The organism is Lacticaseibacillus yichunensis, assembly GCF_003946405.1.
Classification (GTDB): Bacteria; Bacillota; Bacilli; order Lactobacillales; family Lactobacillaceae; genus Lacticaseibacillus; species Lacticaseibacillus yichunensis.
Genome location: NZ_RHOG01000023.1, coordinates 1 through 44047, shown reverse-complemented (window position 1 = coordinate 44047; position 44047 = coordinate 1). Strand labels below are relative to the sequence as shown.

Below are 44047 nucleotides of genomic sequence, written 5' to 3'. Positions count from 1 at the left end.
ACCCTCAAGTAACAAGTTAGAAATTCAATCGAACACGCTCGATGCTAAAGCCAGTAATGGCGGCGGTGTCGGGCGCGTTTTTTTGTTTTTTCTCCGGTTGTGCTCGACTATTTTCGACCGTTTGGCGGTACATCGGCGGTACATCCCGAAATGTACCGCCGAATCTGCTCAATCCATACTCCCACCGAACAGTTTGGAGTTCATGCTGTTGATCACGTGCAGTGCGCCTTCTTCGGTGGGGCGGGTATAGGCGTTCGTCATGTCCATTGATTTATGGCCGAGCCAGTGCATGACGCTCATGTCTGGAAGGCCATCTTCCAGCGCCTGCGTGGCGAAATAGTGGCGAAGCATATGAGGGCGAAGTCGGATGCCGGTTTCTTTTGCCACCGGCGCGAACAGGTCGCGGTTGACGTTACTCGGGTATACCGGCATCCCAGTTTGGACGTTGACATAGACAAACGTGTCGGGGGTCACCTCGCGATGATGCTGGAGGATGACGTTCTTTGCGTATTGAAGCGCATAGTCTATCATGTCCACAATTTCGCCAGTGACGTAGTTTGACCGGTAGCTGCTCGGGGTCTTGAGCTTGCCGCCCTGAGGCTCGTATGTGGTGCGTGATACTTTATAGGTGATCTTGTAATATGGCTGGCCATCGTGATCGGCTTTCTCAAACGACGAAAATTGAAGCCCGGCCAATTCTTCCCGTCGTTCTCCCAGCGACAACAGATAAAGCATGGTGAGGTGATAGCGGTCGAGCAGTTGCGCTGCGGCCGTCATGAACGTCTTGTATTGTTCGCGCGTAAGATCCACGGGGCGGGCCTGCTTTGCGCCGACAATCTGGACGCCACGCAAGCGGTTCTTGTCGATGACATCGTTTTTCTCTGCGTCATTCATGATGAGCTGCATTAGTGCGTTGATGGCGTTAATGGTGTTTTCTCGATAGCCTGCGACCACCTTGTCATCGATAAACGTCTGATATTCGGTGCGGGTGATTGAACCGAGTGGCACGGATCCAAAGCGGTCTTTGAAATGCTTGTCAAAATAGCTTTGCTTAGATTTTATCGTGCTGATCCGCCAGTTGCCGAGCCGCTCGTTTCGGGCGAGCATCAAGTCGAAGTATTGGCCAACGGTGATATTGCGCTGAGCGAATGGGTCAATATGCCCAGATACAAGGCGGGCTTCAAATTCTTTGAGCGCCTTATCTGCATCGCGCCAAGACCGGAAGCCTGAGCGCGTGAATTCGACCCTGTTTCCTTCACTATCCTTGCATCCTCTCCGGATGGCGTAACGGGTGCCGCCGTGTGTCTCATAGCTGTAAAGATGCAGGTGGCGGGGCAGTGGTGTCCATTTGCGCATTGCTATCGTGTCCTTTCTTTTGTGACGTTTTTGGAGGTTACTTCACTTTTACTCGAACGTATGTTCTTTCTGGCTGTGAAATAAAAGCCCCAGAATGGGGCATGGACATGTAGGAATTAAACCTACGACCGAAGGGGGAAACAGAACGGCTACCCAATATACTTACCAACAATCGGCACCTTGCTGAGAACCTTTTTACCGTGGGGAGAGACGTTAGTGATGATGTCAGTGAGATCTTGACCAGCAACATTACCGTGATGATTTTCTCCGGCCCAGGCTTTAACAGACGTTAGATCGTATACGACACCATCGACTGCCACATATTTGTGGGGATCGTCTTTGCCATTATACTTTGCCAATTCTTCCTTAGTGAATGTTCGATCTGCCATACTGATGACCTCCAATGTTAAATTATTGCCGATACACAATCGACAAAGCGGATGACGGGAGTCGAACCCGCTACTTAGGCTTGGAAGGCTGTCGTTCTACCGCTGAACTGCACCCGCTTAGGACCACTCTCATTCCGAAAATCGTCAAACGCATCATTCATAAGGGCTGTTTGGTTCCCTGAGTGCCATTTTATTTCATATCAGATTGATTTTTTCCACTCAACGCGTCATTGCGAGCGTCACGTTGAAGTTGGACCCAATACTGCCTTTACCCGAGACGTATACCCAGCGGCGACTGTCTTATCTCCGCCGAATAAAGTTCCGTCTGTTGAGAGCGTCCGAATTTTGTTTGTTATTATGATTCTCCTTGGGCTTAGACCTGTCGATTTCGACGGGTTTAGAATATGATCGTTCACATCCTGTGGATAACTCTTCGCCTTGCTCGAAGCTATGTGTTATTTGTCTGCGTGGCGCCAGTGGAATACAAAAAGCAACGAGGACACCACTAGCATGATGGCTCCGTTGAATAGTTGCTGATAGAGGTAGATCCCGGGCTGCGCGGACTTGTCAAACCAGATAAATTCGGATATTCCAGAAACAACGCTGTATAGCGAAATCAAAGCGACTACGAGACAAACCAAACATGCTGCATACATATATAAGTTCTTGATCTTCATGCTGATTCTCCTTCCAGATTAACGCCCGCGGCCCGAGTTGCACGGGCCTGCTGCTTGGTGGGTTAGTGACTACTGAAGATTGATGGTGATGTCGTAGTCATGGCTGGAATTATTGTCGTCATAGTTATCGGTGTCATAGTCACCCGACCACTTCAGACGGAGTGTCTTGAGATCGGTTGCGTTGTTCATGGTGGTTAGTGCAAAAAGTGTTGTCCCCGATTTGGTGACACCTTTGTTTATTTCACCATCATAGTCATCACTGGAGTACATGTTAGCTTCCACTTGCTGACCGTCAGAGGTGACTAACGTAGCCTGATTTGGATACATATTCAAGTCCTGATTGGCTTGAATTTTGAAGTGAACCAGAATAATTCCGTTGTAGGTAGAGCTGTGTTCTTCTTTATCAGTAAACGGTTTAATCTTGTTAACTTTTACTTCATCAATTGACACAACAGCTGGTGTCCAATCCTTGTTGATGTAGTTAGGTTTAAAATCCAATGTCTTGAGTACAGAAGCTTTCTCATTGTCAATATAAATTGTGGCCGCTTTGGTCTTTGTTTTCTCGGTGTCGTCAGCATCTTTTTCCTGTTTTGTGTTGCTTACCTTTGCAGATTTAGAAGATGTTGCGGGTTTACTGTCAGTGTCGCTACCGTTGCTGCCGATAGCGATGAAGAAACCGATAACTACAACTACCGCAACAACAATCCAAAACCAAGCCTTTTTGTAGAACGGTGATACTTCCACATACATGTTTCCATCAGCGTCGGTGATAGTCTTTTTCTTTGCCATTTTATCATTCCTACTTTCTGATTATGGCAACTATGCCAGTAATCATGAACGCTATTCCGCCAGGTATGCCGAAATTCCCTGATGAAAACAGTAGTACAACACCAAGAATAAGAATTAATGTGCTGATAATAGCATGTTTCTTATTTATAAAAAATATTAGTACAAATGCCGCAATTGAAAGTAACATCCCAATCATCAACGTGGCGGTATATGAACCACCGCCGCCAAACGCATCGCCCACAGCAGCTAAGCCCATGGCTGATGCTAACGAAACTAGTGACACAATTAGACTAATCGCACCCAGTATAATCTCAACCGTGCGTTTGCGTTTGGGGCTCGAAGGTGCAACCCTTTCGTAGGTTTTCCCATCAGCACCCTTGATTTTTGTTGCCATAAATACATTCCTCCAACTACGCAGCTTTTAACGTCGATCACGTTTGGACGTTTCTCACGGTACCAGTGTCGCCAGTAGAAGTCACGAATGCTGCTTTCCGGCCAGTCTCTCATGCTTGATGGAATATGTAGGTCATCGAATAATCGCTGGACGTTTGCCTGACGGGCCTCGACGTCTAGCTATCTAATCCAGCACCGGCACCCCATATGAGTGGGCGAGCTCGTATACCGTGTCTGGCAGATCGTGGTTCTCTTCGACGTAGAGCAGTGTCAGTAGGTGAATGGCGAAGCGGTCAGCCTCGTATTCGGCCTTGTTGTCACCATTGCGAGCAATCTTGTAGTATTCGGCGACGTCGGCGTGAAGGACGACGTGGCCTAGTTCGTGCGCCATGATGAAGTATTTCTGTTCGCTGTCGCGGAGGCAGTTGTTGAGCAGAACGAATGGTCGGCTGAGTATGTATTGGGTCTTGCCCAGGAGTTCATCTCCGAGGTCAGACCACTTGACGGTGACATCTAGAATGTCAGCGAGGGCGAAGGGGTCAGCGGTGCCATAGCGGTATCGCATATAAGAAGGAACGAGTTTATTGTCCGTCAGAGCCGCCCCGCTTTCGGTCGTGCTGGATCTCTTCCCAGAAAATCTGAGTGAGGGCGAGATTTAGCTTGGCGTTCTGGTCCTCTGTCAGTTTGTCGCCGCCGAAGTTGAAGGTTGGGCCGCCCTGGCCACTGAGAACTTTCTTCAGGTCGATGGTATCCTGTTCGGTTGCCCATTCAGGAGTATTGTTGACGCCCAGCAGGTAGTCCGTGGTGACACCGTACAAGGCGGCAAATTTTCCAAGTTCCTCGGCGGACACTTTACGAGAACCCGACTCAATTCTGCTTAGGCTGCTGTTGTCCATTCCGACCCGGCGCGCTACTTCAGATTGAGAGAGCTGTCTTTCTTCGCGCAAATCTATCAATCTCTTTGGAAGAAAGTCTAACATGTCTGGTCCTCCTTTTGTGATTTGAACAAATCGAGAATACCATCTTTGGGATTTGCACATAGAGTATTTGTCAAATTAGCAAAAAACTTGTTGACTTTGAGATTACCTCAAACTATGATTAACTTGTTATTTGAGAAAATCACAAAGGAGGTAACACAATGAGCTATCGAGTTGATCTCAGCGTCATTCGGACCCGCCGGAACGGGCTCCATCTCTCCTTGACGGATATGACAAAAGCTCTTGGTTTAAGCAGCGTCGACCAGTATTATCGCCGTGAAAACGGTGAATATAAGTTTAAGGCTGTTGAGTTGCCAGCACTCGCTCAAACGTTAGATGTGCCGATTGAAACTTTTTTTACGGGAAACGTTGAGAAAATCACAAAATAGTCATTTTACGACAATCGCGAAAATCGAAACGTAAGGAGGCCTGATCATGAACGAACTGATAAAAGTAGTCGTCAATGCACGGCACGAGCAAGTTGTATCAGCACGAGAGCTTTACAAGGGGCTGAAATTGAAGAAACGGTTCAGTCAGTGGGTCGAACAGAACTTCACTGGCTTCGTCGAACACATTGATTTTGAGGGTGTACTTGTAGGTACGCCCTTCAATCCCAACTATCCTGATGGGAAGCAGCAGGAGGTTCAGGACTACGCCATCACGGTAGACATGGCCAAGAACCTAGCACTCATGAGCAAGACGCAACAGGGCGCAGCGTTCCGTGCTTACTTCATCGAGGTAGAGCGCAAGTGGAATGACCCCAAGGAAGTTATCAAGCGCGGCTATGAGTACCTCAAGGATGAGAACGCGCAACTCAAAGTAGAGAACCGATCGCTGAATGCGAACGTCGCTCTCATGACACCAAAGGCCGCCTACTTCGATGACCTGGTCGAGCGCAATACGCTGACCAACTTCCGTGACACCGCGAAGATGCTTGGCCATCGCCAGAACGAATTTATCAACTGGCTAATTGACCAGGGCTTCATCTACCGCGACGCGCACAAGTACATCAAGCCTCGGGCGGCATATGCCAACACGTACTTCACCATCAAGGACAACAAGATGGGCTACCCGCAGACCCTGATCACTCCGCAGGGATGCAGCGCATTTAATCTGCTACTGGGTGATGGCGAGGGGGTGACTTTATGAGTCATGAACGTGAGCAAGATCGAACGGCTGGGGGAGAATGCGAGCATATTGAGACAAACGCCCCGTCATCCTACCGTTCAGATGTTTCGATGCTAGATGACTTGCTAGAGATTGAACTGGGGCACGAACACTCGAAGCTAAAGCCGAGAATGACAGCACGAATTATAGCGGCGGCCGTTGCTATTGCGCTTTACAAGACAGCAAAACCTAACTATCAAGTTCACGGACGTTGATTGCGCAATACAAGCAGTTGCTGAAGGGGGTGAGTTTATGAACCGCGAACGGTATTACGAAGCAATCACCAAATTGAAGCCGGATGTTACTCGCACGCAGCTTGAGATGCTGAGCGATGAGGGGTTGCAGAAGTTCTACCTGCTGACCAAGAACGAACTGGATCAAATGGTCAGCGAAGCCTTTGCGGATGCGGGGCTTGCTCTCTAATCATTGTCACGCAAACAAGCGTGAATTTGGCGGTACGGAATACCCAAAGGAGGGATGGAATTTTGACTTCAAACATTATCAAGCAATTTGAAAATGCCTTAGATCGCACCGGTATAAGTAAGGTGACGCTGGCGCAGGAGATCCACATCAGTCAGTCGGCAATGAGCAACTGGAGTGCCCGGGGGTCTATCCCGGAATTAATGCTGATCCGTGCGGCGAAGGTGATTGGCGATTATCGTTTCAAGCTGGAAGCCGGTCTGGCGCTGGTCGGGTTGAAAATCGTGGAAGACAAGAGCATTGATGACACGCCGCAAGCACGCTATTTCTCCACTGAGAAAGAAGCGGACGACCGGAAACGTCTCGACAATCAGATCCTGCTGGTTCTGAGCAAGAAACCGGGCGCACGCACAATGGATGACCGCGAGGCGGTCGAGCGTTATGCCAAGGAGCTGACCGAACAGATTGGATCCGAGCAATCGTATCTGGCAGCTATCTTGGAAGATTGGGATCTTGAGGGGGCTTGAACATGGACATCGTGACAACGGCGAACTATGAGTTCACCAAAGAGCTGGCGAAGCTGGTCGCCGAGCAGTTGCGCCCTGAGCTGCCGAAGCTAGTCAAAGAGGCGGTTCGGGAGCTGGTGCCGCAGAAAGGCATGACGCGTGCTGAGGCTTCAAAGATGCTCCGCATCTCCGAGGGTGACAACCTGAGCGCCATTCTGGATGACCCGAGCTTTCCCAGCTACCCGAACGGAACCCAGCGCCGGTATTGGCCGCGCGCGGTTGATGAGTACATGACAACGCACAATTGGAGGTAATCAGAAATGCTGAGCATTTTTATCTGGATGATTGCAATCATCTTGAGCCTGTGGGCACTGACAGAAAGCCCGCTGATGGACTGGGTAGACAAGAAACTCGTAAACAACAAGCACACTGCGAAGCTACTCGGCTACACGGAGCAAGACATTGCCGAGCTGAACGCAAAAAAAGCCCCAGCGGAGGCAACCGCCGGAGCTAAGAACTTTAACAATAATATTTACCCATTCAGTGTAGCACGTAGCGGCCTTGAGCGAAAGGCGGCGAAGTGATGAGCACATCAATGTATGGAATTGAAAAGGACTGGCAGAACCATGACTTGCTTCGCTGGAAGGAACCATACCTCGACATCTTCGACGACACGGTGTCTGTTGAGGATCTTCCAGCCTACCTCGAGAAATGGTTCGGCATGGACGGGTACACGATGCGAGATGGCGAAAAGGACTGGCGCGGCGCAGCGGAGGACCCTGGAGCCGAGTACATGATTATCGCAGCATACGGCGACATCGTGGCGGATTATGACTTGCAAGAATACGCAGAACAAAGATTGGGGGCAATGCCACATGACAACTAAGGAAAGCGCAACGGCTATGGTGGCCGTTGACGAGATCAAGTACACCGTCGACTATACGCCGGCGACAATTGAATTCGATCACTTCGACGAACTCAAGGCGCAACTATTGCAATATACGCAACAGTTCGAGTCGATGGAGGTCAACGAGGCGACCGTCAAGGAAGCCAAGAAGGTTAAGTCGAAGCTGAACGGACTCAAGAAACAGGTCAACGATCGACGTATTTCGATCCATAAAACGTATGAACAACCGTATGATGCGTTTAAGCAAAAGGTCGATGAATTAATCGGCATCATCGATAAGGCCGTTAAACCGATCGACACGGCCGCAGGAGCACTTGCTGAACAAGACAGGCAACGTAAGCAGCAAATGGTGCAGAAAACAATCAATGAAGTGGCGCCGGAATACGGTATTGACCCGGCAGACGTTCCGGTGCGGCCGACCTGGCTGAACGCCTCAACGTCACAATCAACATTTATCCGCGAATTGGGTCAGGATCTGCTGGGCATTCAGGATCACGCCAAGAAGGTTGTCGCGGATCGGGAAGCGGTCAAGGCATATGCCGCGGCAAACGACATGGACCCGAGCGGCTGGCTTGCCCAGCTTGACGATCACACGTCCTTCGTCGATATTCGCCCACGTATGGACACCGCGATGATGCAGCGGAAGCAAGAGGCGGAGGCAGCGCAGAAACGCGCAGAGGCCGCCGCAGCGGTCGCAGCATTGAACCAGGAACAGATCGGCGAAAAAACGGTCGATACGGAGACTGGTGAAGTCGTGGCGGTTGAACAGATGGAACTTGAGCCGGAGCCAAAGCAGGATGAACGAAAATTTGTCCGCGCGTTCCGGATCACCGCGACCGCTGATCAGATGTGGGCGCTGGCGGATTGGATGAAGGCAAACGGGATCGACTACGAGCCGATCAAGGAGGCCCGCCCATGAAACGGTCAGAAAGCACAATCGAATTGATCAAGGATATGCGCAAATTCCGCGAGCAGGTGAAGCAACCAGACAAAAACGCGACGAACCCGTTCACCAAGTCAAAGTACTCGGACCTGTCGGCGGTCATCAAGTCGGTCGACGCCGGGACAAAAGGCACGGGGCTGTCATGGACCCAGGACGTATGCAACAGCGAGCAAGGCGTGACGGTCCAAACGATCATCTTCCACGACTCAGGCGAGTACATCGAGTTTTCACCGCTGACGATGCCGGCCGGTAAGGGCACGGCGCAGGAGTTAGGATCCGCCGAAACGTACGCGCGCCGCTACACGCTGCAGACAGCGTTCGGACTGGTTGGAGACGCGGACGACGACGGGAACGCGGCCTCCAATCGCACGCAGGAGACCCAACAGCGCCCCACACGTACCACACAGCCACGTTCAACGCCACGCCGGGAAGAACATCGGCCCCCGCAACAAGCCGCGCCTGCGGAACGTATGGCGGGCAATGACGACAAGCAGAAGTTGCTGGACCGGATCAAGGCGTTCTCCAAGGAACAACATCGTGATGCCAACGAGGTATATACGGCGGTTGTCCAACGTGCGAACGTCGGGACCGTGAAACTTGGGTCACTGACCCTTGAGAATTTCGTTGCGTTGTCAGCGGCGTTCCAGGACATGGTAACGACCGCGCCGGATCCAGAAACGGCCGGGGCGGGTGATGATGGTGAAGTACCGCCGCTTCCGTTTTAGGGGGTGACACCAAGATGGATTATTTCAAGCAGCGTCGGGCTTTTCGTAAATTGCTCACAGAAGAATTGGAGCTCTCATTGGGCCAGGTATGCCTGTATCGCGAGTTATTAGACTACGCGAACGACGAGGGCAAAATGGAGCATCAATTCAGGTTGCGCAATTCGATCATAGCCAGTCGCACCGGCCTAACCGAAGAAGGCGTTAAAGCCGCACGGAATAGGCTGGTACAAGAACACTTGATTGAGTACACCCCCGGAAGTAAGTCCAAGAAAAGCCCGGGTTACAAACTGGTTCAGCTATACGGCGAGCACCCCAAGCAACTTGCTAGTAGTACCCCAGACAAAACCCTAACAGTACCCCAGGCTACCCCCATACCAGTACCCCAGACTACCCCGCATGAGTACTTACCAGTACTTGACTATGACTTGACTATTAAGAACACCCCTCTTACCCCCCACGGGGGAAATGAGCGTGTGATCGGCCCGGCCGAGGAGTTTGTTAGTGAGCTATGGCCCGCATACCCACGCAAGGGTGGAAACTTTGCCCAGGCACAACAAACGTATGTGCAGGCGGTGACTAGCGGGGAAACTACGAAGGCTGCCGTCCTGGCTAAGATTGCCGAATATAAGGCCTATATTGCGCTGAACCACGTGCAGACGGGATTTATCAAGACGGCGGGTAACTGGTTTGAGGGGCACGGCTGGATGAGCGAGTACGATACCAGCAAGCCCGCTAAGCTGCAGGAACCGAGCGGCCGGCAGGAGGCAACGCCAGGATGGTTGAATGCTGATCAGCCAGCAACTGGCGATGAACTGACCCCGGCTGATGAGGCTGAGCTGGCGGCGCGGTTAGCAAAATTGAAAGGTGATGCATGATCGTGGAAGGGACGGTAGTCCACGGTGGAACCGGAGGAGGAAACAAGTGGTACAGCGACACGCCGCGAGTGGAAATCGAGGTAGAGGAACTATGAGTTATCAAGTTATTGGCTTCGAGAGCGGCAAATCTTACTTCACGGCCAAATACAAGGAACTTTGCTTTCAGTGGATCAATCGGCAAACAAAGCATGGAGCGGCACCGAGTGATCGCCAGCGAGTGCACATCACACTGAGCGAGCCCGTTATAGTGTCGAAAATCGGCGTTGGAGCATGGGCGATCGGGAGGAAGCAAGTGTGAAAGCATACTACCATGGCACCCGGTACCCACATGGCGAGTATCCAGTGAGTATGGCTGTATTAGACGGTGTGGTCGTGCAGTTGCCAGACTGGCCAAGCCATGAAGCCCTTGTGCCGTATGCGGACGTTTGGATGAGTCAGGAGATGAGCCTATTCTAAAAATTTTAGAGCTATTCGGTGGCATCGGATCACCTCGCATTGCCCTCCGCAATCTTGGCGTTCCGGTGAAATCGATCGATTATGTTGAGATAGATGCAGCAGCCGTGCGGTCATACAACGCGATGTTTGATGGCCAGAAGTATGATCCGCAGAACGTCATTGGATATGATTTGAAGCCGGACATTCTCATCCACGGATCACCATGCCAGGACATCTCAATTGCCGGACGGAGGCTGGGGGTAGATGGAGGCAGTGGCACGAGGTCGAGTCTCATGTGGCAGACGCTAAAGATCGTTGAGCAAATGGGCGTGTGGCGTCCACGCATTATCATCTGGGAGAACGTCAAAGGCGTGCTTCAGAAACGCATGGCGGCTAACTACGCCAAATATTGCGACGTGCTGGATGGCCTCGGTTACACCACCACAAACGCCGTGCTGGATGCTAGACAGTTCGGCCTGCCACAATATCGCGAGCGGGTGTTCACGGTGTCAGTGCTCGGCGGACAGCCATTCGACTTTTGGCGGCTGAGACAGTCAGCTATGCGGCCAATCAGCGAGTTGCTGGAGAGCTGCGTGGAGGATGACTACATCATCGACAGTCCTTCGATGCTAAGTCGCTTGCCTGGCGCCTCTGGTGGTGCGTTCGCTGGGCGACTGATGCCAATCGACCGGTGGAGCTGGACGATAACGACCAAGCAGAACCGTAATCCTAACAGCGGTGTGGTGCCGCTCGGAGACGGCCGGTTCCGTCTGCTGACTCCACGCGAGTGCTGGAGACTGCAGGGGTACTCCGATGCTGACTTCGATGCCGCGGCCAGCGTGAATGGGAAGACGGCACTATACAAACAGGCCGGGAACAGCATTCCGGTGCCAATATTTGAATCAATATTTGAGGAGATGATCGTATGACTAAAGAAACGAAGCAGGACGTGTTCGAGGAACTGCTGGACGCTTATGACGACGCAAAATCTTCCGATGGTAACTTGCATCCGACACAGGAACTATTGGATTACGACGACCGTTACGCCGATGCCTTGCCAGATGAGATCGCGTTGATTCCGGAAGCAGTAGGAAAGTACATCAAGTACTGCAAAGGTGAGGGTGGCGTCTACAGCCTCATCGATGCTATGGAATTTGCAGATGACCCTAGTGAAGATTGGCTTCATGACACACCTGCCAACATTGATGCTTTCGCCCGTGCATGGCTGGACGGCGTGTGGCGCGTGGAAGAAACAGGCGAAATCGTGAAATTGGAGGCGGAGAAATGACAGAATTTACTGGTGGAATAAATATCCCGAAAGATGACATTGACTTTGGAGATTATGTCCTAATTGAGCAAAAACGATATGGAGTTCCAAATGAAATGTTTCAGTTTAAGGTTGTCGGTTCCTATCAATCAAACGCCTATCGTGATGTGCCAATGGACGGCGTAGATCGCGACAAGAAATGGCACCCACACGTTGTAGACGTTCTGAACGTTATCTGCTGTGGCATTGATGAAACCGAGGTTGATACAGTAAGAAAGGCTGACGTTAGACTGATTAAATCGCGACACTCGGAGGCGGAAAAATGAGTAAATATTGGGTACAAGATTCTGTTGAAGTTGAGAACCCATATCGGTACCGGGGGTACTTTGTAGGCAGGGAGCCAATATTTAACATTCAGAATTCCGCCTATGCATATGTAGACCACGGAAAGGTCGTCAAGATTGAGGAACGAAGCATTAGCGACATGGAAACCGTTGGTTCCGTGAGTTCGGTCACGTTTGAAGACGGTGCAATCACTGATATTCAAAATGGTCCAGGGTATATCACGTCAGGGCACTGGGAGGCGCGAGATGAGAGAGATTAAGTTTCGAGCGTGGATGCCGTATAACGAAGACCCGAACGACATGCGAATGGAATATTATCCACAGCTATTCGCAGAGGATGGAAACGGTATATTCAACATCAATAGTGCTTTCGCACATCAGATTGACTACTTCGCCGACAATGGCACCTATCCGGAAGCTGTTATCAAATTCATGCAGTACACCGGCCTGCACGATGAGAACGGGCGGGAAATCTACGAAGGCGATATCGTGAAGCTGCACCAAGTGGTTTTATCACCGGACGATACGATTGGTTGGGTTGAATACACAGCTCAGTATGGATACTCAATTCGGTTCGGCAAGCGTCGTTGCAGGCAGAGCGACTGGGCGACTGATGAAGGCGCAAATTACGAGGTCATCGGGAATATATTTGAGAATCCGGAGCTACTGGAGGAATCGAAATGAAGAAAAAACTAGCAGGTATGTTTTTGGGCTTGGCCATGCTGATGACACTGGGTGGCTGTGCATCTTGGAATCGTTTTACTAAGAATGTCAGCAGCGACGTCAACAACGGCCTGCCGCGTGAAATCAAGGTGTACAACGCGGAGGGTAAGGTTATCTTTCACGAGAAGGGCAAATTCGACATCAGCTACAAGGATCGGGATTTGCAGTATATCGACCAGAAAAACCGGAAGCACAACATCTACCTCGGCGACATGACAACCGTTGTTGTCGACGAGCTCAAATAAGGGGGAAGCGAAATGAACATGACTCGAAAGTGCTATGTAGTCAGCGAAGACAAGGAAACCCCCGCCAAGTTTTATGGCGTGTTTCAGGTCGCAAAGGTTGTGGGCGAAAGTCCATTAATCGGTGGTCATTCTGCTGGTCAAGTCATGGAGCCTGTTGCAGTGGTCGAATACAACGGCCAACTGCATAAAGCTTATCTTGATCAGGTTCATTTTGAAGATGTGGAGGAGCGAGAATGAAGCTGCTTCCCATTTTATTCTGGTTGACCACCGCACTCGCGATTATTATCACCGCGGCCATTGCAGTATTAAGTATCATGACGGGGCTGTGGATCATAGCCATTGCGTGGTGGTCCTACTTATTTGCCTGATAACCGTTGTCATTTATGTGGTGGAGGGATGACATATGAAGCATCGTAAGAAGTCCGCGATCAAGAAGAAGCACCGCCGCATGATGCAGGCGCGCGAGGACAACGAGGCTGCTATCAAGCTGACATCCGAACGCAAGCATTATGGCGGGAAGATGACACTCGATGAGCTGATCGACAGCAGCATCCATCTCGGGGGTGATCGGTGATGATACATGCAGTTGGGATCATCGTTCGCACGATGTTGGGCGCGGTGTCGGGCGGCTTGCTCGGGCTCGCGCTGTGGACCGTGGGAACAGTCGTATTAGGGGGAAAACATGGACGACGATGAAAAGAGCACATCACAGAAAGGCCTGGAGTTAGTTAGTTTGTTGACACTCATTCTGGTAGCGGCTAAGGCCTTCGGGTTTGCCACGTACTCGTGGATGTGGGCGTTTATGCCGATCGTGGCGTCTGCGGTAATCATTATCGGGTTCATCCTGATCGCGTTCATCGCTGTGGGGGTTGAGGCGATCCTCGACCAGAGGAAACATAAATGGTGATGATCGTGATCCCGGGGGAACCGGTAGCGCAGGGGAGACCTTGCTTCACGCGGACGGGGCGTGCATACGATCCTACCAAATCTCGCAACTATAAAGCCCTGGTGCGACAGTTTACCACGCAGGCGGTCACAGAACCGCCCATATCGGGTCCTGTCCGCTGCGAGGTAAAGATGTTCCGGTCAATCCAAAAAGCCGGCAGTACGGCGCTACACGTCCAGAAAGCGCAAGGCTTCGTTCGACCGGTGGTGAAGCCAGACGTCGACAACGTTTTTAAGGCCGTCACGGACGCGATGAAGGGCATCGTGTGGCTGGATGACAACCAGATTGTCGAGGCCCGGATCGAAAAATTCTACAGCGACACCCCGCGCGTCGAGGTAGTCGTCGAAGCAATCAAGGAGGATAAAACATGACAAATGTCGTGGCACTAACGGGGCGCCTCACACGTAACCCGGAACTCAAGTACACACAATCTGGAGCCGCCGTCGCAACGTTCACGTTGGCGGTCGATCGAAACTATCTCAACGTGCAAGGCAAACGAGAGACTGACTTTATCAACTGCGTCATTTGGAAAAAGGCCGCCGAGAACCTGGCGAACTATATCAACAAGGGTAGCCTAGTCGGCGTGAACGGTAGCGTGCAGACACGAACATATGACGACAAGGACGGTAAGCGAGTATACGTGACCGAGGTCAATGTCGACAACGTGACGTTCTTGGACACGAAGAAGGATAGCCCTGCGGCAAATGGTGGTGCCTATTCGACGTCGAACACAGGTTCCGGCTCAATTACGCCTACATCGGCTAACACGTCGAATACGGCCAATATCGGGGCAAATACGACGCCCGCAAATCAGCTCCCGGACAGCGGCGGACTGATCGACATCTCCGACGACGACCTGCCGTTCTGAATTTAGGCAAGAAAAAAGCGCACCATCACTGGCACGCTCCGAATATTTCAGACAAATCTATTCTAGCATAGGGGTGACGCAGGTGATGGCATTAGTTCCAGATGTGGATGAGCAAGCAAGTCGAGACAACGCGCGGAAAGTGCTCAAAGAATACAGACGATACGCACGCATGGTGGGGGAGCCACTTGTTGACATCAAGTCGCCTTCAATTGATGGTATGCCACGAACACAAAGCTTCGAGAACTCCGTTGAGGCCAAGCTCACTGATCGTTTTAACGCCGATCTAGAGTATGCAGCAATGCGTAACGCATTGGCCAGTATGCCATTTCAATTTTACTGGGTGCTCTATTACTCATTTTGCACCCCCGCCCCGATGACGGCTGAAGAGATAGCTGCTCGAGTGGGCCTAGCAAATAAAGATGCAGTGGACTATGTAAAGCGTCAAGCGCTGATGTGGTTCGCAGAAGCATTCAAACATGGGCAGTGCTTAAAATTCCGTTTTTAGTCCGCTTTTTGTCCGAAAAAATTCAGCGCTTAGTTAAGAAACAGGTGCTATACTGGTATTAATCAAGTAGCAGGTAGAGCGTGCCCGGGACGCAATGTGGTTGACCACCCAATACCACAATTTGTAGCCGTAGCTCATCAGGAAGAGCACCAGTGCAAAATGCACTGGAAGGAGGCTGGTTCAAGACCCGCCGACTACATGGCCCACCCCCCCAAGGGGCCAACTTTCTTTCAACTTCTACTCCTCCAAGTAGAAGATTCTGTTTCAACCGTCAGTCGGTGGATAACTGCTGGCGGTCATATAGCTGCACAGAGCGTCCTTATGGGCGCTTTTAGTTTGCAATCAAAAAGGGGAGTGATGGGCTCCCCTCCCAAACTACTTATGACGTGGTGTCGACCGCTTGTAACCCGGCTGCACCTTTGGCCCACGTGAAGGACTCACTGGAACAGTTTTTGGACCGGGCTTGTGCGGATGCTGCGGGAAATGACGATGTTCCGGCTTGCTCATCCTAGTTGCTTCCTTTCTGGAGATGAAATTTATGACAAAGCATATTACAGTCTCCGGTATCAATTATGAAATTGTGTACCGGAAAAATCCAAATGATCGCGGCGAATCTGTCTGGGGCTTCTCCGATTACGAACATACTAGGATTGTTATAAAGAAGAACATGTCTAAGCAGAAGCAGCGACAGACCCTCATGCACGAACTGACGCACATTGCCGTGCATGAGGCTGGTCGTGATGATCTTTGCAATGAAGAGGCGCTGATTAATCCCCTGGGCAATGTCCTCTATCAGACGTTTAAGCCAGTTGTGGACTGCCTTGTTCCGTGAGCCGAGGTTGCTGGCGGTCATAGTGCCTCGGCACGAGAGTTTTATTCTAGCGACGAGCCGGCGGAGAACGGTCATCGTCCCAGCATATACACGGCACTGGTCCTCGGACGCAGTGCCATTTTTATGCAAACAAATAGCCCGCGTTGCGGGCTACATTGACTCGTAATGTGACCAAGCCGACAAGATGCGAACGACGTGATTGCTTTTGTCGATCGTGTAAACGACACGGTGCTGGCCATTGATGCGCCGGGAATATTTACCCGCCCCAGGGGAAGCCAACTTCTCAAACGATTGTGTCGGGGCGTACGGATCCTTTTTCAGGACTTCGAGGATGCTCAGAAAGCTGGCACGATAAGGGCTTTTGAGTACCTTACGGATGTCGTTTTTGGAAGCCGTCTTATATTTGATAATCCAGTCTTCCACGCTCAATCCTCGTTATCTATCTCGGCAATCAGATCATCAATAGTTCCCGGCTCGTCCGGCTCGTTCTCACGGGCCAGGGCGTCCTGCAACTGACCGTTAGTCAATAGCGCCAGCGTTTCGAGCATCGCCTCGTAGTCGCGCTTACCAACGATGTAGGCACTCTTATCATCATCGGCACCAGCAATCAATGCGGGGGCGCTGTCGCGGTTAACGTTAGTGATGACAGCATATAGGCCACTGCGAGCCTTGGTCGGAGTTAATACCTCCATGTTTACCACCCTTTCCGTACGGAGTTCCGTACGCAGTTTATGATAACGCACGCGATGACGTACGTCAAGCGGAGGGATTATATGAGCCAAATGGTGATGACCAAGTACGGCTACATGTCGAAGGCCGAGGCCCGGATCATCGGGAAACTCGCCAAAGAGGAACACGACAAGAAGACTAAAGATGACAAGAAGAAGCCCGGGAGGTGTGGTGATATGTAATGGCGAGGAAGAGAGATCCAGCCCGCGAACTGGCACGTGATCTTTGGCTTAAGTCGGACAAACGGGCCAAGCTAAAAGACATCGCAGCACAACTTGGCAAGAAAGCATCTCAGATTCGCAAGTGGAAATCTGAGGATAAATGGGAAGACGTACAAACAAAAGGGAACGTTCCTAAACAAAAGGAGCGTTCCCTTTCGCGTGCCCCGGATGTCAGCGAGCCCAAGAACGCAGCCGAAGAACGATACCGACTCTTCGCGTTCTACTACTTGCAGAGATTCAACGCGACGTGGGCTTACATGAAGGTCTATCGAACCAGTTATGACTCAGCAATGGCCTCTGCGTCCAAGCTCCTAAGAATTGACAAGGTCCAGCAATACATTACTGAGTACCGCGAGCAGAATGAACAGCGACTCCAGGTGACCGCCTCAGACTTGCTGAACGAGCTGGTCAAGCAAGCCAAATCTGACATTTCCGACTATCTTGACTGGGCCACTGAGGAGCATCTCAAGTATAAGGAGAACGAAGACGGTGAAATGGAGACCGTCACGGACCCCGAGACAGGCAAACCCCAGACATACTGGTTCAATCGTATCAAGTTCAAAGAAGCGACTGGTGTTGATACATCTTTGATCAAGTCGGTGAGCCTCGACAAGGGCGAGATCAAGCTAGAGTTGTACGACAAGCAGAAGGCAATCAAAGAGTTGCTCGATCGGTTGCCCGAGCCTGTCGGCGACGATGGGGACAACGACGATGGATTTTTGAAGGCAATTGATAAGTCAGCTGAAGACGCTTGGAAGGATGACGAGGATGGTAAGAAGAATTAAACCCCAACCGATATTCAAATTTGCGCCATTCTCCAAAAAACAGCTTCAGGTGCTGACCTGGTGGCGTTACCCGGGTACGATGAATCATAAGATGTTGATCTGCGACGGGAGCGTTCGTGCAGGAAAGACTGTTACCATGTCGTTGTCGTATGTAATATGGTCCATGACCAACTACAGCGGCCAGAACTTCGGCATGGCTGGCAAAACCATTGGGAGCTTCAGACGGAACGTTCTCAGTCCGCTCAAACGCATGCTTGCTGGCCGGCACTACCAAGTGCTGGATCATCGGACCGACAATATGATCGAGATTCGCAAGGGTGGCGTGACAAATTTTTACTACATTTTTGGTGGGAGGGATGAGTCATCACAGGACCTAGTGCAGGGGATAACCACTGCCGGGTTTTTCTTTGATGAGGTCGCGCTGCAACCAGAGTCCTTTGTTAACCAAGCGACCGCTCGTGTGTCCGTTGATGGCGGAAAGTATTGGTTCAATTGCAACCCCGAGGGGCCATATCACTGGTTCAAGCTCAACTGGCTCGATGACAAATCTAAGGACTCGCTTATCATTCACTTCACGATGGATGACAACCCAAGCTTGAGTGATCAGATCAAGCGAGATCTTCGTAGCCTGTACACCGGTGTCTTCTATCGGCGTTATATTGAAGGCCTTTGGGTGCTCGCTGAGGGCGTTGTATATAGCAACTGGAACCAAGACACGATGACAGAGCACATCACGGATGTACACGACTACGAGGACTACTACGTTAGCTGTGACTATGGCATTCAGAATCCGACCGTGTTCCTGATGTTCGGGCAAAAGGGTACGACCTGGCATTGCCTCAAGATGTTCTATCACAGCGGACGAGAGTCGCAGGTGGAGCACGATGATGCTTGGTATGCAGATCGAATGGATGAGTTCATTGGTGACATTAAAACAGACATCATCATAGACCCCTCTGCGAGCTCGTTTAGACGCACTTTGCAGAACCGCGGGTATTCGGTAAGAAAAGCAAATAACGATGTTGTGCCGGGCATTAGGGCCACGCAGACGGCCATGAACTCTGGTAGGCTTATGTTCGCAGATAATCTCAAGCAGATGTTTGCCGAGTTCGGTTCGTACATCTGGGATGCTAAGGCGGCTGAACGTGGTGAAGACAAGGTCGTCAAGCAGCATGACCATTGCATGGACGCATTGCGGTATTTCGTCTATATGGTCATTTACAAGAACGTGACAGCGAAGATGGTGCAGAAGCCAAGTTGGTTGCGTGGATAGAAAAGAGGACAGATCAATGGGAATTGGAATTGATAGAGAATTAGCCGGTGACATCGATCATCCGAGCCTCGAGGTGATTTCTTACGCAATCAAGCAACGGCAACGAGCCGTGCGGCGTTTAGATCATCTCTTCGCTGAGTACAACGGCAAGCAAAGTATTCTGCAGCGTAGGCTTCAACACGAATCACGGTCCGGCGGCCACGAAGCCCCCCGCATCATGGTGAACCACGCCAAGTATGTGACGGATATGGTCGTTGGTTTCATGACTGGTAATCCAATCAGCATCACAGGGGGAAAAGGAAAAGATATTCAGCCACTCATGGAAGTGCTCGACCAGATGGACATCAATTCACACGATGCTGAATTGGAGAAGGATCTGTCCGTTTTCGGAGAAGCATACGAGCTGATCTATCTCGATCTGCTTGATGACGGTAGCACGCAGGAAAGGGTGGCCAAGATTGACCCGCGTGGTTGTTGCCTAGTAACTGATGACACTGTTGATAAGACTCCACTATTCGGAATCCATTGGCTCAAGAAGTACACACTGACCGGAGCCACAGATGGGTATCTCACAACTGTCTACACACCACACAATGTGATCACGTATAGGACCGGCGGGCTCTATCCCAATGAGACAAACATCCGTGAGTATCAGGAAACGCCACAGTATTTCGGCGGCGTGCAGCTTAATGAGTTGCGGAATAACGAGGAACGCCAAGGCGACTACGAACAAGCGGTTACGCTGATTGACGCATACAACTCTTTGCAGTCTGATCGTCTCGATGACAAAGATGCGTTTGTGGATGCGCTGCTCGTTGTTTATGGTTTCAAGCTCGAGGACAGCGTCGTGAAGAACGGCATGATCGAAGCTCCAGGCAAGGGTGATGATGGGGCCGAGGTAGACTGGCTGACCAAATCAATGGATGAATCACAGATTCAGCTGTTGGCTCAGTCACTCGAAGACGATATCCACAAAGTCACGTATGTGCCAAACATGAACGACAAGAACTTTATGGGAAATGTGTCTGGTGAAGCCATGAAGTACAAGCTTTTCGGCTTACTCCAACTGCTTGCAGTGAAGCAACGTTATCTAGCTCGTGGGATTCAACGTCGATTGAAGCTGCTGACCACGATGATCAACATCAAGGGCCAGCAAGCGGACAGCGATGGTGCCGAGATCAAGATTGTGCCAAACATTCCAGTAAACCTCACGGACATCGTCAACAATATTAAAAATGCTGATGGTGTTATTCCTCAACAGATTGCTCTCAGTTGGCTTCCGGGGTCAGACAACCCAGATGAGTTAGTGGCAATGTTAAATGCCGAGAAACAGCAAAATTTGGCGCATCAGGCACGATCAATCGCTATGGCTGGTGGTGAACAACAATCAAGTTATGACAACGAGGATGGAGGTGAACCAGATGATCAAGGTGACAATCACACGCAACCCGGACAATCAAGCAATCACAAGTTACCTGATTGAGGGACACGCGCTTTATCTACCTAAGGGTATGGACATTGTGTGTGCAGCCGTTTCGGCCCTTAGCATTGCCATTACCAATGAGCTGTATGGTGGCCATGCCTTGAGTGATAAGGAACGGCTACACGTCTTTGCCATTCCACCCAACGAACAGAATCGCGTTTTGACCGACGCTTTGTATCACGGGCTCGCTGATATTGCTATGCAGTACAAAGACAACCTGCAAGTGATTGAGGGGTAGCCTATGGACACCAAGGACGACAAGCAGGATAGTTTCGGGTACTGGGAACGTCGAGCCGTTGAGCAAGACGCCGAGTTACACAAGGGCATCAAGAAGCCAGAAAACAAAATCCTTATCGCATATTTCCAAGCACAAGAGTATCTCAAGGCTGAAGCCAAGAATATTTATGATCGTTACTCTGCTCAACCCGGTATGAACGAAGATATGATGCATGATTTGCTTAACGCGAAGATGGCATCAAATGACTTGTCTGATCTGATTGCCATGCTCAAAGTGACTAAGGATAAGCAAGTCCGCAAACAGATTCAACGCTATCTCAATGCAATGGCTGCTAAGGCTCGTATTACTCGGCTTGAGATGTTGCGGGCTAAAGCCTACGTTGTGGCCAAACAATTAGCAGACGTACAATTGCGGCAAGAAACAGATTTCCTGTCTAAGGCCGTTCAGGCGTCCTACAAGCAGGCCGCGGTAGAAGCAATCATTGGCCAGGCAAATCATGACGTGCAGGTCAAGGCACCACGTTCTTTCCCGGGTGCGAGCAAGCTTCCTAATGTGATCGAGTTCAACGATCCAGACACGGGCGAGGCAATCAAAACAATTGAGCTACACCCTGATAAGCCCACCAAAGTTTTCAAACAGCTCTCAACGTCACAGACGCGCGCTGTGCTGAATATTAAGTGGGTCGGAGGTAACTACTCCAGTCGTATTTGGAAGAACACTGATCATCTTGCAGACAGGCTCGGCGAACTTTTTACTGCCCAACAAATGAGTGGTATGAGCGAGCGTGATATGATTGCCGCGTTGCAAAAGGAGTTCCAAGTTGGCGCTTATGTAGCTCGGCGCCTGATCAGAACCGAGGCGAATTTTGTGGCTGGTCAGGCCAAGCTTATGGGGTGGCGTGCACATGGAGTGAAGCAGTATGTGTTGATTGCCGTACTTGACTGGCGCACATCAACCATCTGTCGTGAAAAGGACGGTCAGGTCTTCAACGTAGCTGATGCTCACTGTGATGGTGCGAAAGGCAACTACCCGCCGTTCCACTCGTTCTGTCGCACCGTGGCCGCCGCATACTTTGGCAAGGACACGTTTGTTGGCAAACACGATTACAATAATCCACTTGGCCACGCCATTGCATTACCTGCCGGTACGACATGGCACGAGTGGGAACAGGCGCTGATTGATAAATATGGTGAAGAAGCTGTGCGTGAAAGTCAGCAGAAAGCTAGCAATCAAGCAACTGATTCAGAACTATTTGACCGATACAAAGCGTTAATGACAGACGATATGCCCGAAACCTTCGACGATTTCCAGACAATGAAGTATAATGGCGACAGAGATTGGCAGTTACTTCAACTTGATTACGAACGACGAATGCGTCTTACGAGAGATTCATCTCTTGGATTGCCAAATGCTTCTATGGCTACTTCGGATACAAGAAAATTCACTAGCTATCTATTCGGTGGTTCGAACGAAAAAGGACTTGAAAAAGGACAAAACTTTACCCGAGTTCTTGGGTATGACGCCGATAATTGGAAAGACTTGAAAAAAGTTCTACTTGAAAATTCGTCACAGTTTCCCGCGAAGAAAACTAGAATGAATGGTGATGGGTCCGAAGGCTGGATGCAAAATCAGGTAGTTCGCGGTGTAAACGGACAGCTTGCCAATGTGAAAACTGCATGGGCAAGTAAAGACGGTAAGACCTGGCTTGTTACTGCGTTTATTGAAGGGGCAAAGGAGGAGGTCTAGGATGAAGTACCAAGAGCTTGATAATGTTTTACTTAAAGACGGCAGAACGGCAACCATCATGGATATTACCGGCACCTATACGATTGATGTCGGACATTCTGACGCCACCTGGGGAATTGAATATGTTGAAGACGACGACATCGAGCGAAAACTGACCATTGTTGAGTTCAATGCGCTATACGAGAAAGAAAAGTTAGCTGACAAATAAGTTACCACAACCGCGTGGATGCTTTTAGTTTGAAAACGTGGTGTTCATTTAGTGCCGACGAGGAAGGTGATTGACTATGGAAAAACTGAATAAGAATTATTTCGGGTTAGCCGTTGAGATTACTACTACGGATGGTAAACGATACGAGGGCGTTGTTAGTGATGTAATCTCTGCTGCTAATAACTCAGAGGACGGCGAGGATGCCTTGACGATGCCAGTTAACGGCTTTGATACCTACTTTCCTGTGAGTGAGATTCAATCCATTAAGGAGGCTGATTAGATGGCAAAGGACGATTACTTTGTGATTGTTTACCAGCTCCTCAAGTTGCTGTATGAGAACTTGAAGCAGGGGAAGCAGATTACCAGCCAAGAATTCAATGATCTGTGCATCAATCTGAATCAGTCATACTGGGACTTCATTGTTCTCAATATGTCGAGAGACGGCTATATCAGTGGTGTTGTTGAAATTAAAACACTTACTGGCATTGCTCCAAAAATTCAAGATGTGATGATCACTCCAAAAGGAATCGAATATCTTTTCAGCAATTCAATGATGGAGCGAGTAAAGAACACTTTAAAAGATCTTAAGTCGATTGTTCCAGGAATGTAGCATCCACAATTTCGTGGGTGCTTTTAGTTTGGCCAAATTCAGGAGGAACTCATGGCAAAATATCGTAAGAAACCTGTAGTCGTTGATGCGTGGAAAATCGTACCGATTGATATTGATAGCGTTGTGCCAGTCTGGTTATTCAACGCGATGGCGAATCATGAAGTCAACGAACACGGCGAAGGATACATCATCCAAACACTTGAAGGTGAGATGATTGCCAGTCCTGGCGATTACATCATCCGAGGTGTGATGGGCGAGCTATATCCGTGCAAACCCGATATTTTTAAAGCGACATACGAACCTGCTTAACAAATGGGCCTGGGGAGGCCCACCAAACAATACCTAAAATCAATCATGCGAAGAGAGAAGCGAACATGCTGAACCAGCGTCCTGCCACGGCAAGGCGCTTTTATTGTGCTCGCTATCCAATGCAGGATAGGAGATTTGTGTTATGAAGAAGAATTTGATTTTGCATGCTCCACTGAAGCTGAACTTGCAGATGTTTGCAGAAGGCGGCGATGGCGGCTCGGATGATGGTGTTGGCGCGGTTGGTGTTGGTCAAAACGGCCAACAAGGAACTTCTGGTGATGATGATAAGGGCAACGATTCAGCCAATAAGCCCTCTGAATCTGCCGGCGAAGCAACCGCTAAGGCGAACCCGAATGCCGTTAGCTTTGCCAGTCAGGCTGAGTTAGATGCTCTTGTTGCCAGTAAGATTAACGATGCCAAAAACCAGTGGCAAACCGATGCGCAGAAGCAGAAAGCCTATGAGGACATGACGCCAGCTGAGAAGCAGACGTATGACCTTAAGCAAACGCAAGACGCTTTAGCACAAGAGAAGCTCAAAACACTGACTCTTACCAACAAGGCCACGTTGAGCGCTCGTCTTGCAACAGACAAATTGCCAGGCAATCTAATCGAGATGTTTGGTGATGTGCTCGGCCAGGATGAAAAGGCAATTGATGCGGCCTACACCAAGGTTTCTGGAATCTTCCGCGATGCAGTTAAAGCTGGTGTTGATCAGCGGCTTAGTGCTTCTGCTGGTGCACCTGGTGCCACTAATAATGGAGCATCTGAATCTGCCGGCGAAGCAACCGCTAAGGCGCGGAATGCAGAACCGAATGTCGGAAAGAAAAACCCATGGGCAATCCACGGGTAACACAAGGAGGAAATGACTATGCCATATGTTGAAAATGAGCACGTTGACCAGATCAATTTCTTGGCCAGTGCTAAGTTCCAATCGTTCACGGAATACGTGGACAACACAAATGCGGCAGTGATCACTAATGATCGTGGCCGCAAAGTTATCCCAGCTGGGACGATTTACCCAGCTAACGATGCAACTGCGAAAGGGGTCACGATTGATGAAGTCGACGTGACTAACAATGCGGCCCCTGTTGGAGTAATCGTTGAGGGTTACTTGTTGCAACAACGTTTGCCTGTAGCTCCGGCTGATGCAGCTAAAACTGCAATGACCGGTATCAAATGGCGTGATGAAGCGGGCGCATCCGGCGCCCCAAAAGCGTAACGCCTGATGGTGTGACAATTTCACAGAAGACGATGACCGGCGCTGTCGGGACTTCGAAAGACATTACTGTGACGGTCACCCCTGATGGCGCGCCGCAAGATATCACGGTTGCTTCTGACAATGAGCAGATCGCAACTGTGACTAAGAAGAGTGCTGGTACATACATCGTTACCATAGCTGGTGAAGGTAGTGCCGACATCACGTTCACTGCGGGTACTGTTTCGGCCGCATTAGCAGTGACAGCAACTGCGGCTCAATAACAAATGGAGGTATTGATTTATGACAACTATTGCTGATCTCTTCAGCCAACATGAGTTGGTTGATTACTCCGCCAATCGGACTTATCCGGTGATGCTGGGCGACACATTGTTTCCAACTCGTCGGGTGGAAGCTCTGACGCTTGATGTACTCTCACGTAGCACGAAGGTGCCGATTCTTGCCAATGTTGCTGGTTTTGATACAGAGGCAGAAATTGGCAGCCGTGAGGCCAACAAACAGGTGCAGGATTTGGCGCTGATCAAGCGGAAGATGCAGATCAAAGAACAAGACTTGTACGCGTTGCTTAATCCACGTACACCGCAAGAAGGCGATTACCTGCGCAACAACGTGTATGGGGACTTTGATGTGCTGAACCAAGGCGTTCTGGCACAAATTGAACGCATGGCCATGGAACTGTTGGCAACCGGTAAGGTTACGCTCAACCCAGATGACAAGAAGTCTGGTGTGCTTGATTACCAAGTACCGAAGACGCATCAGGTTGCCGCTACAACCGCGTGGGACAGCGACGATGCCGACCCGCTGAATGATTTGTTTGATTGGTCAGACATGCTGGATATCACCCCGACACGGGCTATCACATCCAAGAAGCTGTACCGCGCGTTCACACGTAACGCAAAGGTCATCGCGGCTGTGTTCGGTAAAGATTCCGGCCGTGTTGTTGGTCAAGCTGATTTGGACACATTCCTCGAAGCACAAGGCCTGCCGATCATTCGGCCGTATGGTGATAAGTACAAGACCCAAGGTGCGAACGGCAAATTCACCACCAAGACATACTGGCCGGATGACAAGATTGCGTTGTTCGATGACGAAATCGTTGGCGAAAAGATCTTCGGCCCCACTCCTGAAGAACTGGCAAATTTGTCCGACGTACAAGGTTCTACAGTTGCCAATATTTATGACATGGTCTACACAGAATCCAAGGATCCAGTGGGCACCTTTGAAAAGGCATCAGCTGTCGCTTTGCCATCTTTGGCTGAACCGGACCAGATTCTGCAGGCCACCGTCACGCTCAGTAAGTAGGTGAATGCTCATGACGACCGAAGAAGATAAAACTGAGCAGATTTCGGCAATTCAACGCCGTGTTGGGGCCAATGATGCAGACAAACCATTGCTCTCTGATCTCTTTGATGAGGCACTGGCCGCGGTCCTTGACTACACAGGGCGAACTGATGCGCAAATGAACCACTCGTTGATGCTGGGTGCGCGTCGTCTTGCTGTGGTGTTCTACAACCAGCAAGCAGATGAAGGCGAGACCCAGCGCGTAGAGGGCGGCGTGACGCGCGCCTTTGAAGTGGGGATTCCCGCTTCAATTCGCTCATCGATTGCGCCCTATCGGCTTGGCAGATCGAGGCGATTGTCATGAGATTACGACCACAAGATCTGCGAACGATAAACCTACGACAACGAGTCAACACTCAGGACGATGAGGGTAATTCTGTGAAGGGTTGGGGAGACGCTGTGGCTATTGAAGCCAACGTTCAACCCGCTTCTGGTCAACTGAACGCTTCGATTTATGGGGAAAGATTGGCATACATGAAAAACCTGAAGTTGCAAAGCGACTCGGTGATCGAGAATCGTGATGAAGGCTGTGGCGTCTGCCTCGATGTCGAGGCGGACGCAGAACCCGATTACACAATCGTCAGCATTAGTACCTTTGCTACACACAAGAACGTCCTGATTGAGCGATTGGAGCGTGGTGGTGATGGGCGTTGAACTTGATATGTCCAAAGTGATTGCTAACCTAAAGCGGCTTCCTCAACTGATCCACGATTCAGCCTGGGATGCCGCTTTTGATGTGGTTGAATTGACCACTACACGGGCGACTGAGCGTCTCCAATCCGACATGAAACACTCAAGCGGTTCTCTTGCACGAAGCCTTAAGTATGAAGTGGTTGTCGATAATCAGCAGAACATCATTGGCCGCGTGTGGTCCGATGATGCAGTCGCCGTGTACCGAGAACTGGGGACGGGTGCACATGGGCAGGCCTCAAGAAAAGATATTCCGTCAGGCTTTCAACCGGTGTACCGACAAACCCCCTGGTTCATTCCGGTGGATATGGTTGATGTGGACCTCAACAAAATATACGGCATGCGAAAGCTGACCATCAAAGGTAAATCGTTCTTTGTCACCTCTGGTCAACCGGCAAGACAGTTTCTTGTGCCTGCGCTACGGGAGACTGGTGAGCGCGATGCTAAACGTCTGTTGGAACAGCGCATTCACGATGGCCTTCAAGGAGGGATGCAAAAGTGATCTACAACATGAACGTTGAAGTGATGAAGATTCTTAGGAGCATCACCGATTTGAAGCTTTGCGCGACTGATTATCCTGATGACTGGTCGCAGTTTCCCGCCGCGATTTATCGGACGGCACATGCACCAGTGCAAGTGGACGCTTACCAGGTCGAGAGACAAACACAATGGACAGTGACAGTTGAGCTATACACGGACAGTGGTAGCCTGACCACGATCACTGAGAAACTTCGGCTCGCTTTCGGAGAGATTGGATTTTTTGGTAATACAACACAATCGAACACTGCGGACCTGCGTCGCGCGGTTTGCACATTTAGTGCCACGGTCGACAACGACTTGAAGCGCGTCTATCACAAGTAAACAAGGAGGATTTTGCAATGGTGAAAATGAATTTACAGCGGTTCGCGGAAACCGCAGATGCCAGTCAAGGGTTGCTGTCTAAGGGCACGACCTTGACCTATACGCCTCATGGCGGTTCTGGTACAGCTACTGAGATTACTGATATCAGCACAGTACCAGAAATTGGGTCCGATCCAGAAAAGGTTGATGTCACGACCTTGGCCGATGACAAAAAGAAGTCAATCGCGGGTATTCAAGATGCGTCTAGCCTTGCGTTCACTGCCATCTATAAAGGTAGCAACTTTAAAGCTGTGAGCGCCCTTGATACGGCCACGAACTACGACTGGACTGTCACTTATCCAGACGGTATGACCGTGACCTTTACCGGCCAGCCATCGCTGAAGCTGAGTTCGGCCGAAGTCAATGGGGCTTTGAAGTTCACTCTGACGGTCGTTGTTTCCGATGGACCGGACTTCCACCCAGTAGACGCGGCCCCAAAAGCGTAACGCCGCCATCGTCTGACGGTGAGAGTTCTGCCACCGGAGAACAAAGCGGCGAAACAGGGACTGAGGGCGCGTAGCCTACGAGCGAGTCACCCGTCGAAAGGTGGCCCGTTATTGCACCACAATATTATTTGAAAGAGGTATTCATCATGACAATTAAGAAACCAACTACAGTGCAGTTTGGCGGCTTGGAATTAAGTCTGCAGTTAAGCGGCCGTAATGTTATTAACATTGAGGGCCGGCTCAAAGAAAGCATGATCGGCATGTTTCTCAGTGCTGAAGGTGGCATGCAATTGCCCCCAGCTAACAAGCTACTGATCGTGCTCCAAGGAGCCAACAACGTCCATGGTGTAACTGACGAGAAGATTGCCGACGCTTTTGAAAAGTTTCTCGATGAGGGGCATACGACGATGGACCTCATGAAGATCGTGCAAGACCTGCTCGATGAATCAGGTTTTTTAGGAAAAAATATGGAACCGAAGAAGGACGAGAAAGCGGGCTCTGGCAGAAAAGTCGTGACGCTCGACGCACCGGAAGCAGTGGCGGAAAGCCCACTCGACTAAGATCGTTGACTGACCTATTCGAGGCGCTTAAACAGCCTGCCATCGATTCGGGTATTCCGGCGACTGAGTACCCTGACATGACCTACGAACAAATTGTAAGTCAGATTAAGGCCTATCGGCACCAGCATCAAGAACGATTGCGAGAGCAAGCTGTAATGGACCACACACAGGCATCACTGATGGCGTTTGCGTTGAACGATCCATCAAAGATGCCAGATCTATACAAGGCATATCCGTTCTTGCGGGGACTTGGTACTGATGAATCAAAAGCTCCCAATCGACCTGCACAAACTAATTCGGCTTGGCAAAATGATCAGGCACTCTTGATGCAACAAGCGATGCTGGTCAAGGCCACATTACAACGGAAAAAACAGCAATTACAAGGAAGGTGAGGTGATAACCCATGGATGGAATTGATATTGGTGACATTAACACACGCTTCAATATTGACCTTAGCGGGCTTCGGGAGATGACAGACAAGGCCGTTTCTCTGTTCGAGAAGATGGGCGTTGCAGCCAAGCAATCTGGTGATAAGGCTAGTGAAGACGTAACCAAGGGCCTTGATATAAGTAAAGGAACCAATCGCCTCTCTGTACAGCTGGCAAAGATGAGTGAAACATTCACGTCTGCTTTCAAGCAGATGCAGGACACCAGCAGAAAAGGAACGGCTGGTGTTGCTGACGTTGGTGTCAAGAACATGAGCAAGATGCGGACCGGTGCCAGTAAAGAAGTCGATAGTCTGGTGCGTGACATTAACGCAAAAATGGAACAGGCCAGAGCTGCACAGCTCAAGATGCAGTCGCTTAATATCCGTCAAGCCAGTGCAAAAAGTTCGGGTGACACCGGAAAAGTATTGCAGTTTGATTCACAGATTGCTAGCGCCCAAGCGCAAATGCAAAGATATCAGAACCAGGCCAAGGATTTAGCTCAAAGCATGTCGCAGGAGTTTGATGCAGTTCCGGCTTCACTTCAACGCATCGCCGTATCAATGGACGATAACGAAGGCAAAATAAATCAGTTGCAGTCTAAGCTTAAACAACTGAAAGTGTCCTATTCAGAACAGCTGACACCGGTTAGCGGAGATTTCACTAAGGGCTTCACAATGGGAGATTCCAAACAATCACTCAGGACGAAGGAACAAATCGATAAACTCCAGACCTCTGTCAACAAACTAATTGCTGAGAATGATAGTTTAAACCTGACCTATGCAAAAACTGAAGATCGCGCCTCAGCCCTGAAATCTGCACTTTCTGGTGTGAACACGGAGTTAACAGAGGAAGGTGTGAGTGCTCGCGTAGCCAAGTCTGGTCTTGACTCGATGAACTCAAGCTCGGACAAAGGCAGCGGGTTCTTCAGCAAGCTTCGCAATGGGGCAAGCGGTTTCTTCGGCATCTTCAATCGAGAGGCAGGACGGACCACATCAGGTGCGGACAACGTTAGTCGAAGCCTCGGCGGCATCTCTCGTCAATTAAGCCAGGTTGGCGCATCTGTCTTTCTGTATCAGATTTTGGGACAAGGCCTCATGAGTTTAGTCAAGTGGCTTTGGACAGCGGCGGAGACGAATTCGCAGTTTGCCGGCTCGTTTAACCAAGTCCGAGTGAACTTGCTCACTGCGTTCTATCCAATTTATACGGCGGTTATGCCAGCTTTAAATGCGCTCATGTCCGGGCTTGCCAAGGTCACGGGCTATCTAGCCAGCTTTATTGCAACACTGTTCGGGACTACATACAGTGCTGCCAAGCAAGGTGCGTCTGGTCTCCAGACGCAGATTTCTAAATTAAACGAAACGGCCTCAAACAGTGGCGTATCGAAAGCCGCAAGCAGTGCCAAACAACTAGCTGACAACACCAGTGACGCAACGAAGAAGGCCAAGGATCTTCAGCAGTCTCTGGCAAGCTTTGATGAGATCAACACACTGCAAAAGCAATCTGATACTGATTCAGCAACTACACCATCAACAAGCACTCCTAGGGATACAACTGGCCCGGACTTTAATGCAGCGACTGCTAACTATGGGACACCAGCTTGGTTGAGTCAGTTAGCAAAGAGCATCAAGGATATCGCTGATGATTTGTGGGAGCCAATTGCAGCTGCTTGGGGCAAGGTTGGTAAGCGAGTTGTTGATGCGTGGAACTCCGCTTTGGGTGAAACGTGGGGCTTGATCAAGTCGATTGGTAAGTCGTTCCTCGAAGTGTGGGACAACGGGACCGGCCAAAAGTTCATTGAGAGCCTGTTAATATTGCTCGCTGATGTTCTCGGAATCATTGGTGATATTGCTAAGGCTTTCAAGGATGCGTGGAATGACGACGGTCACGGCACACGGATGATTCAGACTCTGTTTGACGCATTCAATGCCGTATTGTCTTTGCTTCACGAAATTGCCAAAGCGTTCCGAGATGCGTGGAACTCTGGTGTTGGGGAATCGATTGCCAAAAACATTCTCAGCATCTTCACTAATATCAATACAACCATCGAGAACATCGCAAAACGGCTTCAAACGGCCTGGGATGATCATGGGGTTGGTGAGAAACTGTTCAGCACCATTCTCGGAATGGTTAACGATATTATTGGCGCAATTAATAAAGCTTCGAAGGCCACTGCAGACTGGGCAAATTCACTTGATTTCGAGCCATTACTTCAATCTGTTAATAATCTGATCGGTGCGTTACGACCGTTTGCTAAAAATATTTGGGACGGGCTCGAATGGGGGTATGAAAACTTACTACTGCCTTTATCCAGTTTCATGATTACAAAAGTTTTACCAGATTTTTTCGATGTTCTTTCGGCGGTTTTGAAGGTTCTCACCGCAGTCCTTAATGATATAAAGCCTGTTGTGAAATGGCTATTTGACAGTTTTCTGGGACCAATTGCTGAGTGGACAGGAGGATCATTTCATTCGATTATGCAGGGTGTTGTTACAATTCTCACTAAGTTGAGCGAATGGATCAGTAAACACCAGAAGTTAGTTGATGCGATTGTGGTGTCGCTTGCTGCGTTGCTTGCGTTGAGGGTAGCAAGTGGATGGCTTTCGTCAGCAACAGGGATACTGGGAAAACTCGTTGATAAGGCTGTTAGCCTTTCAGGGAAAGAACACGTACTCCGTGACTTCTTCAAAGGCATCACTGGCGTTGATAAGCTGGAGGGTGCCGTCGGTCAGCTCAAAAAAATGTGGAGTATTGTCAGTGAGAACTGGCAGGATTCTTCGATGTTCAAAGCTTTACGGAGTGGTCCTTTGGCAGGAGCGACACAATCGATCAAGGGGGCAGGGGGACTAGGCGGTTTGACGACAGCAGGCAAAGTAGCTACTGGGCTTGCTGGTGCAGGAGTCGTGCTCGGCGCCGGTTGGGATATTGTCTCCGCTATCAAAGAAAAGAATCCAACCAAAAAGTTCGAAGGCTTTGGTTCTGGGGCCGGCACGGCTATTGGTGGCGGCCTAGGGCTATTCTTTGGCGGACCGCTTGGAGCTGCTATTGGCTCTCAAATTGGTGGCACTATTGGAAAATGGGCGGGAGATGGTGCCAAGAAGTTTACCGATGGTTGGAACGCTGTTGGTAAAGGTAAGAAACCTGATGATTGGCTTGGCGGTCTTGGCTGGAGTGCCAAACAAATGACCAAAAAGTTAGGTGATTGGTGGAATGATACAAACGAGGCAAATCAAAATTACAACGCTGAGATGATTGCCAAACAAAAAGAAGCCAACACAAAGTCGAAAAAGAACTGGGATGATTTTTGGGGAAAAGTTGGAAAGGGACTTGCCGACACATGGTCAACAGCCAAGAAAAAGACTACTGATTGGGGTACAGATATACACACATGGTGGTCTGATACTTCTGCAAGCTTTGGAGCTAAATGGAATAAGTTCTGGGGCGATACGGGCGATAATCTGAAACACACTTGGAGTGCAGCTAAGACGAATACTTCCAACCTGTTTGGACAAATATCCGATAATGCGTCCTCCACATGGTCTGGAGTAAAAAATAATGTGTCATCTCTTGCTGGAAATGCAAAAGATGGTGCACTTTCGGCTTGGAATACTTTGAAGACTAAGTCTCAGCCATATTTCTCCGATGTTAAAAGTACGGCAAAGTCAGCATTTACTTCAGTGTCCTCGTGGGCTGGTAGCCTCGGAGGAAGTATTGGTTCAGGGCTCAGTAAGGGATATAACGCCGTCAAACAAGGTGCTGCTAAAATCGCGAACGGGATTACTGGTATTATCGGCGGGGCAGTTAATGGCGTGATTAGCGGTATCAATTGGGTGCTTAGCAAAGTCGGATCCGGCACTCGTCTCTCAGCATGGAGCATTCCAAGCTTCGAGGCTGGTGGACGTCACAAAGGTGGTCCTGCAATCGTAAACGACGCTCCGGGAGATGTCTATCAAGAGGCCTATCGCCTGCCTGATGGACGAAGTGGACTGTTTCCTGCGCAACGTAACTTGTTACTGAACTTACCTGCTGGTACGCAGATTATGCCAGCACAACGAGTGGCTCAGAAAATGGTCTCTCAAGTTCCACACTACGCTGGAGGCCTGTTTGATTTTGACTTTGATTTCAAGATGCCTGATCTTAGTGGACTTTCGAATCTGTTCGGAGACATTGCCTCTGGCGTCAATAGCTTTGTTGATGGCGCAGTTGATACAATTTCTAAGTTCGTTGGTAATCCCAAAGGACTGTGGACCTGGGTTGTTGAGCAGTATGCAGGTTTAACTGGAAAGTCCGGCATCGGCGTCAGCATAGCTAGCGGAGCAATCAGTAAGATGGCTGGTGGGGCCACGGCAATGCTCAAAAAGGCGCTGAGCCTGTTTGAGTCTGCTGACCCTGTTGGTAGTGGCGTGGGTCGTTGGCGGCCAGACGTCAAGCATGCGTTAAGCATGTTGGGTCTTTCTACTAGTAGCAGCATGGTTGCTAAAGTGCTTCGCCAAATCAACACCGAATCTGGTGGTAATGCCAAGGCAATGGGCGGTGATGACGGCTTGTCAGACGGTAACGCGATGGGCCTGATGCAAGTTAAGCCAGGTACTTTTGCCGCCTATGAATTGGCGGGTCATGGCAACATCTGGAACGGATTTGACAACATGTTGGCAGGCCTGAATTACGCCAAACATAGATACGGATCTGATTTATCCTTCTTGGGGCATGGTCACGGATACGCCGATGGTGGGCTGATCAACAAAGACGGTCTCTATCGGGTCGGTGAACATGATCTATCAGAGATGGTGATTCCTTTGACAAAACCAGCCCGGGCAATGGAACTCATGCAAGATGCTTTGTCTGTTATGAAACTTGGCGATTATTCCATGGTTACGCCTGACATTGCTAATGAGCCAAGCCTCACCAGCAGCCTTGGAAAGTCTGGGGCTTCTGTTCAGACAAGCGGTTTGTCTGGCCTGGATGCGCAGACCATCGGTAGCTTAATTGCTGAAACTATCAGCGAGATCCTCGGTGGTGGCAAGCAATCTGACACTGATATGGATGTGTCCATGCAGGTCGATAGCGACGTACTTGGCCAGATTGTGATTAAAGCGATTAACAAACGTATTCAGAAGTTGGGTTATAACCCAATCAAATTATAGGAGATGGTGAAATTGTCGGCAGTTTTGACAATCAATGGTAAAGCCGTGACGGCACCGAAATCATTCACAGCGGTGGTTCAAGATATCGATGGCAATTCAACCCGTGATGCGAGTGGAAATATGCATCGTGATCGAATCACAACCAAGCGGAAACTTACCATCGCCTGGGGGCCACTTAGCAATAACCAGATGGCAACGATCATGCAAGCCATCAGCGGCGTGTTCTTTCCCGTAATTTATCCTGATCCAGTAACTGGTGGCCAGAAAACTGCCACCTTTTATGTTGGTGATAGGACGGCTGCTGCATATAGTTGGAACGAGAAACTTGCTTCGCTGATGTGGCAGAACGTTAGCTTCGATTTGATTGAGCAATAGGAGGTGATCAATATTGCTGCTAAAACCACAAGCGGTCCATGATGCATGGGCTGCAACGCAACGAGTACTTGATGTGAAGGTAAAGATTGGCACCACCACGTACACGGCAACAGACGTCACCAGCTTAAGCTATGATTCAGGAGCTATGAATGGTGAGGCCTTGACGCTTGGGTCAACGTATACGAATACAATTAAGATTTCCTTCAGCCACTTGGTAGAAGGCTTACAGTTACTCGATGAGATCACACCTCAAATTGGCATCCAGCTTCCTGACGGGACTTGGGACTTCACTGATTTGGGAGTCTTCGTGATTGATAGTGAGGTCCAGCAAGACCGGAACAACAACACAACAACCGTCTCGGCATCTGACCGCATGTGCATGCTCGGTGGCACTTATACATCCAAGCTCACGTATCCGGCTGCAATCAGCGATATCGCAATTGAAATCGCAAATATGGCCGGGGTAAAGGTAAACGAGGACGATTTCGCGCGCATACCGACAACTAGGGTTGTGGCGCTTGATGGTATGACATATCGTGATGCGGTCGGTTATGTGGCACAATTTGTTGGCGGATTTGCTACTTTTGATCGTGAGGGACTTCTAGATATTCGGCTTTTGAACGATTCGAACCTGGTGATTAGTCCCAGTCAGTACCAATCGATGGGCCTGACGAAGAATGAGGCTCCGTATCGCATTGGGGGGATTCAATGCACCGTCACAACAACGACCACTGATGACAGCGGAAACGAGAGTCAAAACAGCATCACACTTCAGTCTGGTAGCAGTTCAGGGACACAGATAGTCTTCACTAATCCAGGTATGAACCAGACCTTGCTTGATTTGCTGTACGAACAGTTGCAGGACCTGAACTTCTATCCATTCACGCTAAATTGGTTCGGTGATCCAACGCTTGAAGCCGGTGACTGGGTCACGCTTCAAGATACAGCTGGTAATGAGTTCAAAACACCCAACCTGTTGTACTCAATGACCTTTAGCGGAGGTCTCACAGCTACAAGTAAAGCTGATACTACCGTCACGGCATCCGCCAATTTCGTATACCGCGGTCAACTTAGTCAGTTTGTTGAAAACGTCCGACAATACATTAACGCTGCCGGTCACGTAGTCTCTGAGGGTATTGACGAGCCCTCTCATCCAAAGATTGGTGATATCTGGTTCAAAAAAGACGGTCCCGATACTACGATCATGACATATGTGGTGGATCCTGATACACAAATTGGTTTATGGAGTGAGGGTCCGTCAACCAAACCTAACGAACAGCTACAAGCTGATTTGGTGCGAACACAATCAGAAACAGAAGCAGCTAAAACTGCTGCCGATGCTGCCATGAAAGCTGCAAATGACGCTGCGACCGAGACTAATTCGGTAAATCAAGCGACTCAAAGTCAAATTTCTCTCCTCCAAAATGACATTAACCTGCGTGTCACGAAGGATGGTCTTCTGGACCAGATCAATATTGCAGCAGGAAAAACGTTGATCCAGTCATCAGGGTCCATTTATCTCGATGCATCAACGGTCGCATTCAGTGGTGCAGCCTTTATCCCAGACGCAGCAATTAGTTCATTATCTGCTGACAAACTGACTGCAGGTACAATCGATGCTGCTGACATCAACGTTGTGAATATCAATGCATCGGCAATTACTACAGGTATTCTATCAGGTGCAAATATCAGTATGAATCTAAATACAGGTGAAGTCTTATTTCAAAAAGGTAGTATCAAGTCCACCGACGGACATCTAGACATTGAAATAAACAACGGAACCTTTTCACAGACTGATGCAACTGGTAATGGATTTATTGCCAAAGAAGGCGGCCTAACGTTCACCAATGGTGCCACAATGTTGTCAGAATCCGCTCCAGCTTATGGATCATTAGGTTATAATAGCGCATATCTAAACAGTCTTCCGGGTCTTTGGATACGGGGCAAGTTATCCGCTGTAATAAGCACACAAGACTATTCTGATTGGGATCCATTCAACGACTTTATGGGTGGTGACGGGGCTGTAATTGCGGCTTCATCTATTGGGTCGATTATGTACTCGAGTCAGAAAAGCGTGATATATGGTGGAAATAGGTTCAATGTATATGGGGGGACAAACCGGCCGTTTATATGGGTCGGCTCGACCTCAACGTCAACTTCGTCGTTTGGCATCCAAGTTGATAATACAACGGGTAGCCCAGGTAACGAAATTGGAATACATGCGAAGGCAGTAGTTTTAAATGCGGAAAATGTAAATGATAAAACCCCGCTAACTGGTGATTTAGTTGTGGCAACTGACAGTCGTAGCGGTTATGTCCGTAGTACGTCAACATATAATAGAACGTATTCAGGCAGCTCGAATATGGTAATTACCTCTAACGGTGTGCTCGGCCGCGTTACATCAGCTCGCAAATATAAGCTGATGGACGAAGATGCGGAGGACGTCATCAGCGTTGCTAAGAACATCCTTAATATCAATCCTAAGTCTTGGTACGACAAAGCCGAGGTTGAGACAATAGCGGCCGCTGAGACGCAAGGAAACGAGCTCGGGTCTGACTACCAGTTGAAGAAATATTACGGTTTCATAGCCGATGACTTTGCCGCAGCGGGTCTAACGCAAGTGGTCGAGTACAGGGACGGCGAGGTCGACTCACTCGATTATGACCGTATCCCGATGTATCATAACGTCATTTTGTCTGATCACGAGAAGCGCATACGGACACTTGAAGACGAAAATAAATTGTTAAAAGAACAGATTCATAAACTCATGGCTGCCTAGATGGCGGCCATTTTTATTGGAGGAAATCACATATGAAAATCAAACTCGCTAACTCATACTTGGTCCCGGCTATCAACTTCTTGCAGGCCATCAAACTAAAGGGGGCCGACAGTATTGCCCGCTCTAAAATGGTCAAGCTTTTGAATAAATCCTTGGAGTCCCTGCAAGATGCAGAAAAAGAACTAATAAATCAATTTGGCGAACGAAAGGATAATAATAAGCCCGTTACTGAAGATAATCCTCTAACTCGTGAAAATGATGGTCGCGTTAAAATTCAGCCAGCTAAGCTCGATGAATATCTTCATGCGCACACCATATTAATGAAGCAGGTAGCAGAAGTTGAAGGTGGCACGTATGTCAACCATATTGATGACGTAGCTCATCTTGTTGATAATTATGCAGCTAATCACGAACTTGATGGTCAGGATGCAGAGGCATACTTCGGCCTGCATGAATCTTTTTCCATCGCGAAAAAGGAAAAAAACTAGGAGAATTAAATTATGGCTTTAACGATAAGCAAATATATCAACATCACAGGCACCTCACGAATCAATGAACAGGCTGTCATGAGTCTGAGTGCAAATATTGCACATGGTAGTGGCCCAAGCAGTGTGACTGCATCAGTGATTAATCAAGCCACATACGAAGCAAATAAGAAAGAAACTCGAGCTGACGTTGCCGCCTTTCAGCAACTGGTATACGATACAGAAGATCAACTAGACAACGATTTAATTGCTGACGATACGGCCAATAGCACAGCCGACGATTAATGTAATTATCAAATATAATTGTGGCGGCGTTGTAGCCGCTATTTTTGTTGAATGGAAGTGAAATGATGTGGATTTTAAGAGTTGGTTAGACATTTTTGTAGAGTTGGGCGGGGGGGCTTTGGTTGGTTGGTTTTTAAGCCAGTGGCAGACGCATCGAAAACACGGAAAGGCGATTTATGCGGGGCTTGTCGGCCTGTTGCACCATGATGTTTATATGCTTTGCAATCAGCACATCGGGGCCGGGTATATCAGTACCGACGATCTTGACGATTTGAATTACCTTTTCCGCAGCTACAAAGCCCTGGGCGGAAATGGAACGGGTGAAGCACTGTACAACAAGGTTTTACAACTTCAGATCAAAAACTGAAAGGAAGGTTCAACATGAAGATTAATTGGAAAGTACGAGTATTGAGCGGAAAATTCTGGCTGGCAGCAGTGCCGGCATTACTCCTAGTCATTCAGGCAATTGCCGCAGTGTTTGGGTATAAGTGGGACTTTGCTAATCTTGGCACCCAACTGACTGCAGTGATCAATGCGGTGTTTTCTCTGCTTACGATTCTTGGGGTTGTGACTGATCCGACGACCGCGGGCGTGTCCGACAGCACTCAGGCTTTGACCTATACGAAGCCTAAGCAGGAGGATACAAAATAATGACGTTAAAAATCGTTGATCTCTCAAGCAATAACCCGAACTGGAAGGAACAGATCAAGGGCACCGATGGCGCCATCATCAAGGCCACTCAGGGCACTGGATACGTTAATCCACTCTGCAATGCTCAATATGCTGGTGTCAAAAAGGCAGGTGGGGTACTCGGTTTGTATCACTATGCTGGCGGTGATGACCCTAAGAAAGAGGCTCAGTACTTCATCGCGCAGATTAAAAACTACGTTGGCACAGCAACACTGTGGCTGGACTGGGAAAGCAATCAGAACTCTGCATGGGGAAACAACGCCTGGGGCAAGACGTTTGCTACCGAGGTCCATCGTCTCACCGGCGTATGGCCCGGCGTATACGTTCAAGCGAGTTCAATTGCACAAGTCGCTTCGATGGCTGCTAACAGTGCCTTGTGGTTGGCCGGATACCCAACGAATGAAGCAAGTTGGTCTGTGCCTGACTTCATTTACTCAACCGGGGCATGGAAAGACGTTACTATTTGGCAATTTACTTCTGGTGGTGGTCTTGACCGGAATATTGCATACCTCGACAAGGCGGGCTGGGAAAAGCTAGTCAATGGCTCAGGCACTGTCAAAGTTACAACACCAGAAAAGCCGGCAACGACTAAGCCAAGTAAGCCTGTTGCAAATCCCGTAGCCAAGCGAGCAGCTAAGGCAGTCAACGTGATGTATGGCTTCCATCAACTTGGTGGTGGTTGGCTTGGTGAGGTGACAAACTTCGGTTCGGGGGACAACGGCTATGCCGGGGTACCCAACAAGCCGAACGACTACTTCTATGCCAAGGTATCTCACGGCAGTCTCAAGTTTCACGTCCATACCGTCAAGTCCGGCTGGTTGTCCTGGATCACGAAAGGCAACAAGGCTGATCTGGTCAACGGGTGCGCCGGGATCAAGGGTGAGGCAATCGATGCGGTCGAGCTGATCTACACCACGCCCGCGGGTGAGACTTATCAACAGGCATACTATCGCAGCCAGACGACCAAACGAGCCGGATATTTGGGCGTTGTTTGTGATGATGGTAAGTCGCTGGCGGCGTTTAAAGATTCGTACGCTGGCATCATTGGCGAACCAATGGACAGGCTTCAAGTTAAGATTGCGGCGGCAAATCCGTTCTAACATTAGGGCTCGCCCTTTGCGGGGGGGGGCTATTTTTGTGCGGTCCAAATTGGCATATCGATATGATATGCTAAAACGGCATTGCATATCATCGAATGATTTTTTTAAAATGGAGTATCGTTTCTCACGGCCTCACTCCTTCGGGGGTGGGGCTTTTTTTGTGCGGTCCAAATCGACATATATATATGATGTGCTAAAATGGCATTACATGTTAATGTGCTGAATGCTTAGGGGGAATTTTATGAGTAACATAGAAGAAATCGCTAATTCCGGGTATGTTGAGATTGGCGATACAAAGTTGTACAGCTTTGTTACGAAGACCGGTAAGAGGCTAATTACCGCCACTGACGTTTTCAATGCTTTAAAACGTTCGAGAAGGGGCGAAACTCGAGTTAATGGTTACCCAACCTTTATTGGTGCTCGAAACATTGTTCCATTTATTACCGACGATTTGGCGGCGAAGGTACAACCGGTAAAATATAGAGCCAAAAATGGCAAAATTGCAGATGCATATGATGCAACAATCATACCGAGCGTTGCTGATCTATATATCGAGGCTCATGATAAAGGCGTGCTTTCCCTCGCGCAAGAGGAAGTATACCAACGTTCATTACTCATAATTCGCTCGCTCGCAAAGGTGGGGATTACAGCCCTAATTGACGAAGCCACCGGCTATCAATATGATCGAGAGTCACAAGCTTTACAGAAGCTTCTGAGCGCCTATCTGTCTGAAGATTTATTGAAATGGCAGGCACATTTTCCGCGTGAGTTCTATGAACAGGTATATCGACTTAACGGAATCTCCGATGCTTTTGATCCAGCAAATCCTAAGCGACCGCAATGGATTGCTGGTTTCACTAATAAATATGTTTATGGAATTTTTCCAGAAGAGGTCATGAAAGAGATTCACAATAGGAATCCTCTGAGTACATCACCCCGAAATGTAGTGTATCGGGCGCATAAAAACTTTCAATTCCTATCCCAAGGCACGGGGCTGCCCCAGCTCGACCAGCATCTGGCAAAACTTATTGGAGTTATGATGCTTTCGGATAATATGACGGATTTTAGTGAGAAGTTTAAGCGAGTTTTCGCTAAAGAGCTGGAGCGTAAGCAGGTGCAAGACGATATTAAAAACGGGTTAGTACCACTGTTTTATCCAGAAAAAATCGAATGATTTGTTTTAAGTGGAGCATAGTTTCTCACGGCCTCACCCTTTGCGGGGTGGGGCTTTTTTGTGTGCAAAAAATCACACAGTTGCAGAGACATAGAAACGTTGATTTTACAGAATTTAGCAAAAGATGTAAAACTGTGCAAAAGACGTGAGAGTCCTCATTTCTCAAGGGATGGGGCGCTTTTCTTTTGGCTTCGTCAGCCTTTACATCAGAAATTCCTTTATACCGGTGTTTGTTTCTTGAGGTCTCCTTTTGGTTGAAGAAGAAAAACCCGTCTTGGGGTTGACTGCACCCCAAGATAGTGACCGTCGGATGAATGGCGTGACTGCATGACAAAGCATGAAGGTTGCACGCGCAAGAAAATGATGGTAAGATGCTTTTGCACAAGCTGCTAAAAATAGCTGCTAAAAATAGCTGCTAAAATTTTGAAATGATTGGAGACTGACATGAGGTTAAATGAACGAAAACTTAAAACGTATAATTTTGACCCGACAAATAGCAAGATGTCTAGATCCATACGAGACTTAAATCAATATATTTCTGATGGGGTCTTGTCTTTACCGCAATATCAGAGGGATATCAGCTGGAACACCAAGAAGATGGTTGCGTTGTTAAATTATCAGTTGTTTGGGAAGGCGCCAATCTCACCGTTGTCTCTTAATGAAATTCTTGATAAAGAGGCTGCCACTCCACAAATAAGCCTGATTGACCGGCGGCCAATGACCGATGATGAACTTGCGAGGGTGAAGTGGTCAGTAATCGATGGTCAACAGCGGTTGACCACTAACTACTTAGCGTATACGAACGCTGCTGGAATTAGTAATGTCGTATTCGACTTTGGCAAGGCTACGTTCGTAGAAGCAAAAATCCCCACATCAAACCAGATTCCTGCTGGCATTTTACTAAATAAAAACATCGAGAAGCTTAAGAAATATTTAGCTGGCATGCCTGGTTATGATCCCACACGCCATTACTCGTACATCATCGATATCCGTGAAAAACTTTCTAAATATGAATATACACTGCACATTGCTGAAGATATGACGCAAGAAGAACAACTAAAGTGGTTTGAAGTTTTGAACAATGCTGGTAGCCGAGTTAGCAAGCTGCAGCTTACGTTCTCGCGGTCTAAGGCGTACGACTTTGATATCTATACAGACTATGCCAATAAGTTTAAACAGCTTGCCTCAGACTATGGCTATGGAGAACTGTTTAGCCCGTTTTCCACATCTCTTTCATATCCGGTTGCGCTTTTGAACCCTGCGTACGAGAAGTCAAGAGCCACATATCATAAAATGAATTATTCGCCTATCCCTTCTGACAATAAGGCCGGACAGTTGAGTAAGCTTGACGCAACTCAGATGCGCCAACTTTCGGACACGACGCTGAATGCACTAAAGCGTGTACTGGATTTTCTCGAAGACTCCGGGCTACAAGGCCACATCAAACGAATGGACTACATTTTGTACTTGACCGGGTATGATGTTCTTGTAGGTGTCAATAATCAGAACCAGGTTAAGCTGGTTGATTGGGTACAGAACGTTGACTTTACAGATAAAACTTCTTCTGAACGTCGTAAGATATTCTCGGATTTGCTGCTGCTGTAATGCGTTAGACTGCTAATTAAGCCTTCGGGCTTATTTTTATTTATATAGTGTTGACACTACACGAAAGCCGTGCTATACTATATTCATACCTAAGGAAAGGAGGCGCAACGTGAGTAAGAAGCAAAAGAAAGAGCCTTTATACGACAAAGCAACCAAGCTACTAGCCATAACCTTGGTTGTCGTCGACATCATCGATAAGATAGCCGACATCGTACAAAAGCTCAGATAGCGACAGCAGGGCGAAAGCCCTGTTTGTCATACAAATCTTACCACGTGACAACGCTAATGAAAAACAATAAGCTCACGACCGTATTGGCGGTACTGCTCGCCATCGACATCATCGTTACCGTCATCGGATGGTTCATTAAATAGGAGGCACACCATGGCTCAAACAGACGCACAGAAACGGGCCCAGGAAAAGTACGAAGCCGACAACCGAGAACGCCGCCGGTATCTTACCAGCCGCTCAACTGCTCGATCGTTCATACGGAGCAAGGCGACCGCCGAGGATCTCGGCGAGCTGCAGAAACTGATCGACCAGCGGAGAAACGAACTACAAAAATAGCCGGAGGCGTTGAGCCAGCGGCCGGTGTTCATTTCGCTGTCGCCCCCGTCAGCTGGACCGCGTAGCATTGCGCCAGCTGGACGGGATTGAGTGGCTGCTGGTTGATGTCAGCAATCATCGCGGCCAACTCGTCTCCGGTTGTGTCGGCATCAAAGAATCCGGCAAAGTGCAGGTGGTTGTGCTCGTGTTTCTTCCATAGAAGGTACACGCCGGCTGTGTCTGGGTCATGTGTCATCAAGGTGTCTCCGAACCAAATCAATTCGTCCATCGCGGGATCCTCCTGAAAGCGTGATTTTCAACAAAATACGGTACAAATGCGGTACAAGGCGCCGCAAACGTTGGTGTGGCGCGATGTGCTCTTACTACCCTCAAGTAA

67 protein-coding genes and 1 pseudogene are annotated in these 44047 nt (G+C 49.1%); 58 read left to right on the top strand and 10 right to left on the bottom strand.

Annotated features, from left to right (window positions below; genetic code table 11):
• Nucleotides 1–168: 168 nt before the first annotated feature.
• The 7 genes from EKM95_RS08050 to EKM95_RS08020 form a co-directional block, all read right to left on the bottom strand.
• The gene (locus EKM95_RS08050; protein ID WP_125697333.1) at nt 169–1356 is read right to left on the bottom strand and encodes a tyrosine-type recombinase/integrase; all 1188 of its coding nucleotides are present in this window, start codon (nt 1354–1356) and stop codon (nt 169–171) included.
• Between the two features lie 149 nt (nt 1357–1505).
• Nucleotides 1506–1745 carry a cytochrome b5 domain-containing protein gene (locus tag EKM95_RS08045; protein WP_125697332.1) on the bottom strand — a complete coding sequence of 80 codons (240 nt, stop codon included), beginning with the start codon at nt 1743–1745 and terminating at the stop codon, nt 1506–1508.
• Nucleotides 1746–2200: 455 nt separating this feature from the next.
• A complete protein-coding gene (locus EKM95_RS08040; protein ID WP_125697331.1) occupies nt 2201–2422 on the bottom strand; it encodes a DUF5671 domain-containing protein in 222 nt (73 codons plus the stop codon).
• A 69-nt stretch (nt 2423–2491) separates the two neighbouring features.
• Nucleotides 2492–3211, bottom strand: coding sequence for a hypothetical protein (locus EKM95_RS08035; RefSeq protein WP_125697330.1), 720 nt, complete (start codon nt 3209–3211; stop codon nt 2492–2494).
• A 10-nt stretch (nt 3212–3221) separates the two neighbouring features.
• A complete protein-coding gene (locus EKM95_RS08030; protein ID WP_125697329.1) occupies nt 3222–3605 on the bottom strand; it encodes a hypothetical protein in 384 nt (127 codons plus the stop codon).
• Nucleotides 3606–3788: 183 nt separating this feature from the next.
• Nucleotides 3789–4169, bottom strand: a complete 381-nt coding sequence (locus tag EKM95_RS08025; RefSeq protein WP_125697328.1) for an ImmA/IrrE family metallo-endopeptidase — start codon at nt 4167–4169, stop codon at nt 3789–3791.
• 16 nt (nt 4170–4185) lie between these two features.
• On the bottom strand, nt 4186–4584 hold the full coding sequence (locus EKM95_RS08020; protein WP_125697327.1) for a helix-turn-helix domain-containing protein: 399 nt from the start codon (nt 4582–4584) through the stop codon (nt 4186–4188).
• Nucleotides 4585–4742: 158 nt separating this feature from the next.
• On the opposite strand from EKM95_RS08020, the gene EKM95_RS08015 reads away from it, so the two are divergent.
• The 26 genes from EKM95_RS08015 to EKM95_RS07910 all read left to right on the top strand — a co-directional run bounded on the left by EKM95_RS08015 (nt 4743) and on the right by EKM95_RS07910 (nt 16289).
• On the top strand, nt 4743–4970 hold the full coding sequence (locus tag EKM95_RS08015; RefSeq protein WP_125697326.1) for a helix-turn-helix domain-containing protein: 228 nt from the start codon (nt 4743–4745) through the stop codon (nt 4968–4970).
• A gap of 46 nt (nt 4971–5016) precedes the next feature.
• Complete coding sequence (locus EKM95_RS08010; RefSeq protein WP_125697325.1) at nt 5017–5730, top strand: antA/AntB antirepressor family protein; 714 nt, start codon at nt 5017–5019, stop codon at nt 5728–5730.
• The gene (locus tag EKM95_RS08005) at nt 5727–5963 is read left to right on the top strand and encodes a hypothetical protein (RefSeq protein ID WP_125697324.1); all 237 of its coding nucleotides are present in this window, start codon (nt 5727–5729) and stop codon (nt 5961–5963) included. Before EKM95_RS08010 ends, EKM95_RS08005 begins: the two co-directional genes overlap by 4 nt.
• A gap of 37 nt (nt 5964–6000) precedes the next feature.
• On the top strand, nt 6001–6171 hold the full coding sequence (locus EKM95_RS11680) for a hypothetical protein (RefSeq protein WP_164510138.1): 171 nt from the start codon (nt 6001–6003) through the stop codon (nt 6169–6171).
• A 62-nt stretch (nt 6172–6233) separates the two neighbouring features.
• The gene (locus EKM95_RS08000; protein WP_125697323.1) at nt 6234–6695 is read left to right on the top strand and encodes a helix-turn-helix domain-containing protein; all 462 of its coding nucleotides are present in this window, start codon (nt 6234–6236) and stop codon (nt 6693–6695) included.
• Between the two features lie 2 nt (nt 6696–6697).
• A complete protein-coding gene (locus EKM95_RS07995) occupies nt 6698–6988 on the top strand; it encodes a hypothetical protein (RefSeq protein WP_125697322.1) in 291 nt (96 codons plus the stop codon).
• A 6-nt stretch (nt 6989–6994) separates the two neighbouring features.
• Complete coding sequence (locus EKM95_RS07990; RefSeq protein ID WP_125697321.1) at nt 6995–7258, top strand: hypothetical protein; 264 nt, start codon at nt 6995–6997, stop codon at nt 7256–7258.
• Nucleotides 7259–7269: 11 nt separating this feature from the next.
• Nucleotides 7270–7560: a hypothetical protein gene (locus EKM95_RS07985; protein WP_164510137.1), complete on the top strand. Its 291-nt coding sequence runs from the start codon at nt 7270–7272 to the stop codon at nt 7558–7560.
• On the top strand, nt 7550–8500 hold the full coding sequence (locus EKM95_RS07980) for a DUF1351 domain-containing protein (RefSeq protein ID WP_164510136.1): 951 nt from the start codon (nt 7550–7552) through the stop codon (nt 8498–8500). Before EKM95_RS07985 ends, EKM95_RS07980 begins: the two co-directional genes overlap by 11 nt.
• Nucleotides 8497–9249, top strand: coding sequence for an ERF family protein (locus EKM95_RS07975; RefSeq protein ID WP_125697318.1), 753 nt, complete (start codon nt 8497–8499; stop codon nt 9247–9249). Before EKM95_RS07980 ends, EKM95_RS07975 begins: the two co-directional genes overlap by 4 nt.
• A 14-nt stretch (nt 9250–9263) precedes the next feature.
• Entirely contained in the window at nt 9264–10124 is an 861-nt protein-coding gene (locus EKM95_RS11820; protein WP_225423244.1) for a hypothetical protein, read from the top strand.
• Nucleotides 10125–10418: 294 nt separating this feature from the next.
• Complete coding sequence (locus EKM95_RS11675) at nt 10419–10580, top strand: hypothetical protein (RefSeq protein ID WP_164510135.1); 162 nt, start codon at nt 10419–10421, stop codon at nt 10578–10580.
• Complete coding sequence (locus tag EKM95_RS07965) at nt 10550–11488, top strand: DNA cytosine methyltransferase (protein ID WP_225423242.1); 939 nt, start codon at nt 10550–10552, stop codon at nt 11486–11488. Before EKM95_RS11675 ends, EKM95_RS07965 begins: the two co-directional genes overlap by 31 nt.
• On the top strand, nt 11485–11847 hold the full coding sequence (locus EKM95_RS07960) for a DUF1642 domain-containing protein (RefSeq protein ID WP_125697317.1): 363 nt from the start codon (nt 11485–11487) through the stop codon (nt 11845–11847). The genes EKM95_RS07965 and EKM95_RS07960 overlap by 4 nt, the downstream gene beginning before the upstream one ends.
• Entirely contained in the window at nt 11844–12152 is a 309-nt protein-coding gene (locus EKM95_RS07955; protein ID WP_125697316.1) for a hypothetical protein, read from the top strand. Before EKM95_RS07960 ends, EKM95_RS07955 begins: the two co-directional genes overlap by 4 nt.
• Complete coding sequence (locus EKM95_RS07950) at nt 12149–12430, top strand: hypothetical protein (protein ID WP_125697315.1); 282 nt, start codon at nt 12149–12151, stop codon at nt 12428–12430. The genes EKM95_RS07955 and EKM95_RS07950 overlap by 4 nt, the downstream gene beginning before the upstream one ends.
• The gene (locus EKM95_RS07945; RefSeq protein ID WP_125697314.1) at nt 12417–12854 is read left to right on the top strand and encodes a YopX family protein; all 438 of its coding nucleotides are present in this window, start codon (nt 12417–12419) and stop codon (nt 12852–12854) included. Before EKM95_RS07950 ends, EKM95_RS07945 begins: the two co-directional genes overlap by 14 nt.
• On the top strand, nt 12851–13138 hold the full coding sequence (locus EKM95_RS07940) for a beta-sandwich lipoprotein (RefSeq protein ID WP_125697313.1): 288 nt from the start codon (nt 12851–12853) through the stop codon (nt 13136–13138). The genes EKM95_RS07945 and EKM95_RS07940 overlap by 4 nt, the downstream gene beginning before the upstream one ends.
• Before the next feature lie 12 nt (nt 13139–13150).
• Nucleotides 13151–13375, top strand: a complete 225-nt coding sequence (locus tag EKM95_RS07935) for a hypothetical protein (protein ID WP_125697312.1) — start codon at nt 13151–13153, stop codon at nt 13373–13375.
• A complete protein-coding gene (locus tag EKM95_RS11930) occupies nt 13372–13506 on the top strand; it encodes a hypothetical protein (protein ID WP_263852820.1) in 135 nt (44 codons plus the stop codon). The genes EKM95_RS07935 and EKM95_RS11930 overlap by 4 nt, the downstream gene beginning before the upstream one ends.
• Before the next feature lie 35 nt (nt 13507–13541).
• Entirely contained in the window at nt 13542–13712 is a 171-nt protein-coding gene (locus EKM95_RS11670) for a hypothetical protein (protein WP_164510134.1), read from the top strand.
• Nucleotides 13713–13820: 108 nt separating this feature from the next.
• Nucleotides 13821–14045: a hypothetical protein gene (locus EKM95_RS07930; protein ID WP_125697311.1), complete on the top strand. Its 225-nt coding sequence runs from the start codon at nt 13821–13823 to the stop codon at nt 14043–14045.
• Entirely contained in the window at nt 14039–14455 is a 417-nt protein-coding gene (locus tag EKM95_RS07925; protein ID WP_125697310.1) for a RusA family crossover junction endodeoxyribonuclease, read from the top strand. Before EKM95_RS07930 ends, EKM95_RS07925 begins: the two co-directional genes overlap by 7 nt.
• Nucleotides 14452–14952, top strand: coding sequence for a single-stranded DNA-binding protein (gene ssb / locus EKM95_RS07920; protein WP_125697309.1), 501 nt, complete (start codon nt 14452–14454; stop codon nt 14950–14952). Before EKM95_RS07925 ends, ssb begins: the two co-directional genes overlap by 4 nt.
• Nucleotides 14953–15037: 85 nt before the next feature.
• Nucleotides 15038–15457, top strand: coding sequence for an ArpU family phage packaging/lysis transcriptional regulator (locus EKM95_RS07915; RefSeq protein ID WP_164510133.1), 420 nt, complete (start codon nt 15038–15040; stop codon nt 15455–15457).
• 538 nt (nt 15458–15995) lie between these two features.
• Entirely contained in the window at nt 15996–16289 is a 294-nt protein-coding gene (locus EKM95_RS07910) for an ImmA/IrrE family metallo-endopeptidase (RefSeq protein ID WP_164510132.1), read from the top strand.
• Nucleotides 16290–16439: 150 nt separating this feature from the next.
• Here the strand turns inward: EKM95_RS07910 and EKM95_RS07905 are convergent, their stop codons facing one another.
• Together EKM95_RS07905 and EKM95_RS07900 are read right to left on the bottom strand one after the other, a co-directional pair.
• Complete coding sequence (locus EKM95_RS07905; protein WP_125697306.1) at nt 16440–16712, bottom strand: Txe/YoeB family addiction module toxin; 273 nt, start codon at nt 16710–16712, stop codon at nt 16440–16442.
• Nucleotides 16713–16714: 2 nt separating this feature from the next.
• Nucleotides 16715–16981: a type II toxin-antitoxin system Phd/YefM family antitoxin gene (locus EKM95_RS07900; RefSeq protein WP_125697305.1), complete on the bottom strand. Its 267-nt coding sequence runs from the start codon at nt 16979–16981 to the stop codon at nt 16715–16717.
• Nucleotides 16982–17062: 81 nt separating this feature from the next.
• Here EKM95_RS07900 and EKM95_RS11665 point away from each other — a divergent pair, with 81 nt between their 5' ends.
• From EKM95_RS11665 to EKM95_RS07745, 32 genes and pseudogenes are all read left to right on the top strand, one after another.
• Entirely contained in the window at nt 17063–17200 is a 138-nt protein-coding gene (locus tag EKM95_RS11665) for a hypothetical protein (RefSeq protein ID WP_164510131.1), read from the top strand.
• Complete coding sequence (locus tag EKM95_RS07895) at nt 17200–18024, top strand: terminase small subunit (protein WP_125697304.1); 825 nt, start codon at nt 17200–17202, stop codon at nt 18022–18024. Before EKM95_RS11665 ends, EKM95_RS07895 begins: the two co-directional genes overlap by 1 nt.
• Complete coding sequence (locus EKM95_RS07890) at nt 18008–19297, top strand: PBSX family phage terminase large subunit (RefSeq protein ID WP_125697303.1); 1290 nt, start codon at nt 18008–18010, stop codon at nt 19295–19297. The genes EKM95_RS07895 and EKM95_RS07890 overlap by 17 nt, the downstream gene beginning before the upstream one ends.
• A 16-nt stretch (nt 19298–19313) precedes the next feature.
• A complete protein-coding gene (locus tag EKM95_RS07885; RefSeq protein ID WP_125697302.1) occupies nt 19314–20780 on the top strand; it encodes a phage portal protein in 1467 nt (488 codons plus the stop codon).
• Entirely contained in the window at nt 20719–21018 is a 300-nt protein-coding gene (locus tag EKM95_RS07880) for a ribosomal-processing cysteine protease Prp (RefSeq protein ID WP_164510130.1), read from the top strand. Before EKM95_RS07885 ends, EKM95_RS07880 begins: the two co-directional genes overlap by 62 nt.
• Before the next feature lie 3 nt (nt 21019–21021).
• A complete protein-coding gene (locus EKM95_RS07875; RefSeq protein WP_125697300.1) occupies nt 21022–22764 on the top strand; it encodes a minor capsid protein in 1743 nt (580 codons plus the stop codon).
• A 1-nt stretch (nt 22765) separates the two neighbouring features.
• Entirely contained in the window at nt 22766–22972 is a 207-nt protein-coding gene (locus tag EKM95_RS07870; protein WP_125697299.1) for a hypothetical protein, read from the top strand.
• Between the two features lie 76 nt (nt 22973–23048).
• Nucleotides 23049–23252: an LSm family protein gene (locus EKM95_RS07865; protein WP_125697298.1), complete on the top strand. Its 204-nt coding sequence runs from the start codon at nt 23049–23051 to the stop codon at nt 23250–23252.
• A complete protein-coding gene (locus EKM95_RS07860) occupies nt 23253–23582 on the top strand; it encodes a YjcQ family protein (RefSeq protein ID WP_125697297.1) in 330 nt (109 codons plus the stop codon). It abuts the gene before it with no gap.
• A gap of 51 nt (nt 23583–23633) precedes the next feature.
• Nucleotides 23634–23891: a hypothetical protein gene (locus EKM95_RS07855; protein WP_125697296.1), complete on the top strand. Its 258-nt coding sequence runs from the start codon at nt 23634–23636 to the stop codon at nt 23889–23891.
• Between the two features lie 142 nt (nt 23892–24033).
• Nucleotides 24034–24741 carry a DUF4355 domain-containing protein gene (locus EKM95_RS07850; protein WP_125697295.1) on the top strand — a complete coding sequence of 236 codons (708 nt, stop codon included), beginning with the start codon at nt 24034–24036 and terminating at the stop codon, nt 24739–24741.
• A gap of 18 nt (nt 24742–24759) precedes the next feature.
• Nucleotides 24760–25110, top strand: a complete 351-nt coding sequence (locus tag EKM95_RS07845) for a hypothetical protein (protein WP_125697294.1) — start codon at nt 24760–24762, stop codon at nt 25108–25110.
• Nucleotides 25111–25121: 11 nt separating this feature from the next.
• Nucleotides 25122–25370 (top strand): Ig-like domain-containing protein, encoded by a 249-nt coding sequence (locus EKM95_RS07840; protein ID WP_225423240.1) that lies wholly within the window; start codon nt 25122–25124, stop codon nt 25368–25370.
• Nucleotides 25371–25389: 19 nt separating this feature from the next.
• Complete coding sequence (locus EKM95_RS07835) at nt 25390–26409, top strand: major capsid protein (protein WP_125697293.1); 1020 nt, start codon at nt 25390–25392, stop codon at nt 26407–26409.
• Nucleotides 26410–26419: 10 nt separating this feature from the next.
• Nucleotides 26420–26752, top strand: coding sequence for a phage head-tail connector protein (locus tag EKM95_RS07830; protein WP_164510129.1), 333 nt, complete (start codon nt 26420–26422; stop codon nt 26750–26752).
• Nucleotides 26753–26847: 95 nt separating this feature from the next.
• On the top strand, nt 26848–27102 hold the full coding sequence (locus EKM95_RS07825; RefSeq protein WP_225423238.1) for a hypothetical protein: 255 nt from the start codon (nt 26848–26850) through the stop codon (nt 27100–27102).
• Nucleotides 27092–27640, top strand: coding sequence for an HK97 gp10 family phage protein (locus EKM95_RS07820; protein WP_225423236.1), 549 nt, complete (start codon nt 27092–27094; stop codon nt 27638–27640). Before EKM95_RS07825 ends, EKM95_RS07820 begins: the two co-directional genes overlap by 11 nt.
• Entirely contained in the window at nt 27637–27999 is a 363-nt protein-coding gene (locus EKM95_RS07815) for a hypothetical protein (RefSeq protein WP_225423234.1), read from the top strand. The genes EKM95_RS07820 and EKM95_RS07815 overlap by 4 nt, the downstream gene beginning before the upstream one ends.
• Before the next feature lie 17 nt (nt 28000–28016).
• Nucleotides 28017–28484 carry a phage tail tube protein gene (locus tag EKM95_RS07810; protein WP_125697289.1) on the top strand — a complete coding sequence of 156 codons (468 nt, stop codon included), beginning with the start codon at nt 28017–28019 and terminating at the stop codon, nt 28482–28484.
• 146 nt (nt 28485–28630) lie between these two features.
• Complete coding sequence (locus EKM95_RS07805) at nt 28631–29044, top strand: DUF6096 family protein (RefSeq protein ID WP_125697288.1); 414 nt, start codon at nt 28631–28633, stop codon at nt 29042–29044.
• A 5-nt stretch (nt 29045–29049) separates the two neighbouring features.
• Nucleotides 29050–29436, top strand: coding sequence for a hypothetical protein (locus EKM95_RS07800; RefSeq protein WP_164510128.1), 387 nt, complete (start codon nt 29050–29052; stop codon nt 29434–29436).
• Nucleotides 29437–29447: 11 nt separating this feature from the next.
• Nucleotides 29448–34613 carry a transglycosylase SLT domain-containing protein gene (locus tag EKM95_RS07795; RefSeq protein WP_125697286.1) on the top strand — a complete coding sequence of 1722 codons (5166 nt, stop codon included), beginning with the start codon at nt 29448–29450 and terminating at the stop codon, nt 34611–34613.
• Between the two features lie 3 nt (nt 34614–34616).
• A complete protein-coding gene (locus tag EKM95_RS07790; protein ID WP_125697285.1) occupies nt 34617–34988 on the top strand; it encodes a DUF6711 family protein in 372 nt (123 codons plus the stop codon).
• A gap of 13 nt (nt 34989–35001) precedes the next feature.
• Entirely contained in the window at nt 35002–37767 is a 2766-nt protein-coding gene (locus EKM95_RS07785; protein ID WP_125697284.1) for a hypothetical protein, read from the top strand.
• Nucleotides 37768–37799: 32 nt separating this feature from the next.
• Entirely contained in the window at nt 37800–38255 is a 456-nt protein-coding gene (locus EKM95_RS07780; RefSeq protein ID WP_125697283.1) for a hypothetical protein, read from the top strand.
• A gap of 12 nt (nt 38256–38267) precedes the next feature.
• The gene (locus EKM95_RS07775) at nt 38268–38537 is read left to right on the top strand and encodes a hypothetical protein (RefSeq protein ID WP_125697282.1); all 270 of its coding nucleotides are present in this window, start codon (nt 38268–38270) and stop codon (nt 38535–38537) included.
• A 91-nt stretch (nt 38538–38628) separates the two neighbouring features.
• Nucleotides 38629–38904, top strand: a complete 276-nt coding sequence (locus tag EKM95_RS07770; protein WP_125697334.1) for a hypothetical protein — start codon at nt 38629–38631, stop codon at nt 38902–38904.
• Nucleotides 38905–38918: 14 nt separating this feature from the next.
• Nucleotides 38919–39158 (top strand): annotated as a pseudogene (locus tag EKM95_RS07765) (phage holin); the annotation flags it as partial.
• Nucleotides 39159–39187: 29 nt separating this feature from the next.
• The gene (locus EKM95_RS07760; protein ID WP_125697280.1) at nt 39188–40327 is read left to right on the top strand and encodes a GH25 family lysozyme; all 1140 of its coding nucleotides are present in this window, start codon (nt 39188–39190) and stop codon (nt 40325–40327) included.
• 241 nt (nt 40328–40568) lie between these two features.
• A complete protein-coding gene (locus EKM95_RS07755) occupies nt 40569–41501 on the top strand; it encodes a P63C domain-containing protein (RefSeq protein WP_125697279.1) in 933 nt (310 codons plus the stop codon).
• Between the two features lie 444 nt (nt 41502–41945).
• Nucleotides 41946–43106 carry a DUF262 domain-containing protein gene (locus EKM95_RS07750; RefSeq protein WP_125697278.1) on the top strand — a complete coding sequence of 387 codons (1161 nt, stop codon included), beginning with the start codon at nt 41946–41948 and terminating at the stop codon, nt 43104–43106.
• Nucleotides 43107–43488: 382 nt separating this feature from the next.
• A complete protein-coding gene (locus EKM95_RS07745; protein WP_125697277.1) occupies nt 43489–43671 on the top strand; it encodes a hypothetical protein in 183 nt (60 codons plus the stop codon).
• A 28-nt stretch (nt 43672–43699) separates the two neighbouring features.
• On the opposite strand, the gene EKM95_RS07740 is transcribed toward EKM95_RS07745, so the two are convergent.
• Entirely contained in the window at nt 43700–43939 is a 240-nt protein-coding gene (locus EKM95_RS07740) for a hypothetical protein (RefSeq protein WP_125697276.1), read from the bottom strand.
• Nucleotides 43940–44047 lie beyond the last annotated feature (108 nt).

Excerpts from the sequence above, each read along its gene's own strand:
- EKM95_RS08050 (WP_125697333.1), bottom strand. The coding sequence starts at position 1,356 with ATGCGCAAATGGACACCACTGCCCCGCCACCTGCATCTTTACAGCTAT.
- EKM95_RS08045 (WP_125697332.1), bottom strand. The coding sequence starts at position 1,745 with ATGGCAGATCGAACATTCACTAAGGAAGAATTGGCAAAGTATAATGGC.
- EKM95_RS08040 (WP_125697331.1), bottom strand. The coding sequence starts at position 2,422 with ATGAAGATCAAGAACTTATATATGTATGCAGCATGTTTGGTTTGTCTC.
- EKM95_RS08035 (WP_125697330.1), bottom strand. The coding sequence starts at position 3,211 with ATGGCAAAGAAAAAGACTATCACCGACGCTGATGGAAACATGTATGTG.
- EKM95_RS08030 (WP_125697329.1), bottom strand. The coding sequence starts at position 3,605 with ATGGCAACAAAAATCAAGGGTGCTGATGGGAAAACCTACGAAAGGGTT.
- EKM95_RS08025 (WP_125697328.1), bottom strand. The coding sequence starts at position 4,169 with ATGCGATACCGCTATGGCACCGCTGACCCCTTCGCCCTCGCTGACATT.
- EKM95_RS08020 (WP_125697327.1), bottom strand. The coding sequence starts at position 4,584 with ATGTTAGACTTTCTTCCAAAGAGATTGATAGATTTGCGCGAAGAAAGA.
- EKM95_RS08015 (WP_125697326.1), top strand. The coding sequence starts at position 4,743 with ATGAGCTATCGAGTTGATCTCAGCGTCATTCGGACCCGCCGGAACGGG.
- EKM95_RS08010 (WP_125697325.1), top strand. The coding sequence starts at position 5,017 with ATGAACGAACTGATAAAAGTAGTCGTCAATGCACGGCACGAGCAAGTT.
- EKM95_RS08005 (WP_125697324.1), top strand. The coding sequence starts at position 5,727 with ATGAGTCATGAACGTGAGCAAGATCGAACGGCTGGGGGAGAATGCGAG.
- EKM95_RS11680 (WP_164510138.1), top strand. The coding sequence starts at position 6,001 with ATGAACCGCGAACGGTATTACGAAGCAATCACCAAATTGAAGCCGGAT.
- EKM95_RS07995 (WP_125697322.1), top strand. The coding sequence starts at position 6,698 with ATGGACATCGTGACAACGGCGAACTATGAGTTCACCAAAGAGCTGGCG.
- EKM95_RS07990 (WP_125697321.1), top strand. The coding sequence starts at position 6,995 with ATGCTGAGCATTTTTATCTGGATGATTGCAATCATCTTGAGCCTGTGG.
- EKM95_RS07985 (WP_164510137.1), top strand. The coding sequence starts at position 7,270 with ATGTATGGAATTGAAAAGGACTGGCAGAACCATGACTTGCTTCGCTGG.
- EKM95_RS07980 (WP_164510136.1), top strand. The coding sequence starts at position 7,550 with ATGACAACTAAGGAAAGCGCAACGGCTATGGTGGCCGTTGACGAGATC.
- EKM95_RS07975 (WP_125697318.1), top strand. The coding sequence starts at position 8,497 with ATGAAACGGTCAGAAAGCACAATCGAATTGATCAAGGATATGCGCAAA.
- EKM95_RS11820 (WP_225423244.1), top strand. The coding sequence starts at position 9,264 with ATGGATTATTTCAAGCAGCGTCGGGCTTTTCGTAAATTGCTCACAGAA.
- EKM95_RS07960 (WP_125697317.1), top strand. The coding sequence starts at position 11,485 with ATGACTAAAGAAACGAAGCAGGACGTGTTCGAGGAACTGCTGGACGCT.
- EKM95_RS07955 (WP_125697316.1), top strand. The coding sequence starts at position 11,844 with ATGACAGAATTTACTGGTGGAATAAATATCCCGAAAGATGACATTGAC.
- EKM95_RS07950 (WP_125697315.1), top strand. The coding sequence starts at position 12,149 with ATGAGTAAATATTGGGTACAAGATTCTGTTGAAGTTGAGAACCCATAT.
- EKM95_RS07945 (WP_125697314.1), top strand. The coding sequence starts at position 12,417 with ATGAGAGAGATTAAGTTTCGAGCGTGGATGCCGTATAACGAAGACCCG.
- EKM95_RS07940 (WP_125697313.1), top strand. The coding sequence starts at position 12,851 with ATGAAGAAAAAACTAGCAGGTATGTTTTTGGGCTTGGCCATGCTGATG.
- EKM95_RS07935 (WP_125697312.1), top strand. The coding sequence starts at position 13,151 with ATGAACATGACTCGAAAGTGCTATGTAGTCAGCGAAGACAAGGAAACC.
- EKM95_RS11930 (WP_263852820.1), top strand. The coding sequence starts at position 13,372 with ATGAAGCTGCTTCCCATTTTATTCTGGTTGACCACCGCACTCGCGATT.
- EKM95_RS11670 (WP_164510134.1), top strand. The coding sequence starts at position 13,542 with ATGAAGCATCGTAAGAAGTCCGCGATCAAGAAGAAGCACCGCCGCATG.
- EKM95_RS07930 (WP_125697311.1), top strand. The coding sequence starts at position 13,821 with ATGGACGACGATGAAAAGAGCACATCACAGAAAGGCCTGGAGTTAGTT.
- EKM95_RS07925 (WP_125697310.1), top strand. The coding sequence starts at position 14,039 with ATGGTGATGATCGTGATCCCGGGGGAACCGGTAGCGCAGGGGAGACCT.
- ssb (WP_125697309.1), top strand. The coding sequence starts at position 14,452 with ATGACAAATGTCGTGGCACTAACGGGGCGCCTCACACGTAACCCGGAA.
- EKM95_RS07915 (WP_164510133.1), top strand. The coding sequence starts at position 15,038 with ATGGCATTAGTTCCAGATGTGGATGAGCAAGCAAGTCGAGACAACGCG.
- EKM95_RS07910 (WP_164510132.1), top strand. The coding sequence starts at position 15,996 with ATGACAAAGCATATTACAGTCTCCGGTATCAATTATGAAATTGTGTAC.
- EKM95_RS07900 (WP_125697305.1), bottom strand. The coding sequence starts at position 16,981 with ATGGAGGTATTAACTCCGACCAAGGCTCGCAGTGGCCTATATGCTGTC.
- EKM95_RS11665 (WP_164510131.1), top strand. The coding sequence starts at position 17,063 with ATGAGCCAAATGGTGATGACCAAGTACGGCTACATGTCGAAGGCCGAG.
- EKM95_RS07895 (WP_125697304.1), top strand. The coding sequence starts at position 17,200 with ATGGCGAGGAAGAGAGATCCAGCCCGCGAACTGGCACGTGATCTTTGG.
- EKM95_RS07890 (WP_125697303.1), top strand. The coding sequence starts at position 18,008 with ATGGTAAGAAGAATTAAACCCCAACCGATATTCAAATTTGCGCCATTC.
- EKM95_RS07885 (WP_125697302.1), top strand. The coding sequence starts at position 19,314 with ATGGGAATTGGAATTGATAGAGAATTAGCCGGTGACATCGATCATCCG.
- EKM95_RS07880 (WP_164510130.1), top strand. The coding sequence starts at position 20,719 with ATGATCAAGGTGACAATCACACGCAACCCGGACAATCAAGCAATCACA.
- EKM95_RS07875 (WP_125697300.1), top strand. The coding sequence starts at position 21,022 with ATGGACACCAAGGACGACAAGCAGGATAGTTTCGGGTACTGGGAACGT.
- EKM95_RS07870 (WP_125697299.1), top strand. The coding sequence starts at position 22,766 with ATGAAGTACCAAGAGCTTGATAATGTTTTACTTAAAGACGGCAGAACG.
- EKM95_RS07865 (WP_125697298.1), top strand. The coding sequence starts at position 23,049 with ATGGAAAAACTGAATAAGAATTATTTCGGGTTAGCCGTTGAGATTACT.
- EKM95_RS07860 (WP_125697297.1), top strand. The coding sequence starts at position 23,253 with ATGGCAAAGGACGATTACTTTGTGATTGTTTACCAGCTCCTCAAGTTG.
- EKM95_RS07855 (WP_125697296.1), top strand. The coding sequence starts at position 23,634 with ATGGCAAAATATCGTAAGAAACCTGTAGTCGTTGATGCGTGGAAAATC.
- EKM95_RS07850 (WP_125697295.1), top strand. The coding sequence starts at position 24,034 with ATGAAGAAGAATTTGATTTTGCATGCTCCACTGAAGCTGAACTTGCAG.
- EKM95_RS07845 (WP_125697294.1), top strand. The coding sequence starts at position 24,760 with ATGCCATATGTTGAAAATGAGCACGTTGACCAGATCAATTTCTTGGCC.
- EKM95_RS07835 (WP_125697293.1), top strand. The coding sequence starts at position 25,390 with ATGACAACTATTGCTGATCTCTTCAGCCAACATGAGTTGGTTGATTAC.
- EKM95_RS07830 (WP_164510129.1), top strand. The coding sequence starts at position 26,420 with ATGACGACCGAAGAAGATAAAACTGAGCAGATTTCGGCAATTCAACGC.
- EKM95_RS07820 (WP_225423236.1), top strand. The coding sequence starts at position 27,092 with ATGGGCGTTGAACTTGATATGTCCAAAGTGATTGCTAACCTAAAGCGG.
- EKM95_RS07810 (WP_125697289.1), top strand. The coding sequence starts at position 28,017 with ATGGTGAAAATGAATTTACAGCGGTTCGCGGAAACCGCAGATGCCAGT.
- EKM95_RS07805 (WP_125697288.1), top strand. The coding sequence starts at position 28,631 with ATGACAATTAAGAAACCAACTACAGTGCAGTTTGGCGGCTTGGAATTA.
- EKM95_RS07795 (WP_125697286.1), top strand. The coding sequence starts at position 29,448 with ATGGATGGAATTGATATTGGTGACATTAACACACGCTTCAATATTGAC.
- EKM95_RS07790 (WP_125697285.1), top strand. The coding sequence starts at position 34,617 with ATGGTGAAATTGTCGGCAGTTTTGACAATCAATGGTAAAGCCGTGACG.
- EKM95_RS07780 (WP_125697283.1), top strand. The coding sequence starts at position 37,800 with ATGAAAATCAAACTCGCTAACTCATACTTGGTCCCGGCTATCAACTTC.
- EKM95_RS07775 (WP_125697282.1), top strand. The coding sequence starts at position 38,268 with ATGGCTTTAACGATAAGCAAATATATCAACATCACAGGCACCTCACGA.
- EKM95_RS07760 (WP_125697280.1), top strand. The coding sequence starts at position 39,188 with ATGACGTTAAAAATCGTTGATCTCTCAAGCAATAACCCGAACTGGAAG.
- EKM95_RS07755 (WP_125697279.1), top strand. The coding sequence starts at position 40,569 with ATGAGTAACATAGAAGAAATCGCTAATTCCGGGTATGTTGAGATTGGC.
- EKM95_RS07750 (WP_125697278.1), top strand. The coding sequence starts at position 41,946 with ATGAGGTTAAATGAACGAAAACTTAAAACGTATAATTTTGACCCGACA.
- EKM95_RS07745 (WP_125697277.1), top strand. The coding sequence starts at position 43,489 with ATGGCTCAAACAGACGCACAGAAACGGGCCCAGGAAAAGTACGAAGCC.
- EKM95_RS07740 (WP_125697276.1), bottom strand. The coding sequence starts at position 43,939 with ATGGACGAATTGATTTGGTTCGGAGACACCTTGATGACACATGACCCA.